Source organism: Enterococcus sp. 2G9_DIV0600 (assembly GCF_002140615.1).
Lineage (GTDB): Bacteria > Bacillota > Bacilli > Lactobacillales > Enterococcaceae > Enterococcus_D > Enterococcus_D innesii.
This window is the reverse complement of sequence record NZ_NGLL01000001.1, coordinates 1623406-1681076: the sequence shown is the minus strand read 5'-3', so window position 1 is coordinate 1681076 and position 57671 is coordinate 1623406. Positions and strand designations below refer to the sequence as shown.

Here is a 57671-nt window from a genome sequence, read left to right as displayed (position 1 = left end):
TCCGACCCAGTTGCCGATTGGAACAACGGAATCTTTGGTGTCCAATACAATCACGGAGAGATCGTAGTTTCAAGAGAAGCTATCGGAAAAGCGGTCCAGCTGGATATTCAGACATTGTCGTGTCTGTTGATGAATTACCGCCGTCCGGCTTACTTAGAGCGTGTGGAACGGCTAAATACCGATTCAGAAACACTGGCATTACTGGAATCGATCATCCCTGATATGGAAGCCTATTTCAGCGATTATTTCTAAACAACAATTCAACAAAACGTACAACTATGAATGATTAAGGAGTGTTTTTGAATGAAACTATATTTTGCTGCTCCCCTGTTTGCTGCTAGTGACCTGCGCTACAACGCCGAACTTGTTGCGTCGATTCGCCAGCAGTATCCGCAGCTGGAGATTTATTTACCTCAAGAAAATGCCGCGATCAATGATAAATCCGCCTATGCGGATAGCAAAATGATCGCTTTGGCAGATACCGAAAAAGTACTGGAAAGTGATTTGATGATCGCATTACTGGATGGTTTGACCATCGATGCTGGGGTTGCCTCTGAGATCGGTGTCGCCTATGCAAAAGGCATTCCTGTTTTAGGGCTTTATACAGATAGTCGCCAACAAGGAGCCGACAATCAGCAAAAGCTGGCAGCATTACAAACCGTTGCGGAAAACCAATTCCACTATGTCAATCTTTATACGGTGGGTTTGATCAAACTAAATGGTGAGATTTATTCCTCTGAAGCAGCCCTTTTAGCTGGCTTAGCCGACTATCTTTCGGAGGACAACTAAATGGGACAAACTTATCAGCGACTGCAAAAGGTATTCACTATTTTTGGTATTCTCGTGTTTTGTTTTTCTTTGTGGGAATTTTTCCGTGGGGTCTATCCGCAAACACAAGGATTGATTTTCTTAGTTCAGGCATTGCTTGGGATTTTATTGATTTTCGTCCCAGAAATGAGTAAAAAGTTCTTAAAAATCCAGCTACCAAATGCCACCGTCTACTTTTATTGGTTTTTCTTGCTGATCTCTGTATTTATGGGGACAATTCTGCATTTGATTGAAACCATTGCTTTCTGGGATAAAATTCTCCATGCGGTGAGTCCTATGGTCTTGACGGCTGTTGGCTATGGATTGATCTGTCTCTTACTAAAAGAAGTCCCCGTTTCAAAAGTTTCTCCATGGTTATTTTTATTAATGGGCTTTGCTTTTGCTGGCTTATGTGGTGTTTTCTGGGAGTTTTGGGAATTCATCTGCGATTCCGTTGGTGGAATGAATCTCCAACGTTATGCAACTTTAGATGGCACACCGTTTATCGGCCGTGAAGCATTGATGGATACGATGGGCGATTTACTGACCAACACGATTGGTGCTGCTCTAATGGGCGTGTTCGCTTACGTACAAGGACGAGGCAAACCTGATTACTTTGAAAGTTATCGGATTCGGAAATTATCATAGTCTACCTTTAAAAGCCGGTTGAAAAGCATCGTTTTTCAACCAGCTTTTTTCTGTTGTTCTTTTATTGATAAAGAAAAATTTATAAAAATACTTAAATGGTAGCTCTTGTTTTTGCTGATTCACTGTATACCAAGGGTTCCTATCGTGTGTAGAAACTAATAAAACGTTTACAATCTAAAAAAATTCCCTCGTTTAATCATTTTTATTTCCCCAAAAAACCTTGGTCTGTTATAATTACATTATTCATTTGACATTGCGTCAGTAAAGGAGAGGCTTATGGTCCTAACAGTGTTTTTCATTTTATGCTGCTTGATTTTTTCATCGATCACCTATGCGTTCTCTAAAGATGCCCGGAAGTTTGTCCAACCTTTATCAATCAAAATTATTTTTATTGCATCAGCTATTATTGCGGTTTGGACAATGTTCTTCTCAATGGTTGCCTTTGTCGCTTGGGTGATCTAAAAAACATTCTTACCAGTTGCGGCGTTTTCGCTGCATTGGTAAGAATGTTTTTTTGGTTAGAAAAGTTTGATTTGATTCAATGGCCAAAAGCGCAGCAGCACTTTCCCTTCCATTTGATCTTCTGTTACAACCCCGAAACTGCGACTGTCCCGAGAGATCAAACGATTGTCTCCCATCACAAAATAGCTGCCTTCAGGAACCGTTACCGTGAAATCATCGGTAAAGTGTTCGGCACCAGCGGCGATTTGCTGAAACATTTCGCGATAAGAATATTCATCTTGTAATTGATCGTCCGCAAATTTTTCTTTAAAATCATCTAAATAGGGTTCTTCGTATACTTCTCCATTGATTGTTAAGACATCATCTTTCATTTCAATGGTATCACCGGGTAAACCAATCAGCCGCTTGACAGCGATTTTGCTTGGATCATCTGGTTCAACGCAGATCACGATGTCTTGCCGGTCATATGAAGAAATTTTTGATGCAATCAGCCGCTGTTTATCGGCCAAAGTCGGGTCCATAGAATGGCCACTGACTTGAACAGGCGTCAGGACAAACAGACGGATGAGAACCACGGCGACGATAAAGAAAAGCAGTAACCAATTTTCTTTTAGGATTTTTACCATAGCTGCTCTTTCGCTCCTTTACTGCATCTTTTGTCATTATCAAAGCTCGTTTCTGGCATTCTGACAAAAGATATCTTCCTCAATCTTACGTGGAATTTTTACATTGAGCAAGAGGAATCATCGATTTTAAAAAAATTATGATATTTTTAGTGGCTATAAAGAACCTTTTACGTTCGATCACGACTCAAGAAAGCAAACACATCTTTTCGACTTAGACTTCCTACCAGTTTCTGCTCTTCTTCAATCACTACCGTGTCATGAGTTGCAAATAAGGTATACAACTCATTTAAAGTAGTAGATGCAGCGATTTGAGGAGCCCCAGGGTTGACTTCATCGCTGAAAAAGTTCATCCGCATCAAATCCCCTGCTGTGACCAGTTTTGCTTCGTCTTCACCGGTCTCTTCAAAAAAGCTTTTCACAAAAGCAGTTTTTGGTTGCGAGACAATCACTTCCGGTGTATCACATTGGACGATCTTCCCTTGATTCATGACAGCAATTCGCGTACCTAGTTTTACCGCTTCTTTCATGTTATGCGTGACAAAAATAATCGTCGTCCCAAGCTCTTGGTGCAAATCGAGGACTAGCTCCTGTAAGGAATTACGAGAAATTGGATCAAGGGCACTAAAGGGTTCGTCCATCAGAATAATTTCTGGGTTAGCAGCTAACGCTCTTAAAATCCCGATCCGTTGCTGTTCTCCTCCTGACAACTCTTTAGGCATTCGATGGCGGTATTGCTCTGGGTCAAGTTTGACCTGTGTCAGCAAACGATCCACGGCTTCTGAGCGATCTTTTTTTGACCACCCTAACATCTCTGGGATCACTTCGATATTTTGTTTGACATCCATCGTCGGAAACAGGGCGATTTGCTGGAGAACATACCCCATTTGCCAACGCATTTTTTGGATATTGTATTCTTTGATCCGTTTTTCTTTGAAGTAGATATCGCCATCCGTTGGTTCTGACAACGCGTTGATCATCTTCAACGTCGTCGTTTTCCCACTCCCAGAAGGACCGACCAAAACAAAGATTTCCCCTTTATTGATGCTCAGATCTAATTGATCGATCACTAGTTTTTGATCAAACTTTTTACTGACGTTTTTAAATTCAATAATTGGTGTCATTCTTGTCCCTCCTTAATTAATCCTTCATCTATCAGGAAGGTACGCGCGACTTCTGCTGGATTTTTTCCTTCGACATTGACCTGATAATTCATTTCACTCATTTGTTCTTCGGTGATTTTCCCTGCCAACTTTTCCAATGCACGGACGACTTCTGGATGTTCCTTAGCAAAGGCTTCTTTCATCAAAGGCGCTCCTTGATAAGGTGGAAATAGTTCCTGATCGTCTTCTAGAATAACTAAGCCATATTGACGCAATTCACTGTCCGTGGAATAGGCATCCAGTAGATTGATATCGCCATTATTGATGGCTTGGTAACGCAATGCTGGTTCCATACTTTGGACACTTGGAAAATCTAGCCCATAGCGTTCTTGGATCCCCGCATACCCGTCTGTCCGATCAATGAATTCGAGGGTGAAGCCAGCTTTAATTTGATTTTCGATTTTCTTCAAATCAGAGATCGTGGTTAGTCCATTTTCCTCAGCAAATTCTTTTTTCACAGCCAACGCATAGGTATTTTGATACGCCATCGGCTGAAGCAAGGTCATCTCAAACTGATCCTTCAATAGATTGACTGCTTCGGTATAGGTTTCGTCGGAGTCAATTTTTTGACTCGCAAGCTCTTCTGGTACCTCAACTAAGCTCTCCAACACGGTACCGGTAAACTCCGGATAAATATCAACTTGGCCATTGTCTAATGCACTGAATAAGAATGAGGTCTTTCCGAAATTTGGCTCTAGTTCAACTTGGGCATCAGGGTCTTCTTGTTCAATCAATTCTTTGTACATGTTGATCAAGATATCAGGTTCGGACCCTAGTTTCCCTGCGATGGTGATGGTTTTCGGCGCGAAAAATCCGCTCTGTGAAAAAGAAACGCCGCCAATCAGCAAGATGATGGCTGCCAGCGTAATCAAGGTATAGCGCGGTTTCAGGTGTTGTAGATATCGGATCAACGTACTGAAAATAATAGCCAGTAATGCAGACCCGATCGCACCGATCAGCGTTAATTCAGGGGCATTCCGATCGATCCCCAACAAAATAAAGGAACCTAGCCCACCAGCGCCAATCAGAGCGGCTAAGGTCGCTGTTCCGATGATCAAGACCAGCGCCGTGCGAATCCCCGAAATTATGACAGGCAAGGCAATCGGCAACTCGACTTTGATCAATCGGCGCATCCGAGACATACCAAATGCCGCCGCAGCTTCTTCGATTGATGGATCGATCTCCGAAAGGCCAATATAGGTATTTTGAAAGATCGGCAATAACGCATAAATAACAAGTGCGATCAACGCAGGCGGTGTTCCGATCCCCACGAATGGAATCAATAAACCTAACAGTGCCAGTGATGGAATCGTTTGTAACACACTCGTTATTTGTAGGCCGACTTCCGCTGCCCGTTTATGATTAACCAGCCAAATGGCTAACGGGACAGCAATAACGATCGCTACCAGCAGCGCAATGATCGACAATGACAAATGCTCAAAGACAGCTGTCAGCAATTCCCCTTTTCGCTCATTCAACGTTTCAAAAAAAGTATTCATCTTTTCATTCCTCTCCTACTCCATAAGAACAGTATAATCGAAGTGCGAATTTCCTCCAAACAACAAGCAAGGGGAACTTTTTTGTCTTATGTTGAGCGACAGAAAAACGATGGCTGCCACTTAAACGGCAACCATCGTTTTGCATTTATCCATTTTTTATCTTTTTATTCTTCGGTAATTGGCGTATTTTCAAAAACCAGTTGATCGTTCAATAATTCAATCGTGACTTGGGTCTTTGGTAAGACTCTGCCAGCAACGATTTCTTTTGCCAATGGGGTTTCGACTTCTCTCGTGATAAACCGACGGAGAGGACGCGCACCATACGCTGGCTCATAAGCATTTTCAGCGATCCAGCGTTTGGCTTCTTCAGTGATCGTCAACAGTATATCTTGGACTTCCAGTCGTTGTGAAAGCTGTGCGATGATCTTGTCGACGATGCCTGTCACATCGTTTAGACTAAGCGGTGTGAATAAAATCGTATCGTCGATCCGATTTAAGAATTCTGGTTTGAAATGCCCTCTCAAGAGATTACGGACATTTTCAGCAACGTTTTCTGGGATCGTCCCTTCTGCGGTCACGCCATCTAGCAAGACTTGAGAGCCGATATTGCTAGTCATGATCAAGACTGTATTTTTGAAATCAACGACCCGACCTTTTGAATCTGTCAAGCGGCCATCATCAAGCACTTGTAACAAGATATTAAAGACATCAGGATGGGCTTTTTCGATTTCATCTAACAAAACGATCGTGTAAGGATTGCGGCGAACAGCTTCAGTCAATTGCCCACCTTCTTCAAACCCTACATAGCCTGGAGGGGCACCGACTAAACGAGACACTGAATGTTTCTCCATGTATTCGCTCATATCGATCCGAACCATATGCTCTTCTGAATCAAAGAGGTTGACCGCCAACGCTTTCGCTAATTCGGTCTTACCGACGCCGGTCGGACCTAAGAACAAGAAGGAACCTAATGGTCGATTTGGATCTTGCAGGCCAGCTCGTGAACGAATAACTGCATCACTGACAGCATCGACTGCTTCGTCTTGTCCGATGACCCTTTGATGCAAGGTCTCATTTAATTTCAACAGTTTTTCTCGTTCGCCTTCCACTAATTTAGCGACTGGAATCCCTGTCAAACGTCCCACGACTAAGGCGATCTCATTTTCGGTCACTGACTCTTGGACCATCCGAATGCCTTCGACTTGGTTTTTTTCTTCTAGTTCAGCTAGTTCTTTTTCCAATTGGGGAATCGTCCCATGGCGAAGAACAGCGGCCCGTTCCAAATCATAGTTATTTTCAGCATCTTCCAACTCATGCTTGGCTTTATCGATCTCTGCCCGTTTGTTGGAAACTGCATTGACTTCTTCTTTTTCCGTTTCCCACTGCATTTTCATGGTATTGACTTCTTCACGCAATTCCGCCAATTCTTCTTGTAAAATGCCTAAGCGTTTTTTCGATGCATCATCGGATTCCTTTTTCAATGCGGCTTCTTCGATCTCCAGTTGCATCAAACGACGGGTAACTTGGTCGAGCTCAGTAGGCATCGAATTCATTTCCACCCGAATTGTGGCACTCGCCTCATCGATTAAGTCAATGGCTTTATCTGGTAAAAAGCGGTCCGTGATATACCGATCAGATAAGGTCGCCGCAGCAACAAGCGCGTTGTCATGGATGTTGACACCATGATGGATCTCGAACCGTTCTTTCAAGCCACGTAAAATCGAAATCGTATCTTGAACGGTTGGTTCCTGTACCAGCACTTTTTGGAAACGACGTTCCAAGGCTTTGTCCTTTTCCATGTATTGACGGTATTCATCAAGAGTGGTTGCGCCAATCGTATGCAATTCTCCCCGTGCCAGCATTGGTTTCAGTAAGTTTCCAGCATCCATGCTGCCTTCCGTCTTACCAGCACCTACAATATTGTGGATCTCATCAATAAAGAGAATGATCCGACCATCGGCTTTTTTCACTTCTTGTAAGACGGCTTTCAAACGCTCTTCAAATTCACCTCGGAATTTAGCACCTGCGATCAAGGCACCCATATCCAGAGAAAAGATCGTTTTGTCTTTTAGGTTTTCTGGGACGTCTTTTCGCACGATCCGTTGAGCCAATCCTTCAACGATGGCTGTTTTACCAACCCCCGGTTCACCAATCAAAACGGGATTGTTTTTTGTTTTCCGAGAAAGGATGCGAATCACATCGCGAATTTCTTCGTCTCGTCCAATAATGGGGTCCATTTTTCCGCTGCGGACTTGTTGCACCAGGTCAACGCCGTATTTTTCTAATGCTTTGTATTGTTCTTCTTGATTTTGTGAGGTCACACGATCCCCTCCTCTTAATGTTTCGATCGTTTGCTTGATTTCTTTCGCGGTGATTCCTTGTTTCTTTAAATACACCGTCAAGGGATGATTTTTCAATTTCATCAACGCATAGAGGACGATTTCTGTGGAAAGATACTCGTCTTGAAATTCATTTTTTAATTGATCTGCCTCAGACAAAAGATGAAACAGATTTTGACTCATGGATTGACCATAACGAACATTTCCTCCTTCAACGGAAGGCAGTTCATCTAATAATCGGTCGACTTCTTTTTCAAAAGCATCGACATCGAGCCCTGTGTCCGTATAAAAATTGCGGCCGAATTGATTGGCTTGCAATAAAATCTTCCATAAATGCGGAATATCAATTTCTTGATGGTGACGGGTCATGGCAATCTGCTGGGCTTCAGCGATAGCACTTTGTAATGTAGTCGTCATTTTTTCTGGGTTCATACTTTTCCCTCCCAAAATGGTAGTCAGAAAAAAAGTACACTGCAAGCAGTATCCTTTTTTCTACTCTTCTATTATACAATATTGGTCAGTAATGGTCAAAAGATTTCCCTCGAACATCAAAATTTTTTCAGTATTATTTCATGAAAATTGACAGATGGGAAGTAGCAATGGTATGCTAGGTCGTGATTGGTCAGGAACAACCGATTTTCCTGATCGTTTTAAGCGCTTTTTGGCGTATTTTATTCAGTAAGATTATCTACTTAGCTGTAACGTCTACTGTTTACAGCTTTTTTATATGGAGGAAACGATGTTAACATTAACGAATATTAGCCAACAATTTGGCGACAAATTGCTTTACGAAGATGTTTCCGTTCAAATCAACCGTGGGGAAAAAGTCGGTTTGATTGGACGGAACGGCGCTGGCAAAAGTACTTTAATCAAAATCATTACAGGAGAAATTCTCCCTGACGATGGCTTTGTTCAATTTCCGAAAAATTTGAAAATGGGCTATTTGGATCAATACGTCAATGTTGATGAAACGCAATCGATCCGTGATTTTTTGCGCTCTGCCTTTGTAGAAGACTTCGAAAAAGAACAACAGATCGCCGATCTTTATACTGCTTATGGCGAAAGTCTCGACGATAAGCTTTTAGAAAAAGCGGGCGAATTGCAAAATCAACTGGATCAAGGAAATTTCTACCAAATGGATACATTGATCGATGATTTAGCAGAAGGGTTAGGTATTTCGGTTCTCGGCATGGATACGCCCCTTGCTTCCTTAAGTGGTGGTCAACGCTCGAAACTGATTTTAGCGAAAATGCTCTTAGAAAAACCCGACATGCTGATTTTGGATGAACCAACCAACCACCTAGATGATGAACATATCAAATGGTTAGTTGAATTTTTACAAAACTTTACTGGTACCTACTTAGTCGTTTCTCATGATCGTCAATTCTTGAATGAAATCACGACCCATATCATTGATATCGAATTTGGTAAGCTTTCTAAGTATACTGGGAATTTAGACAAAGCATTAAAACTAAAAACGTTGCAAAACGAAAGCTACATGAAGCAATACGAAGCACAGCAAGAGCATATCAAGAAAACTGAAAGCTATATTCGTAAATACAAAGCTGGTTCTCGTTCAACAATGGCAAAGAGTCGTGAAAAACAATTGGCAAAAATCGAACGCTTGACTCCACCCCAAGATGTCCCTAAACCGCATCTAGGATTTGATTTGGCACCGATCGTTACGACCTTGGCATTAGAGACGACCAATCTAGTGATTGGGTACGACCAAAAGCCCTTACTCTCCCCAATCAACCTAACGATCCGCTATGGCGAAAAAATTGCGATTCGGGGATTTAATGGGATCGGTAAATCGACCTTGATCAAAACGATACTTGGTGTGATCCCTGCAATTGAAGGAACCGTTTCTTACCCGCAGCATACAAAATTCAATTACTTTTCTCAAGACCTGGACTGGGAATATCCCTTGCAGACCCCTCTTCAATACCTTGAGGATCTTTTCCCAAAGGCCACCAACAAAGAATTGCGGCGGCAACTTTCTCGGGCGGGATTACCTAGCCAATTAGCCCAAGAAGAATTGAAATTATTAAGTGGTGGCGAACAGACAAAAGTGAAGTTAGCTGAAATGATGTTGATCAAAAGCAACTTTTTGATTCTTGATGAGCCGACCAACCATATCGATCAAGACACGAAAAACAATTTGGAAGAAACCCTGGCAGCCTTTCCTGGAACCGTTCTGATCGTTTCCCATGAAGCTGAATTTTATGAATCCTTTGTTGATCGGATCATTGATTTGAAAGACTAAAAAACACGCTTATCCTCTACTCGAAGATAAGCGTGTTTTTAACTTTCCACTTTTTCTTTTCTTAATTCAGTCAACTCTTGGCTGATATCTTTGCGCTTTTCTTTCATTACATATGCAAAGCCAATAATGAAGGGCCAAATGAATGTCGCTAAGCGATACAGCAGCATGGAAGACGCAGCATCGACCGTGCCAACTAATGGACCAAAAAGCAGCATATAAATAAATTCAAATGATCCGATCCCTGCCGGTGTTGGAATCACCCCGGACAAGACGACGGCAAAGCTGATGAAGGATAACGTCAACAAGAAATCGATCTCTGGGTGCTGCACGACAAGAATCACATAAGGGATCACGTACCAAGGCAGCATCTTCAAAAGATTCCAAAGATAGATGCGTAAGAAAGCGGTCCGGTCGGTAATGATTGCATTGACCGTTTCTCGCAAAGAATAGATCTGGGTGTTACATTTGTCAACGATCCCTCTTAACGCTGCACTTTTGAATAGCTTATTGCTGACGATCACAAAAAAGACTTGAATGTTGATACTGACAGAAAGTGCCAATAAAGCGGCAATGATCAAAAAGACGAGTACGATCCCCGCCAATATCACCCAAATCATATTCGGCGCATTGTCATAGAATAACGAGAATTGAATGATCAACCCAGCGATCGCATAAGTCAATATGGCAAACTTATACATCACCATGTGTAAGGTGGTGACCCCAACCCCTTGTGACAAATGCAAACCATTTTTACGATAAAAATTCACCTCTGAGATCAAGGTGCCCGCGCCAAACGTCACGATCCGATAAAACCCACTGTAACAGACGGTTAGAAACCCCGCCTTGGTGGTGAATTCCGGTTGAAAAGTCACTGCGATCTCTTTAACTGTTCGTCCTTCAATCACTAGGTACAATGTGCCAAGCCCCATAACCAGTAAGACGACGAGAAAGCTGGTCTCTCTTAGCCCCGCTAAAATTTCCATCATCGAGTTACGGACAAAAAAATACATCACACCCAGAATGCCTACTAGTAAAAGTAAATTAAGGGCGAACTTCACTTTAGTTTTCATATTAACTCCTTGCTTGTTAAACCGAATTTATGCAAAAAAGACCATCAGCAGGATAGTAAAAACGGTGCCGAAAGCAAAAAAGAAATAAAACTTCTTCTTTCTTGTTTTATGGCGAAACACGCGTTGCGCGATCAAACCGCCTAATCCGCCGCCAATCGCCCCCATAAAAAGGAGATTTGCTTCGGGAACCCGCCAACCTTGTTTTACTGCCTGATATTTATCATAACCCATCAGACAGAAAAGATAAAGATTGACTGCAATTAAATAAAACCACAATGGATTGTAAATCAGTGCATCCATCCATTTCCTCCATATGATTGATCGTAGGGACCATTATTTTGATTCTTGTGCTTCCTCAGGTACCAACATCGTCAACCCGTGCTTGATGACTTTCATCTCGATTGGCAGATCATCCGTTGGATCGCCTTCGGTCCGAGTATGAACCGTTTTTTCTTTCGCTTTGATCGAGACCTTTGCGGCAGTGAAGTATTCAACACTTGGTACTTTGGCAATTCTACCACGAATAATTCTTGGCAAATACAAAATAAACCGTAAAATGTTCAATTTTGGCAAAAGAATAACATGGAACAAGCCATCGTCAGGTTTTGCTTCTTCATCAAAGTTCTTAAACCCACCTGCTGAATTCGACATGACGATCGTCAGTAATTGACTTTTCCCCTGCCATTTCCGTTCGTCAGCGATGACTTCCAATTTGTATTGCTTCTTTTTGATCAACAGATGAATGAACCGTTTCATAAACGCCAACGGACCGTACTGTTGTTTTTCTTCTTGGGAAGTTGCTGCTGCAGTATCTGCTAAAAGACCAATGGTCATCGTCGAGATCATTACTTGATCATTGACCATCCCATAATCGATCGGACGTTCAACCCCTATTAAAATATTCTCAAACGCTTCTTCTGGCTTGACTGGAATACCTAACATTCGAGCGAAGTTATTTACCGTTCCTCCAGGAATGATCCCGATCTTCAGCTCATCCAGCTTTTCTTTGAAGGTTTGCAGCCCATGATGGATCGTTCCATCTCCGCCGATGATCACAATCGTATCGACTGCGTGTTTTTTGGCAGCCTCTCGAACGTCTTTTGGATCCACGTCTGGATTTGAGGCCTGCAAGAACGCTTGATGCTCTTCGCCTTGTTCTTTCACATAGGCTTGGAATTTTTCTGCTGTTTCTTTTGCTTCACTTTTCCCCGCTGTATCATTGTATAAAACGAGAATTTTCATCCTATTCACATCCTAAAAAGGCCGGGTCTTACGCAAGACCTGCGTGAAGAGTTCCCAGCCCAAGAGTTTTTCATTTATTCCATCAAATCAAAAGCAACGTTTATGCTTGAGCATTCAGTTCGACGATTTTCACGATCACATCGGTCGCCTTCATCATTGATTGTAGCGAGACGAACTCATAACGACCGTGCATATTTTCTCCACCAGCAAAGATATTCGGTGTTGGAATCCCTAGATAGGAGATTTTCGACCCATCGGTCCCACCACGAACAGGTTCTGTTACTGGAGTGATTCCCACTGCTTCCATCGCATCTTTTGCTAATTCAATGATACTCATATCTTTTTCGATGATTTCTTTCATGTTGTAGTATTGATCATATAGATGAACGTGCACTCGCGGTTCATCAAAGCGGGTATTCAAGCTTTCTTGAACCGCTAATAATTGTTCTTTTCTTTCTTCAAAACGGGTCCGGTCATGATCTCGAATAATGTATGCCATTTTCGCTTCTTCTACTGAGCCACTGAGGCTCATCAAATGGAAGAACCCTTCTGTTCCTTCGGTTTTCTCAGGGACTTCATCAGCAGGTAAGGCATTTTGAAAATCGACTGCTAGTTGCAAAGCGTTGATCATGGTGTCCTTCGCAGTTCCTGGGTGGACATTTTTTCCTTGGATCGTGATTTCAGCTTGCGCCGCATTAAAGGTTTCATATTGCAATTCTCCTACTGGACCGCCATCCATTGTATAGGCAAAATCAACATTGAAATCTTCAACATCGAACTTATCTGCACCAACACCAATTTCTTCATCAGGGCCAAAAGCGACTTTGATTTCCCCATGTTTGATCGTTGGGTTTTTAAGTAAGATTTCCATAGCTGTCATGATTTCTGCAATACCAGATTTATCGTCAGAACCTAATAAAGTGGTACCATCAGTAGTGATCAAGGTTTCGCCAGCATAATTTTTTAAATTCGGAAAATCTTTTGTGTTTAATGTGTATTTTCCTTCTTTATCTAATTTAATGGTCGATTCGCCATCGTAATTTTCGATGATCTGCGGATCAACATTTTCTGCATTAAAATCGGCCGTATCCATATGGGCGATAAATCCAATGGAGCGTACGTCATGATCCACGTTACTTGGCAATGTCCCAATCACGAAACCATTGGATTCGTTGTAGTGAACATCGCTTAATCCTAATTCTTCTAGTTCTTTTTGCAGTTCTTTGGCAAAAGCGACCTGTGTTTCGGTGGAAGGGGTTGTCGTGCTTGTCGCATCCGAACGGGTTTCTGTTTTTACATAGTTCAAAAAGCGAGGCAATAAATTTTCGTACATAAATAATTCTCCTATCTATAGTCAAATGGATTTGTTGAAGTGGTGGAAGGAACAAAGGTCACAGCCCAGTTCTCTTCTGCTTTCCACTGGTTGAATTTCTCAATAAACCGAGGAATACATTCCTTTTCGATGTTATGCCCTGGATCGATCCCAATCAACCCATTGGCTTGCATGTCATGGGCGAAATGGTAACTGATATCGCCAGTGATGTACACATCCGCTTGATGGCGTAAGGCATCCGAATAAAAGGATTGGCCACTGCCGCCGCAAATGGCGATTCGCTGAATTTTTTCAGGTGCATCAGGAAAGCTGACGAGGCGTAAAGCAGACAAACCAAAGCGTTCTTTGACACGTGCAACAAACTGATCAAGGGAAAGAGGTTCAGCAAGGTTACCAACCCGCCCGATCCCATAGGTTTTTGGCAAATTGTCTAAGGCATACAGATCATAAGCCGGCTCTTCATATGGATGCGCGGCGATCATTGCCGAAAGCACCTTTTTCTCGATCGTTTCTGGAAAAATGACTTCGATTTTCGCTTCTTGCACCTGTTCTTCTTTTCCAATCTCACCAATCGCTGGATGAGCAGCTTGTTGCGGCGTAAAGCGACCGGTGCCAATCAAGGAATAGCTGGTATTTTGGTAATTGCCTTGCTGACCGGCGCCAGCTTTACCTAATGCCTTTCGTAACGCTGGTGCCGATTCAACAGGGGTAAAAACAGCTAGTTTCTTCATTTTTACTTGATGGGTTTGCTTCAAATACGTGTCGGGTTCAACTTCTAATAGTTCACAAAACCAATCGTTCAAACCATCTTCAATAATATCCATATTGGTGTGGGCAGCGTAAACGGCGATATCATGCTTGACGAGATCCATCAACATCTTTTGTTGCGGATCATCTGTCAGCAAGCGGTTCAAAGGCCGAAAGATCGGTGGGTGTTTGGCAATGATCAAGTCGATCTTTTTCTCGATGGCTTCTGCCACCACTTCTGGATGTACATCAAGAGTCATCATGACTCGCTCGAGCGGTTTGTTTAATGTGCCAACATGTAGACCAACAGGATCGCCTTCTTCTGCCAACCATAACGGGCAGTATGCTTCAAAGCGTTTGATAAATTCTTGACCAGAAATCATGCCAACACCTCCTTGATCCATTCGATTTGTTCCTTCAATTCATTCATTTTCTCAGCAGGTGGTTCTTTGGCTTTCTCTAACTCTTTGACCACTCGTTGACGCTGCTTCAATTCATGCTGCCATTTTTTTAGGAAAACTGGATTTTTTTCTTTTAATAAAAAAGGACCAAAAAATAATTGCTGGGTCGTGTACGTCGCTTTTCCAGTTTCCGCAACGATGATTTCATAATTTTTATCATTTTCTTCTAACAGCACTTCATGAATGATCGTAAAATTGTGATCAACAAGCCATTCTCGCAAGGTCCTTTCGCCAACATTCGGTTGTAAGACCAAACGTTTGACCCCCGCTAAGCGATTTTTCCGGCTTCCTTCTTCTAAAATCGAACGTATCAGTGTGCCGCCCATTCCAGCAACAACAACCGTGTCGATCTCATCTGCTGGCTGAACAGCGTCCAATCCGTCTGCTAAGCGCACCACGATCTTCTCTGTGAGCCCGTTTTTACGTACTTGTTTACTGGCAGAATCATAAGGTCCTTGAACGACTTCTCCAGCTACAGCATAAGTGATTTTGTTCTGCAGCATTAATGCCACAGGTAAATAAGCATGGTCGGAGCCGATGTCGGCGATACGTGCTTGGTCAGGAATTTGTTCGCCCACGCAAGCCAAACGATCCGATAATGCATGTTCGTTCATATTGTCACTCCTTCTTTCGTAGTATAACACGCTTTCCAAAAATAGAAAAAAATGTGCGTCTTGACTGTGGTGCCATTGCCAAGGCGCACATTGCATTAATCCTTCACTAATTCAACCTTTTGAATCGAGTTGCCGGGAATTTGCGGTGGGATCGACATCGTCATGATCGGGACGCCTTGCAGCGACACTTGGACCTTGTCTCCTTCAACTAACTCCTCGATCTCTCCTGAATAGGCCTCGACTGGGACATGGAGAATGACCCCATCATTTTGAAAACTTTGGACGACTTGATCCTCATCTTCAACAGCCGCTACGTCTTTCAAAAATAATTGAAAGGTATCATCCGAACCTGCTTGGGCATCTTCTTGGATAATACCAGTAAAAACCGTCGCTGTTTCGCTCTCTGAAGAACTATTGGCAACGGAACTAGCATTCTCACTTGATTCAGAAGGCGTGTTATCGCCACTTGATGCATTGTTGTTTTCGGGACTGCCACAAGCCGTTAACAGCAGCACTGTTGCTAAGGACAAGCCTAGAATCAGTTGTTTTTTCATCATCTTCTTCCTCCAGTAATGGTCATTTTTTAGGCATCATTTCGTCGATTTTTGCCCGTCATTTGGATCTCTTGTGTCAAGTAACGAATACGCTCCATAATACGTTTGGCTTTCAATGGTTCGGATTCGCCGCGTTGCGTTACCGAAAGATGCTGTTCCAACTCATGCATGGTAAAATTCGAGGTGAAGAACGTCGGGAGTTGCTCTTGCATTCGGTATTGTAGAATCACACCGAAGACTTCGTCACGAATCCAACTACTCATCGCATCCGCACCGATATCGTCCATCATTAAGATTGGGGCTTTTTTTACTGCATTCAGCTTATCCCCCACCTGATCTTTGCCGATTGCTTGTTTCATCTCTACTGCAAATGTCGGGAAGTGAACCAATGTCGTCGTATAGCCTGCCTCCGCTAAATCTCTGGCGATCGCGCCAAGCAGATAGGTTTTTCCGATCCCAAAACTCCCCACAAAGTACAGTCCTTTATGAAACTCCTGTGGATTGGCTGTCAACTCACTAATAAAATCAACGGCAGCTGCGATGGCCTCCATTCGGCCAGGCGTTTGCTGATAATCTGCAAAACTTGCTTCTTGTATATCTTTAGGCATATCCATCGCTTTGATGCGACTGCGGATCTCTTCTTGCTTCTGATATGCCAGTAGTTCTTTCGTTGGTACATAGGTGACGTCAATAAAATGAAAATTTAACGCTAAGCGCGGCTCATAGCCCGGTGCGATCATGGATGGATCATTGATGCGGAATTTCCGCTTTTCTTGGACGAACTCATACAGTTTCGCATAGCTTTTTTTAATATCTGCTTCGGTCAATACCTCTTCATTTTCGGCAATAAACGCTTTAACATCAGGATCTTGTAAAACCTCTGCCATCATTGCTGAAAACTGATCACGGTAATTGCGTTTATCCAATAGTTTTCCTAAGTTTTTCCCTACATCTTCCATTACTTGTCACCAGCTTTCTTATGCAAGTAGTTTTGCAGTTTTTTATCTAATTCTGCTTGTCGCTCTGGTGTTAATGCTGTCTCTTCCACTGGTTTTTCAGCCCAAGAAGGCAGCTTTTCTTCGCGAATGATTTTTTTTCCGTTGGTTTGTGGTCGGCTGCGCTTTTCCTTGGCACTTCGAACAAGACTCCGGACATGTTTGATCGCATCTTCTGCCGTACCGATTTTTAATTCTGACCACTGAGCGGCAATATTATTTACATAATTTCCTGACAAAGCGGCGTTGTTTTGGACTACCAAAACGTAATGAACCAAAACATTGATCACACTATTCGGTAATGGTGATCGTTCGACAAGGCTTTTGATCAACCATTGTTCTGAATCTGTCATAAAACTGTTTTTCTCCGCTTTGATCGCTTTTAAAAAGGCGATTGGCGCATTGTTTTCACTTTCTTGAATCAATAATACATCATTTTCTGAAAAACCATTCTGCTTTAGTGTATTGAAGCGGCGTAATTGGCTTTCTGCTTGAGGATCTTCCCTTTTTGTTGTTTTCGTGAAGGTCTGCCGCGATTTTTTCATGATCGCTTGCTCCAGCTTCTTCTGATCGATCTCGCCTGTTGTCAAAGAAACATTGTCCGCCATCAAATCCAACAATTCCAACACATCATAGCCGTATAAAGAATGGTATAGAACTAACTTTTGTCGAAAACTTGGCGTGAAATTAGCGGCACGGATATACCGGCGCTGCGCTTCATATAAAAGAAAGTCCCAATCCAATTGCTTTTCGTCAAGCACCAAGTTCGCATTGGTTTCCTGAAAAGAATCACTGACTGCCTGTAGCGTTTCTTCCTGGGAAGCAAAACGAGCGGTATTTAACCCATAAGCGGCTGAGAAGGATTGAGTCACTTCCTGATAATCGGTTAAAGAACATTGTTTTGGTTGATACAGCTTGACCAGTTGATTAAATTTACGCTCCCCGACTCTTTCCAACAAAAGATAAGCATACAATTCATCTTGAAAAAACGCTGCTGGATGAACCGGTTCTTGCAACCAATACAGATACGAGCTTCCGTTTTGAGCATCTGCTTTCTCATACGACTTTAGCAAGCCAATGCCCTCTAAGTTTTGCTTGGCTTTTATGAAGCGAGGCATTCCGGCATTCATGGCATTCAAGATATCTAAATGCACCGTCGTTATCGCCTCCTCACCATAAAAGGTTTGGGCTTGGACATCACTTGCGAGTGTCAAATACAATGCTAAAGCATCACTTTCAATAATTGGTTGATACAAATAAATGAGGGCGTCTTTTCCTTCCGTTGTAAGTGGACGGCTTTTAAACACTTTGTACGTTTGATTCGGTAAACTATTGCCCACTTGCTGTCCCCCTCTATTCTTGTGGTTCTTTCGCTTTCTCGACAATGTCTTGCAGTTCTTTTAAGAAAACTGACATGTCTTTAAATTGCCGATACACACTGGCGAAACGAATATACGCGATCTCATCTAAATCAACTAAATCTTCCATCACATATTCACCAATTTGCGTAGTTGAAATTTCGTTTTCTCCAAGAGCACGAACACGGCTTTCCACATGATCGACGATCGTTTCCATCTGATCCATTGTCACTGGTCGTTTTTCAGCAGAACGAATCAAGCCCCGTAAAATTTTTTCTCGGTTAAATTCTTCACGGGCACCATTTTTCTTGATTACAAGAAGCGGTGCCTCTTCAATACGTTCAAATGTTGTAAAGCGATAGCCGCAATTTTCGCATTCACGACGACGGCGAATCACACGTCCATCATCGGCTTGTCGACTATCAACTACCCTCGAATTGTTATGATGACATTTTGGACATTGCATAGTTCCACCTCATTTTCTCTCTTATGCGCTTACGTTTTCACGTAAAGTCATCGATTTCTATGATTAATTATAACATGAAATCCATTGGTACAATAGCCAAAGTGGTTTATTCTGTTCATTTAATACAAAATTTAAATAATGTTATAACTGTTGTTTTTTTCAATGTAAAAAACGACAGAAATCTTTCTGCCGTTTCATTTCGTTATTTATCTTTCATTTGCAGCAAAGAAACAAACTCATGCAAATTCTCCGGCTGCTCCAACTGCTGATTACACTGTTGACTATCACGGCAAATATAATTTCCGCGTTTCGTATACGTCCCATCGCCGTTGCTCTTGGTCAAAGAAAGAAACATTGACACATTTCCTTCCTGCTGGCACAAGGGACAAATTCCTTTTTTGACCTCGGTTGACACATGACCGTGAAGCCCTGTAAACCCTTGTTCAGTGGCTATGATCATAAACTTACTTTGACTACCGATATCATCCCAAGCAAGATAAGTGGTCTCTTTTAAATCAACGGAAGCAAAATCAGGTACTTTCAGTTTTTTTACTTTCCGAAACATTTTTTCAATTTGCTTCGTTGTCGGCACCTGAAAGGGGCGAACGTATTCTTTAAGTTCAGCTAACAGCTCGTTACTCCGGCTGATCGTCATTCCTGGTTGGAAGAAAGCAGTTAAAATGGCTCGGGGTGCGGTTTCTTCTTCAGGAAAAAATTGTTCAATTGCATCTTTGGTCATCGATTCGACCGTTTTGATCGTTCGAGGGTCATTGACCGATTGATAGGTTCGGACTAATTGGTACACTTGGTGTTTAATCGCGTGAAATTGGTAAGGTTCAATCATTGAAAAGCCTTCTTTCTATTTTCTCATTTATTCTCGCGGCTGTTCTACTTTCTTGACAGTCGTACACAATGCATAAATAAGCATTTGATGACCACCTCCAAATTTCTTTGCTTCTCGCTATGCGATCTTAATGGATTATAATGAGATGTTGAGCAATTGTCAACTGAGCAGTAGTCTCTTGACTCTTCATCCACTCTGGTTAACAAAAAAATGCCTCGTCTAGAAGACGAAGGCATCCGTGTTCAGTTATAATTTATCTTCAATTCCAGTATAATGTTTCAGCTGGTCTGCATCTCGACGATCGGCAGAAGAAATTTTATTGGCATCAGGATTTTCAGCTCGCAACAATTCTTCACTGCTGACATTTTCTGGGGTAGTTCGATCATTGCGGGCATTGCGCTCGTCATTTTGATCTTCTAATTCGTTGACTCTTTTTTGATCGTGCTCTTTCTTGATCTGTCCTTCGTGTGCTTGTTCTTTCCCAGAATGGGCAAGTTCTTCATTATTGGTCCATTCACCGATTTTTTCTTTAGCCTTGCCAACGATCACATCTTTTTCGTCTTTAAAAGTACCCATAGTTTTCATCCCTCCTGTATAGTTTCATCATAACAAGCATTCTGAATTCTGACAAAAGATATGAATGCGATACCAACCGACCAGCGAAATTTGGAAGGATGTGTTATAATAGCAGGTATTATTTTCTGAATATTCTTATAAATGGAGGTGAAGAACCTAATTAGGTTCAATTATCGATGACAGTCCTTGATTTTCAACAGGTTTCATTCATTCGCAACCAGCAATTTTTATTAGAAACTATCAATTGGCAAGTGAAAAAAAATGAACATTGGGCGATTTTAGGCCTGAATGGCGCAGGCAAAAGCTTACTATTGCAACTGATAACAGGAACCTTATGGCCTTCTTCTGGTCAACGAACAGTCCTAGGTGAACGATATGGCAAAACATCTGTCCCGGATCTTCAACGGCGCATCGGTTGGGTTAGTTCCGCTTTACAAAATAAATTTTATGGACGAGATCTTACTGAAGAGATCGTTCTATCTGGGCTTTATTCCAGTATTGGTCTTTATGAAACTTATGATGAAAACCAATTAGACCAAGCAAAAGCGCTTTTGGCTGACTTGGGTCTGACTCATCTGATCCATCGTTCCTATCACGTCCTTTCTCAAGGAGAAAAACAATTTGTCATGATTGCACGTGCCATGATGGCACAACCAGAGATCCTGATTTTGGACGAACCTTGTACGGGTCTTGATTTATTTGCGCGAGAAGAACTGTTAGCACGATTGGAGGCTTTTTCAAAGCTGACAAATACACCCACCATTCTTTACGTTACCCATCATACAGAAGAGTTGCTACCGATTTTCACTCATTTGCTGATGCTAAAAAACGGCAAGGTCCATGCTGCAGGTAAACGAGAGGCCATTTTTACTGAGGAGATTCTCACTACTTTTTATGATCAGCCGATCCTTCTTCACCCCTTCACAGGTGACCGAATCATTGTGACACCCAAGTAAGAGGTACGCATCAATGCATGGTAAACATTAGACACACAATGATGTTTGCCACAAGTCAACTTTTTTCAGAAACGATAGTTCTTTGTAGGATTACGAAGATTTGCTGTTGTACAAAAAAAGACAGCAGGTTTCCTTTGGTGAAAGGGAACCTGCTGCTTTACCTATTTGTTTATAGATGCAAACCAATCATCGATCTGCTGATTGAGTTGGGCGATCGTTCCTTGATTGTCAAAGACAATATCGGCCCGTTGTTTCTTTTTCTCAATTGACAGCTGACTGTCGATTCGTTGTTGCGCTTCTTGCTCAGTCAACTGATTGCGTGCCATCAACCGCTCTTTTTGAATGGCTTCTGGCACATAAATGACTGCGGTTTGATCCATGTATTGGTCATAGTCGGCTTCATAAAGCAAAGGAATGTCAACGATCAACAATGGCACTTCCTGCTTTTTTTCTTCGATCTGAGACAAAATCTCTTGTCGAATAAAAGGAGATAACGTCTGATTCAGTATCCGGCGTTTCTCTGGATCGTTAAAAATCAAAGCACCAAGGGTTTGCCGATCTAGGTGTCCATCATCGGTCAAAATCTGCGGACCAAAGGCTTGCGTCACCGCCTGCAAGCCCTCCGTATTCGGTTCAACGACTTCTCTTGCGATGATATCGGCATCAATAATCGGTAAACCCAGTGATCGAAAATGCGCGACTGCGGTACTTTTTCCGGTGGCAATCCCCCCCGTGACTCCTAAGACAAAACTCATTTGCTGGACCTCACATGCAATTTTTGGCACTGAGGACAAAAATGTGTCCCCCGTTGGGCAACTTTGATCTTGACGATTGGTGTACCGCATCTGCCACAAGGATTGCCCGTCTGGCCATAGACATTTAATGACATTTGGAATTTCCCGGCTTCTCCTAGTGCATTGAGATAGGTACGAATGGTGGTTCCGCCTGCTTCAACAGCTCGTTCTAAGACATCGATAATTGCTTCATGCAGCACATCTACTTCAGTTGGCATTAATGAATCCGCTGGTTGCTCTGGATGGATTTTCGCTTGCCACAGCGCCTCATCTACATAAATATTGCCCAAACCAGTAACGAGCTTTTGGTCAAGCAATAACGGTTTGATGGCTTTTTTAGACCGCTTCAATCCTTGTTCAAATGCTTCTAATAAAAACAACTCAGGCTTAGGCTCAGGACCTAATTGCATGATCCCTTTATAGGCTGCGCTTTGGTCTTTATCCACTAAGGTCATACGACCAAATTTTCTTACATCATGATAATTTAACTGACTGCCATCTGTAAAATGGAAAATGACATGTGTATGTTTATCAACAATTGGTTCTGACTCAAAATATTCATACTTGCCTTCCATTCGCAAATGTGAGATCAAATCATAATCTGTCAATTTAAAAATCAGAAACTTTCCGCGTCGTTCGAATTTTTCAAAGCGTTGCCCTTTCAAAAGCGCCGAAAAGATCGGCACTTCAGGACTTTCGATGATTCGCGGCCACAGGATCTCGACCGATTCGATCCTTTTATTCAAAACAAGTTTTTCAAGTCCTTTACGGACCGTTTCAACTTCTGGTAATTCCGGCACCTCTGTTCACCTCATTTATTTAGCATCGTACCATGTTTTGCCCCAATTGCTGTCTGTCAGTAAAGGTACATGCAATGCAACGGCTTGCTCCATCACTTCTTTCACTAAAGCGTCAAGACGAGGCAATTCAGATTCAGGTACTTCAAAGACTAATTCATCGTGTACTTGCAGCAGCATCGTTGCTGCTAATTTTTCTTCTTTCAAACGTTTCGCCAGATCGATCATGGCAATTTTTAAGATATCCGCCGCACTGCCTTGAATCGGTGTATTGATGGCAGTTCTTTCGGCAAAAGTTCGAATATTGAAATTGCGCGAATTGATATCAGGTAGGTAACGACGGCGATGATACAAGGTTTCAACGTACCCTTTGTCCTTCGCCTCACGAACGACATCCTCCATATACGTTTTCACCCCAGGATACTTTTCAAAATACGTATCGATGTATTGTTGGGCGGCTTTTCTGGTGATTCCTAGATTCTGGGATAAGCCATAATCAGAAATACCATAAACGATACCGAAGTTGACTGCTTTGGCTTGACGACGCATATTTGGTGTCACATCTTCTGCTTTTTCGATACCAAAGACTCGCATCGCTGTGCTTGAGTGGATATCTTGACCTTCGATAAAGGCTTCTTTCAAATGGGTATCATCTGAAATATGTGCCAACACCCGTAATTCGATTTGAGAGTAGTCAGAAGAATAGATCACCCAATCAGCTTCGCGTGGCACAAATGCTTCGCGGATCTTTCGACCTTCTTCTAAACGAATCGGAATGTTTTGTAAGTTTGGATCGACAGAACTTAAACGACCAGTTTGGGTCAAGGTTTGCACATATCGCGTATGGACTTTGCCATCTCCTTGGATCACTTTTAATAAGCCTTCTACATAGGTTGATTGGATCTTAGCGATTTGACGATAAGTCAAAATGTCTTCAACGATTGGTGCTTGCTCTTTTAGTTGTTCTAACACATCGACTGCGGTCGAATAGCCAGTTTTGGTTTTTTTGATAACTGGTAAGCCCATTTTTTCAAATAAAATCACACCCAATTGTTTCGGTGAGTTTAAGTTGAAGGTTTCACCAGCTTCGGCATAGATTTTTTCTTCAATTTCATGCAACCGTTGCGCAAATTCGCCCTTCATCTGATGCAAGCGAGACGCATCAACTTTGATTCCAGTGATCTCCATCTCAGCTAAAATCATTGATAAAGGCAATTCCATTTCTTCAAATAGCGCTGTTTGATTCTTCGCTGCCAATTCTTCTGTAAGTTTTGGGGTTAAGTTTGTAATCGCCGCTACTTTACGGGCTAAATGAGCAAAGAAGTCTTCCTCATCCGCCGGCAGCCCTTTTTTCGCGCCTTTTCCATAAATCGCTTCATCCGATTGGATCGCATCATAGCCATAGTGAGCGGCAACACCTGCGATGTCATTATTCGTATCATTCGTGTCTAAAAGATAAGCTGCCAATAAAACATCAAAAGCGATTCCTTTTGGTGCTGTCGTGTACCGGTTTAACGCCACGTACGTGCGTTTGGCATCATAGACGAATTTTTTACGTTTCTCGTCTTTTAACCAATCGGTAAAGACTGGACTTTCAAACAATTCTTCACGATTGCTGACATAAATTTTTTCTTGATTGCCCCAAGCAACACCGACGATGTCTTCCAAATGATAGTTATCCCCCATCATCTCGACATACAATGCTGTGTCTCCCTGGAACATATCCTCCGTTACTTCTTCAACGACCGAAAACAAAATGTCTTCCATCTCAACTGGTTCAGCTGTAATCTGCAGCTTATCTAAGAAGCTATTAAAGTTCATTTCTTGGTAGAATGGCACCAATTTCTCTAAATCTTTGCCTTCATATTTGAGTTTGTCGACATCGACCTCAATGGGCGCATCCACATCGATGGTTGCTAATTGTTTTGAAAGAAAGGCGATCTCACGATCATTGATCAAGTTTTCTTTCATCTTGCTTTTTTTCATTTCATCGATGTGTTCATAGATCCCCTCAACAGAGCCATATTCTTTCAATAGCTTGATGGCTGTCTTCTCACCAATTTTGGTGACGCCGGGAATATTATCGGAAGCATCGCCAGCTAGTCCTTTCATGTCGATGATTTGTAAGGGCGTTAGGCCGTCATATTTTTCAGCCACATGAGCGGGCGTATAACTTTCAATTTCGCTAACTCCTTTGACCGTAATGTCAACTTTCACGTGCTCCGTTGCCAGCTGAGTCAAATCGCGATCGCCAGATAAAACGACGACATCAAATAGCTCTTTATCGACTTTATTTGCCAATGTGCCAATGATATCATCGGCTTCATAGTTATCTAATTCGTAGTATTGAACACCTAACGCGTTGATCAATTCGCGAATGTAAGGCATTTGTTCTTTAAATTCCCCAGGGGTTTTTGAACGTCCACCTTTATAATCTTCATACATCGCTGTCCTGAAGGTGGTTTTTCCAGCATCAAAAGCCACTAAAACATGTGTTGGCTGTTCTTTTGCCATCACATTTTCAAACATAGTATGAAACGCATAGATGGCATTTGTGTGCAGCCCATTGGCATTTTTAAACCGTTCTAATGAATTATGCAACGCAAAAAACGCACGGAAAGCCACACTATTTCCATCAACGAGTAGTAATTTATTTTTTGGCATTTGATTACTCCTTTTCTCAAAAAGTTCCTCTTTATTCTATCAAAGAACGGGCACAAAAGCGATGAATTGCTTTGTTTTCTCTCTCATTTTATACAAAAAAAAAGGCGAGTTTCCTCGCACTTTTTTTTAGTTGTTTTTTCCAAATATTCGCAATAACGCAAGGAATAAGTTGATAAAATCTAAATACAGTTGTAGTGCCATGAAAACGGCCACTCCAGTATTTGCGCCACCATTCGTTGCGAAGTATACATTGCGGATTTGTTGATTGTCATAAGCGGTGATTCCCATAAAGACAAAGACGGTCACGATCGATAAAAAGAAATCAACCGGTTGACTGCGTAAAATAAATACATTCAAGAGCGTCGAGATGATGATCCCCATCAACAGACCATAGCCGATACGTCCAACCACACTTAGATCACGTTTGGTCATGATCCCAAATGCTGACATGACACCAAAAGTGACAGCTGCGGAAACAAATGCCCCCACGATCGATCCAAAGTCATAGATCATCAGTGTCACAGACAAGGTCAATCCATTCAAGAGCGAATAGACTAAAAAGCCAGCAACGGTCAAGGACGGATTTTTCTGCGCCTTCACACCTAATACAATAACTAGAATGATCTGTAAGATCCAAAGACCGGTAAATCCTAGCGGAAAATTGTCGATAAATTGCAGGGTTTGCGCTTTGAAGACTTCCCCAAAAATATAGGCCGAGATCGCACTGATCGCAAGCCCAACGCCGAAGAATAAATACACTTTTGAATAAAAGCGATTTAAGCCTTGGGCTTGGACAGTTTCATTGTTTAAATTATTCATCTTGTTCTTCCTCCTCATTTTCTGCTACTGTTTTTGGCGGCTGGACCATGACCACAGCATCTAAAATACGATGATCTTCTGTGTTGATCGCTTCAACCGAAATAGTTACCACGTCTTTCATTTTATCCACTTTGATCACTTCGAATTCAAAGGTCAACGTTTCATAATGATATACAGGTTCAATAAAGTTTACCGAAAAATTGACTACATGAGAGCCAGGACCAGGCAAATGTTTCGATACGGCACTAGTGATGATCCCCATCAACATGATGGATGGCACGATGGGACGCTGATACTCAGTTTTTTGCGTGTAGTCATGTTGTATATACAAAGGATTTGCATCATTAGTAAGCCCTAAATATAACAACAGTTGATTGTCTTCGATCGATTCTGTTAAGGATAACGAATCGCCTTCCTCGATATCTTCAATACTTTTTCCTATTTTTCGCGGTTTCCCTATATTCAAAATTTAATTCCTCCAAAAAGAATAGTTTCATCTGAGTATATTCTATCAGATGCCGACAAAAGTGCAAGTTCGCGGTGCTGCTTTTGCAAAAACTTCAAAGGTAAAAAAACTGGCTCTATAATTTATGGGACTGATGAATCAGAATTGATTCTTCAGCCCCATTTTCATTTTAGGTATTAAAAAACATATCGTTCTCTAGTATGATTAAATCACCACAAAATAAACAACTGAGAGGACGATATGCTATATGAATGATTCTATCAAAAAAATGCTGAGAATAACAGAGAAAGATTTGATGATTACAGAGGTCTCTTACGAGACCCTTCAGAAGAAAAAGACATTGGTCGTCGATGCTGTTCTCTCGCCTAATCCTCGTGCTTGTAGAAGTTGTGGTTCTACTGTGGTAGATGGAAACGGGAAATCAATTATAGTGAAAAATGGGAAGAAGGAAACGATTGTCCGTTTTGAGCAATACAATCATATGCCTTTGGTTATGCGCCTAAAAAAGCAGCGCTATACCTGTAAAAACTGTCGCACCCATTGGACTGCTCAAAGTTATTTTGTCCAACCCAGACATTCAATCGCAAATCATGTGAGATATAAAATTGCTTCTTTACTGACTGAAAAAGTATCTTTATCTTTTATTGCGAAAAGCTGTCAGGTATCTTTGACCACCGTTATTCGTACATTAAAAGAGTTTAAAAGCTATTTACCAAAACAATCTAAGAAGATTCTCCCAAGAGTATTGATGGTTGATGAATTTCGTTCGCATGCTTCCATAGAAGATAAAATGAGCTTTATTTGCGCAGATGGTGAAACAGGAAAATTAATCGATGTTTTGCCTACGCGTAAATTACCTCGATTAACAAGCTATTTCTTAGGGTGTACCAATCCAGAAGAAGTAGAATTTTTGGTGACAGACATGAACGCCGCCTACTTCCAGCTCACCAAACGTGTTCTGCCAAAAGCGAAAATAGTGATTGATCGGTTTCATATTGTCAAACACATGAATCAAGCGTTCAATGAGTTGCGTATCCGTGAAATGAATGAACTTCGTAAAGCAGGACAGAAAAGCCAGGCAGAAAAACTGAAAAAGAATTGGCGCTTTTTGCTAAAAAATCGTGCAAACATCAACCATTATGAATACAAAACATGGAAAAGTTTCCGAGCACCAAAATACCCATTTCTTACTGAAGCAATGATGATTGATCGATTGCTTGAGTTTTCTACGCCCCTGAAGGAGGCGTATCCCTTTTTTCATGAATTAGTTGAAGCCTTTCGAGACAAAGACCCTGACTTATTTTTCTCCTTATTGACAGAACTTCCTGAAACGTTAGATGACAGCTTTCGGGAAAAGCTTCAAAACCTTCTTACCCATGAAGAAGGCATCACCAACGCAATGATCTATCCTTATTCCAATGGAAAAATAGAAGCGAAGAATACCCACATAAAGACAATGAAACGAGTATCCTACGGATTTAAATCATTCGAGAACATGAGAATTAGAATCTTTTTGATCAATCAATTAATCAAAGTGAGATAACAAAAAATCTGAGCCAGAATGTGGTTCATTCTGACCCAGATTTGATTTTGCACAACTCATCAGTCCTTATTGACAAAGAGCCAAAAAACTCTTGCAGCAAACACGCCACAAGAGTCTTTGATTACAATACGTTACGAGTTGTATTGCTTAATAGTTTTTCATAGGCTGTTTCAAATTTTTGCACATCGCCTGCTCCCATGAAAATCACGACAGCATTTTGATGATCCAATAGCGGAGATACGTTCTCTTCTTTGATCACAGTTCCGCCTTTTTGAATTTTATTGCCTAGATCTTCAATTTTAACATCTCCTCGTGATTCGCGAGCAGATCCAAAAATGTCACATAGATAGACATGGTCTGCAAGATCCAAGGCTTCCGCAAATTCATCCATTAAAGCGATCGTACGAGTAAAGGTATGCGGTTGGAAGACAGCAATTATTTCTTTCTCTGGATATTTTTGGCGAGCGCCATCGATCGTTGCTTTGATTTCTGCAGGATGATGGGCGTAATCGTCTACGATCGTCATATCCGCTACAATTTTTTCACTGAAGCGACGTTTCACTCCAGGAAATGAAATCATCTCAGCAGCAACTTCTTTCATGTCCAATCCTTCTTTGTAAGCAACAGCGATCACACTGAGTGCGTTGTTGATGTTATGTTGACCAAAAGCTGGCAAGACAAAATGGCCAATATTTTCACCATGGATAAAGACGTCGAACTCTGAACCTTGGGTGGTGCGTTCAATGTTTTTAGCTTGCACATCGTCGTTATCGTTGACGCCGTAATAGTAGATTGGGACATCTGCTTCAAGTTTACGCAAGTATTCATCATCCCCAAAAGCAAAAATGCCTTTTTTCACTTGATTTGCCATCGATTGAAAGGCTGAGAAGACATCTTCAATCGAGTGGAAGTAGTCTGGATGATCAAAATCGATGTTGGTCATAATTGCATAATCCGGTGAATAGGCTAAGAAATGACGACGGTATTCACAGGCTTCAAACGAGAAGAATTCCGCATCGGGTTCCCCATGACCGGTACCATCGCCAATCAAGAAACTTGTGGGACGGATGCCGCTTAAGACATGAGAAAGCAAGCCTGTCGTACTGGTTTTCCCGTGAGAGCCCGTCACAGCAATACTCGTATAGGGCTGAATGAATTGGCCGATAAAGTCATGATAACGAGTAACTTCTAAGCCAAGTTCTTTGGCTCGTACGATTTCTTCGTGGGTATCAGGGAAAGCATTTCCTTGGATAATGACCATTTCTGGTTGAATGTTTGCTTTATCGAAAGGCAACAATTTGATCGCTGCTTTTTCTAGATCACGTTGAGTGAAGAAATATTCTTCCACATCAGAGCCTTGTACTTGGTAGCCTTTTTCGTGCAGAATCAAAGCCAATGAACTCATACCGGAACCTTTGATTCCAACAAAATGATGTATTTTGTTTTGATTTTCCATTATTATAATCCTCTTTTCTCAAATCCGCGTCGTAAAAAAACGCGTGTATTGACAAATATCAGGTTGTCACACGACCTACATTATCATACAAAATGAAAAAAATAGCAACGAGTTTTATTTTTCGACTTGACTTTTCTCATCATTTCCTATTTCTAGCAAACGTCCGCGACATTTTCCACAAACATATTTTTTGATATCCACACGTCGCTGCCGCCGAATCACACAGCCGCAATTTTGGCATTGATAGCGATGTTTCGCTGTCCTTTTGGCAGGAGGTGCATATCGCAAGCCTCCCGTTCTTGCCAGCAATGCCTGGAAGGCAGGGTCTTGGTGACGGTGACCAAGACCTGCTAAATGCAAATGATAGTGACACAATTCATGCTTGATAATGCCGATAAAAACCTCCATCCCGTGTTCTGTGAGCATGGCTGGATTGAAATCCAAGTGATGATCACTTAGATGGTAACGGCCACCGGTTGTTTTTAAGCGAGAATTAAACACCGCTCGATGCGTGAATGGTTTATTGAAAACAGACAGCGAGAGCTCTTCCACCAAACGCTGCAATTCTTGTTGGGTCATTTAGCATTTCCTGGATCGACCATTGTTAAACTGATACGGCCTTTTTTGACATCTACTTGCTCGATCCAAACGGTTACGACATCACCGACGGAAACAACATCTTTCGGATGTTTTACAAACGAACGGCTTAGCTTCGACAAATGGACCAGTCCGTCTTGTTTGACACCGATATCGACGAAGGCACCAAAGTCGATCACATTTCGAACCGTTCCTTTCAGTTCCATTCCCGGTTTTAGATCTTCCATACTCAACACATCTTTACGCAATAATGGAGCTGGCATTTCATCTCGCATATCGCGTCCAGGCTGCATTAATGCCTTTAAGATATCCGTGATGGTTTCTTTCCCGACTGACAATTTTGCAGAAAGCTCTGCTGGGCGCAGTTGGGCAAGCTTCGCTTTATTTTCTTCCATTTGTTCTTTCCCTAGTTCCGCTAAAGAAATGCCGGCGATCGCCAAAATTTCTTTAGCAGTGTCATAACTTTCTGGATGGATCCCGGTATTATCCAAAATGACTTTTCCACCAGGAATCCGCATAAAACCGATCGCCTGTTCATAGGCCTTTGGCCCTAAGCGAGGGACTTTTTTCAGTTGATTGCGCTGCGTAAATACCCCGTTTTCTTCTCGATAAGTCACAATATTTTGAGCGGTCGTTTTATTTAGACCAGCCACGTGCTGTAAGAGTGCCGCACTTGCGGTATTGACATCAACGCCTACCTGGTTGACGACTGTTTCAACGACAAAATCCAATTGTTCGGCTAAGCGTTTTTGTGAGACGTCATGCTGATATTGCCCGACGCCCACCGATTGTGGATCAATTTTGACTAATTCTGCCAGCGGATCTTGTAGACGGCGACCAATACTGATGGCGCTGCGTTCTTCCACTTGCAGATCAGGGAATTCTTGCCGGGCGATCGGACTGGCCGAATAAACAGAAGCCCCTGCCTCATTCACGATCACATAATATACTTCTTGATCGATCAATTTTAATTGTTCAGCGACGAATTGCTCTGATTCCCGACTCGCCGTCCCATTACCGATTGCGACCATCTCGACTTTATAGGTTTGCAATAAGCGACGAAACGCTGGTCCAGCCGCTTCTCGCTTATTCATAGGCGCTGGTTTATGAGGATAGATCACTTCGATCGCTAGTACTTTTCCTGTCTCATCAATGACTGCTAGTTTACAGCCTGTACGATACGCTGGATCAAAACCTAAAACGACTTTGCCCTTTAGTGGCGGCTGCAGCAACAGATTGCGAAGATTTTCGCCAAAAATCGCAATGGCTTGTTCGTCGGCTTTTTCTGTTAATTCATTGCGGATCTCTCGTTCGATGGCTGGTGAAATAAAACGTTTCAGCGCATCAGCAGCTGCAGCTTCAACAAAACTGGCTGCGGGTGAATCACTATTTGTAATCAGTTTACGCCGTAGGTAATCCATGATTTTTTCTTCATCTGCCACAAGCGCGACCTTCAAGATGTCTTCTTGTTCCCCACGATTGGTGGCTAAAATTCGGTGGGATACCATCTTATTGATAGGATGCTGGAAATCGTAATACATTTCGTAAACGCCTTTTTCATCTTTTTCAGCATTTTTGACCGTGCTTTGATACAGCCCCTTGTTTGTGTAATAGCTGCGGATCCAACTACGAAACTCTGCAGTATCACCAACGCCTTCTGCAATGATCTCGTGCGCGCCTGCTAAGGCATCTTCTACAGTAGGAACAGCATCACTCATAAATTCGGCCGCTTTTTCTTGTACGTCACCTGTTTTTGGAAAGCTTAACAGCCACTGAGCAAATGGTTCCAAGCCGTTTTCTTTAGCGATCGTCGCTTTAGTGCGTCGTTTTTGTTTATAAGGACGATACAGGTCCTCGACGGCCTGCATTTTTGTCGCAGCTAAAATAGCCTGAGATAGTTCAGGCGTTAGCTTTTCTTGTTCTTCTATCAAACGCAAAACCTCTTGCTTGCGCTTCTCTAAATTTTCTAAGTACTGGTATCGCTCTTCGATTTCTCGAATCTGAACTTCGTCAAGTCCATTCGTCATTTCTTTACGGTAGCGGGCAATAAAGGGGACGGTATTTCCTTCTTGCAATAACTGCAACACCGTACTGATTTGTTTTTGGGTAAAAGCGGTTAATTCTTGTTTCACTAAATCAAGTACCTCTTGATTCATTTCTGCCATTTGTTCTCACCTTTCCTTTGTTGCTTTTGCTATTTTAACATAAAAAAGACAGCCATTGAGCGAACAAGATTGCACGAAAACAACGTTACTTTCACGACTCTTGTTATGGCTGCTTTTGACTTTTCAAAAAAGACTTTTAAAAGTCTGGTTGCCAAGGGCCTGCTAAATTTTGGTATTCGATGTCCTGAACGATCCCTTTCTCATCAAAAATCACGCCATGCACCGATCCACCAAATACTGCCCCGCCATCGATGCCGATTTTGTCATCTTGTTGCCAAAGATCCGTCGTCTGCATATCTCCATGCAGCATTGGCGTGATGGTATGACCAAAAACGATCGTTTTTCCTGTACGGTTTTTTCCTTTATGAAATGGCTCGCGAATCCAGATAAAATCGTGGTCGGCGGTCTTCCGCCAATCTTTTTTACTTAAATCCACGCCCGCATGGACAAAAAGATACTTCCCCCATTCGTAATAAAGCGGCCGCTCCATCAAAAACTCTATTAAGTCTCCATATCTACTTCGGATCATCAAGGCAATTTCCGTTGGAGAATACTCTTCAGTAGCTCCTGAATGCAAAAGACTTTCAATCGTTTCTTTGCCGCCATTGCGTACGTAGGCGGCGAACCAATCCTCTGGGGCATTTAGAAATTGCAGAAAATACTCTTCATGATTGCCACGTAAATAAATCGCTTGATGTTCTTCAACTAATTTCTTTCCGAACATTAAACACTCTTTGGACTTTGGTCCTCGGTCATTTAGATCACCAATCAAAAGCAACTGATGGATTTTAGGATCATATTCCGCAAGAAGACTTTTAAAAAGATCGGCCATTCCATGAATATCACTGATTGCATATAGATAGTTTTGCATAGTCATTCCCTCCTTAAAGGCAATTGAGTCTCTTATTATCAATTTTAGCCCTTTGGCTGCAAAATGTCTTGCATTAAAATCAAAAAACAATCATTCGTCTTGAACGGTTCGACAGCATAGAGTCGGGTTCATAAAGACGAATGATTGATTACGATCGGTAAAACCTATTTTCCTGAAACAGCAAAATAATTGCCATCCGGATCGGCAAAATTGAAAACCAGCTGTTCTTCCATCTGAATCAATTCACCGACTTCTGCTTCCATCTCTAGAAGCTTCTTATAAAGTGTCGTAATATCTTCTGCAAAAAACATGATCGATGGGGAATTTAATGCGACTTCAGGTGAGTGCGTTTCGATGAACTCACGGTCATATAAGACAAAATGAGCCTCTGCCTCTTTTGATGGCGCGATTTCGACGACGGATGTTCCATCAACGGTTTGTTGTTCAATGATCGCAAACCCTAGTTCTTGCCAAAACTCAACTGCTTTCGTCACATCATCGACGTATAGCATCACTTGCATTTGATTGGAAAACAATGGGCATCCCTCCTATTTCTCGTTATTTGTCTTCTTCCTTCGCTTCTTGCGCAGCATTCGAATTGGTATTAAAGTTCAATTGTAAACCTGGTTTGTCGGTTACGATCTCTGTCACTTCATAAGTCAAGCGTTTGACGATATCAAACAATGGCTCCACCAAGCGGTCAGTTTCGGCTTTTGTTAGATCTTCTCCGGAATTGACTTTACGATTCAAAATATGATTGACCTGTCCGACACGTCCTGACAAAACATAATCAGGGAACACCAATTGGAATTCTAGCCGAGCGCCAATAATACTGTTTTTTTCCATATATTCTTCATCTTTGACTTTTAACGGCGCAAAGCCGACATTCAATTTGGTTTCCATTTCTTTGTCTTTCGGTTTCATATCGAAATGATATGCTTCAACGATCGGTTGTTGTCTTTTTAATTCCACTAGATTCACACTCCTTATCTAAAAGTATAGCATAACCTTTTCTTTGAGCCTACTGTATTCTTTAGACAATAAAAAAAACGGCGAGTGCCGTTTTAATTTGCTTCTTTTAGTGTTGCTAGATAATCCAAGGCATCTTGGACATTGGCGATCGGAACGATTTTCATATCCGTGTCTAACTTTTTCGCTGCTGCCACTGCCTCTTCATAATTTGTTTTGATGGAAGGATCTATTTCACGCTCTTCGTCAGTAATCTCATCATCTGGGGCAAAGAAGATTTCTGCACCACTTTCACTGGCACTCGCTACTTTTTTATCGATCCCACCGATTCGACCAACGGTTCCGTCAGCTGAGATCGTTCCTGTCCCAGCTATGTTGTGGCCTTTACGTAGGTTATCTCCGGTCAACTGTTCATAAATTTCAAGGGTGAACATCAAACCAGCGGAAGGTCCTCCGATATTGCCAGAATCGATCACGATCTCTTCATCAGAAGTGATCTCTGTATGATCGACGAGGGAGATGCCGATACCGGCTTTTTGATTGCTCTCCAGTTCAATTAGTTTGCCCGTTGCTTCTTTTTCTTCGCCATCTTGCAAGTAAGTCACGGTGATTTCATCACCAATGGTTTGACTTTGGACGTAGTCGATAAAATCTTGACTGCTTTTAAATTCTTTACCGTTGACTGCGGTGACGGTATCTCCAACGGATATTTTCCCAGCAAAGCTGGAATTTGGATCGATCCCCATGACATAGACCCCTTTATAGGTCATTTCATAAGGTAAGTCTGCCAGCTTTAATGCTTGCTCAATCGCACTATTTTGCGAGGATTCCATATAGTAACGTTGAATGCGATTGTACTCCTCATCTGTCGCACCGCCTAAAAGTTCTTCCTCACTGATCAAGTCTTGGAATTCATTGAATTTCGTTCCAATCGCTGTGAACACGGTAGCTTGTCGAATCCCAACACTGGTCAAAGAAAAGGAGCCGGCTGAGGTGTCTTCTTTTTGATTGACGGTAATCAGCTCTTTTAAATCGATCGTTGCTCCTGGTTGCTCGATATAATAGGGAATCGGCAAAAAAGCACAAGCTGCGATGATCAGTGCTAAAACAAACAGAAGAAGATATTTGATCGTTGATTTAAGATTCATTGGTATCACGCTTCTTTACTATAGCATCGTAGATATTTTGAGGTAAATATTCGGCAACATCGCCGTTAAAGGTCAAGATTTCTTTCAACAAACTGGAACTGATGAAACTGTGTTTTGCGTCTGCTAAAAGAAAAACGGTCTCTAATGAGGGTTCTAGGTGATGGTTCATCTCCATGATGTCCCGCTCATATTCATAGTCTTTCACACTGCGAATGCCTCTTAGCAGAAACTGAGCACCTAGTTTTTTTGCGATCGTAACCGTCAGCTCCGTTTCTTGTGCCAGAATCTTGACGTTAGGAATATGGGCGAGGGCTTCTTCGATCAAATGAACTTTTTCTTCACTCGTAAAAAAACTTTTTTTATTGGTATTTGTAAAAACACCCACGATCAGTTCATCAAAAAGCGTGGCTCCTCGCTCGATCAGGTCAACATGACCGGACGTCAATGGGTCAAAACTCCCTGGAAATAAAGCAATCTTTTTCACGTTATCCCTCATTTCTATAGATCGTCACTGCCGATATGCCATAGGTTTGGGCACGGACCAAATGCAACGAGCCGATTTGTTCTGGTAAGTCGATGGACTTGTCTGTTTCGCAAACTACGTATGCAGACGGACGAATCAATTCATCCTTCAGCATAGCTTCTAACTGTTGCAGAATCTCTTGCTTTGCGTATGGCGGGTCTAAAAACAAATAGTCAAAACTTTGTCCCTCAGCTGCAAACTGCCGTAAAGCTTGATTCGCATCCATTTTTAACACCGTGAACTTTTCGGGTTCTTTGGTTATAGCAATATTTTCGCGGATCACTTTGGTTGCTGGAAAACTACGGTCGACACAAACCGCATGATCAGCTCCCCGAGAGATCGCTTCGATAGCTAAGCCCCCGCTTCCGCTGAATAAATCCAGTACAACACCTCCATCTAAATATTGCCCTAACATGTTAAAAATCGCCCCTTTTACTTTGTCTGTCGTGGGGCGAGTGTTGTCTCCAGCGAGACTTTTTAATCTGCGGCCACCATATTCTCCGGCTACTACACGCATGCTTTTTTCCCTCCAAGATCTTCGTAAATACAAATATAGCACTGTTTCTATAAATAGCAATAAAAAAATGGCGGTGACTCAAGGCACCCCCACTTTTTTATTACACGTTTTCTGCCAATCGAATCATCGTATTTTTTTCTTCGATATCAAACCCTTCATCTTTCACTGGATAGGCTGCTGAAGTACCAATTTTTTCAGCAAAATCCATTTCGACATCTGGTCGATAGGAAGCTTCAACTTGTCGAACAAAGTGAAACTGCTCGATTTTTGCTTTTTTGCTTTCGTATTCTTCTTCGTTCAAATACATGACCACGTATTTCATCTTACGTGATACATAATGAACAAAACCAAAACGACGCAAATTTTTTAGTTGGCGTAGGCTGTAAACCCATACGATCAATCCTCGACGCTTTTGCATCGTAAAAGGCTCTTTATCCTCGTGCATGACAATTTCCTCCACAACTTGATTTTGATTGAAAAAAGGGACTCCCAGCGTCCACTTTGACAGAGGGAGAAAAACAAGTAGAGATCGCCACAGTCAGTTCATCCAGCAAACGCTGTAGTTGTGTTTCACTCCAGCGAAACTCACTTACTTGTTCATTAAGATCCAACTGCCGCTTGGCTGTGCGCAACGCCCGTTTTTTTTCTTTGAAATCAGGCGCATACTCACCGTAAGCTTCAATTCTTTCAAAATCCAGCTTCTTTTCTAAAAACGATCGCATCAATTCCTGAACAACAGGATCTTGATGCATAATTGTTTTCGCTTTTTGATAGGTTCTACACGTTTCACTTGCTTTGATCGCCATCACAAGTGAATCGATTTGATCTTCAATCTCGAAAAAGGCTTCATCGTAAATCATCTGACGTACTATCCTCGGTCCCTTCCACATCTTCTTGCACTAAGACTACCATATTTGCTTCAGAAAAAGCAATTCCTATCTTTTCTGATTGTTCATAGGTCAGACGTTCAGCAAATCTTGGGTTACTGAACCAAGACAAAATCGTAAAAGTCGGATCGTAAACAGGCGCTTCGAAGATCGAAGCAGATGCTTCCAATTCCTTATCCGCCAACAACTCTCGCCACTCGTCGTTCGTTAAAACAAAATTACTCGTTTTTTCTGAAGAAAGAGCGCGTTGATAAGAATGGATTCGTTGAGAAGTCAAATAGTCTGATAGATTATTCGTCAAATCAAATAAAAGTCCAGCTGCTTCTTGATGTGTTTGGGTATCCTGTGAGAAGCTTTCTAAGCCGATTTGCTGGCGAATTTTATCGATGATAACAAACGCCAAGGTCTCTTTTTCAAGGTTGGCTTGGGCTTGGTCAATTGTTTGCGAAACTTGAAACAGCGGTCGCTGTCCTTCCGTCAAGGGATAAGGTGCCAGTTTAAGTAGCGTGGTCTGATCCAAGTAAGTGACGGCTTGCAGTTGGGCAGTCTCCTGATCGAAGAACAAAACAGCAAAAGTCCCGTTGTCAAAAGCCACTAATGGACGATAGTTCATATCTTCTTCCATCAATTCGAAACTGATCGCACGATCATTTTGTGTCAAGGTAAAGTTAGGATAAATCATGGTCAACTCCGTCAAGTCAGTCAAGGTCATGCCCATCGTAAAAGGTGCCAGGGAAGAGCCCCCGGCGCCGATTACTTTGATTGCTTGCACACTTTCACCATCGGTATTGATCTCAACATACTGTTGATCATCTAATTGATTGTAGACCCGAATTTCAAACTCGTAGCCCGAGCGATAGGTTTGAATGGGAAGACCGTAGACTTCTTCAAAATCCGAAACAGGCTCCCCAATCATTTCAGCTAATCCTTGGGCTGCGATCGGTTCGTAATTCATGGTTGTTGGCGCTTTGATTGGGTTTTCGATCGTCATTCTTGAATCTGAAGCGTTTTGCATGAATACTGGCTGCAAATACACGATTATTAGGGCCAGGACAAATAAGCCGCAAAACAATAATCCTCTCCGCTTCATCTGTGGATCGACTCCTTACTTCTCTTTGACTTCAATCAAAAGGTCTCCTGACTGAATTGGTTCACCATTGGTTACATACACATGTTCAACCACACCTGAGAAGCGAGCTTCGACAGAAGTTTCCATCTTCATTGCTTCCGTGACCATCAAGGTCTGTCCACGTGCCACTCGGTCGCCTTTTTTGACTAATACTTCTAAGACTGAGCCACTCATGGAAGCACCGATCTGTTCTTTATTTGTTGGCTCCGCTTTACGTTTTGTTTGAACAGAGCTGATGATAGAGTTGTCCTTAACGACGATTTCTCGACGTTGCCCGTTCAAGTTAAAGAAGAGGGTCCGGTTGCCTTCAATATCTGCCTCACCGATCTCGTCGAGACGAATGATCAAGATTTTGCCTTTTTCTAATTCAACATTGATCGTTTCACCTAAGCGCATGCCGTTAAAGAAAGTTGGCGTATCAAGAACTTTCACATCGGCAAACTGTTCATAAGCTTTCCGATAGTCAAGGAAGACTTGCGGATACATCAAGTAGCTCAAGACTTCTTCATGTTTTGGTTCATAGCCGATTTTCTCCGCTAGTTCTTGCTTCACTTCAGCAAAATCAACTGGCTTCGCAAATGTTCCGGGACGTTCTGTAAAGGCTGGGCGTCCTTTTAAGATAATGCGTTGCAATTCTTTCGGGAAACCACCAACTGGCTGACCTAACTCGCCTTGGAAGAAGGTGATTACTGATTCTGGGAAGCTCAATGTATCGCCTTTTTCAAAAATATCTTTTTCTGACAAGCCATTTTGTACCATAAAGAGTGCCATGTCACCAACGACTTTCGAAGAAGGTGTCACTTTTACGATGTCTCCAAACATCATATTGACTTCATGATACATTTCTTTGATTTCATCCCATTTTTCGCCTAAACCAACGGCTTTGGCTTGCTGCTGGAGGTTGGTATATTGTCCCCCCGGCATTTCATGCTTGTACACTTCTGTTTGAGGTGCGTTCAAGCCATTTTCAAAGGAATGATAGTACATGCGGACATCTTCCCAGTAGTGGTTCAACTGTTGGATGTTGTCTACATTGATTTCTGGGCAGCGTCCGCCGTTCAATAGTGCATAATACAAACTACTCATACTTGGTTGACTCGTTGCGCCACTGACCGCTGACATAGCGACATCCACGATGTCAACACCGGCTTTAGTAGCTGCTGAGTAAGTAATGATCCCATTTCCACTGGTATCATGGGTATGCAGATGAATCGGCACATCGATCGTATCCTTTAGCTCACTGATCAAACGATAAGCTGCTTGCGGTTTTAATAATCCAGCCATATCCTTGATAGCAATGATATGGGCACCAAGGTTTTGCAATTCTTTCGCCATATCTTTGTAGTATTGTACTGAATATTTTTGACGGGTCGGATCATTGATATCCCCGGTATAACAAATCGTTGCTTCTGCAATTTTTCCTGTATCGCGAACGGCTTGAATACTTTTCTCCATTTGTGGAACCCAGTTCAAACTATCAAAGATTCGGAACACATCAATTCCTTGCGCTGCAGATTCTTTGATGAATTCTTCCAATACATTGTCTGGATAATTGGAATATCCCACAGCATTGGAGCCTCTGAACAACATTTGCAACAAGGTATTCGGCATTTTTTTCCGGAACATCCGCAATCTTTCCCATGGATCTTCTGTTAAGAAACGGTAGGCAACGTCAAAGGTTGCCCCACCCCACATTTCACTTGAGAACAATTGTGGTAGGCCAGCTTCCGTCATCGCGGCAATTTTCTTAAAGTCATGGGTTCTTACACGAGTTGCTAACAAGCTTTGATGGGCATCTCGGAAGGTTGTATCCGTCAGCAAGACATTCTTTTGTTGACCGATCCATTCAACGACTCCCTCGGCACCTTTCGTATCTAAAATATTTTTGGCGCTGACGAAATCAGGCGTTGCTTGGATGTGTTGTGGCATCCGTGGTTCATTGTAGAAAGGTTTCTTTTGTTTTTCGATTCCCGGGAATCCATTGATCGTGATTTCACCGATATACTTCATGGTTTTGTTTCCACGGTCACGAATCCGAGGGAAATTGAATAGTTCTGGCGTATTGTCGATAAAGGTGGTTTTGGCTTCACCTGAACGAAAGGCTGGATGAGAAACAACATTACGCATAAAGAGGATGTTTGTTTTTACACCACGTACTCGGAATTCTTTCAGACAGCGCATCATCTTTTGAATCGCTTGATCAAAGGTTGCCGCATGTGTACAGACTTTTACAAGCAGCGAGTCGAAATAAGGGGTTACCACCGCACCGGCATAAGCATTTCCAACATCCAAACGAACCCCAAATCCACCTGGAGAACGGTAAGTATCGATCTTACCAGTATCTGGCATAAAATTATTGGCTGGATCTTCCGTTGTCACCCGACATTGAATCGCAACACCCTCAAAGCGAATGTCTTTTTGTTCAGGAATCCCGATTTCTTTATGCAAGTCTTTGCCTTGTGCAATCAAAATTTGTGTCGTCACGATATCTAAATTGGTGATCATTTCAGTGATCGTATGTTCCACTTGAACCCGAGGATTTACTTCAATAAAGTAAAATTTATCGCCTTCAACTAAAAATTCCACTGTTCCGGCATTAATATAGCCAACATGCTTCATCAGTTGAACGGCAGCTTGACAAATTTTTTCCCGCTGTTCAGCCGTCATTGACACACATGGTGCCACTTCGACTACCTTTTGGTGACGGCGCTGAACGGAGCAGTCACGTTCAAATAGATGGACGACATTTCCGTGCTTGTCCCCTAGAATTTGGACTTCAATATGTTTTGGATTACTAATATATTTTTCAACATAAACTTCATCACTACCAAAAGCCGCTTTCGCTTCACTTTTGGCGCGTTCGTAGCCATCACGTGCTTCTTTTTCATCATGAGCGACACGCATACCTCGACCACCACCGCCAAGGGCTGCTTTGATCATGATCGGATAGTCATGTTCGTCGGCGAATGCTAAAACGTCGTCAATCGATGCTACTGGACCGTCAGATCCGGGAATCGATTGAATTCCCGCATCGATCGCCGCTGCTTTTGCTTTGATCTTGTCGCCAAAAATATCTAAGTGGTGAGTGGATGGTCCGATGAAAATCAAACCTTCTTCTTCACAGCGCTGCGCAAAGCTCAGGTTTTCTGATAAAAAGCCGTACCCTGGATGAATCCCTTCGGCCCCGGCTTTTTTCGCTGTGCGAATAATATCTTCAATGTCTAAATACGCATCGATCGGTCGTTTGCCTTTCCCTACTAAATACGCTTCATCTGCTTTAAAGCGATGGACGGAGTATTCATCCTCCGCAGCATAAATACCGACTGTTTTGATTCCTAACTCCGCACATGCGCGGAAGACACGAATCGCGATTTCTCCACGATTGGCAACAAGAATTTTCTTCATCTAATCCACTCCATTCAATTGATCAATAATTCAAATAATATTGTTTCCTCTTTTCTTCGGCACTGATATTTAATACAAAACCAATACAAATCGACAGCATCAGCAAACTTGACCCACCCTGACTTAGAAACGGAAATGTGATTCCCGTCAATGGGATCAAACCAGTGATCCCCCCTAAGTTGATAAAAATCTGGGACATAAATAGAGCCCCTATGCCGATACACATCATGGAATTAAAGGGATCTCTTGAACGAATACCGACAAGAAAGATCCGTCCCACCATATAGAACAAAACACCTAAAATGATGATCGATGGGATCAAGCCTAATTCTTCCATAACGATCGAAAATATATAATCGGTGTGCGCTTCGTTTAAGAAACCACGTTTTTGGATACTATTTCCAAGCCCGCGCCCGAACAGCCCACCGTTGAACATTGCGTAATACCCATTGACCATTTGATGACCAGTATCGTATTCATCAGCAAACGGGTTCAAAAAGGATGAAAAGCGACTGTAGACATACGCTGGCAAAAGCTTACCGCCGGTTAGATTCACAAATAGGACGATCAACATACTTCCAATTATACCTGCCAGCCCCAATATCAAGGTGTACAAGTAATTTAACCCACTAGCTAGCAAAACGACAAAAGCCAGTAGTACGATGATCACAGCATTCCCAAAGTCTGGGTAAAAGGCCATGATCCCGGTATATACGAAAACGATTCCGATTGGGCGCCAAACCGTTTTCCAAAACTCCTGTTGAATGCCTTTTTGCCGATAAGATAGCGTCACAGATAAGAACCAAATAACAATAAACTTCAAGTACTCAGCTGGTTGAATGGAAAAGCCAGCAATCGATAACCATCCTAGTGCCCCATTTCTTCTTGGAAAGAAGAAGGCAGCGATCAATAAAAACAAAATGACAATCATGGCGATCTGGACAAATTTTTTGTTTCGAAAAACATCCGTTTTCATTTTATACATGACAGTGATCGCTACTAGACTCAACAACCAAAAAATTGCTTGATTGATGACATAAGAAGCAGCTGTAGTTGGATTTGTAGCAGTCATCGCGACGTAGGACGTGGAGCTATAGACCATCATCAAACCCGTGACACACATAAAAATATACGGCAAGAGAATACTATAATCTAATAAATGTCTTTTCTTTACTTTTTCTGGCAAGTTTATGCCTCCTTGCCGATTTCAGGTGTCCGCTGGTCTTCATAGACCTCGCTGTACAATTGGTTCAAATCTTTTTCAAGATCCGCCATCAATTGTTGTCCTGTTTGATTATCGACGATCCCCAAGCGGATCGCAAATGCCACTTGCCGTGATAGACCATACATCTGAGTATCAACCACTTCTTCAAATGCTTTGCATTGTGCGATACATAAACTATTTTCTTGGTTTCGGATCAGCTTTTTGATTCGTTCTGCGTCATCTCTCAGCAGATCAAGCGCTTTTGTAGAATCGATTTGCTCCATTCCGGTCCCCCCATTTCTTCGTTTCACCATTATAGCATATTCTCCTCCGCTTTTGCATCCTTAGATTGCATAGAAATACGGAAATAACGAACTTTAATGAGCATATATTCTTAACGTTCGTTTTTTTAGCATAGAATGTCCTTTTTTCGTAATTTTTATTCGTTTTATCTTTGACTGCCTTCGACACTTTCGTGAAACAAACGCAATTCGTGAAACACCACTCGAAAAACGTCCTTTACAAAAATTTAAGAAAAGCTGTTCTATCAACTTTCCGTAAAAAATAATCCTATTACTTTTTCCACAATTCATTTTAAAAAAAGAACAGGTCCAAAAGTCCCTGTTCTTCCACTTTGCATGAAAAGAAAATCCTTTACTGTGTTTCGTCGCCGATTTTGCCATCGCCATTGATGTCCTCATCGGAAAGACGTTCGACTTCTTTAATAAATCCTTCGCTCATTTCTTGATAGTTCTGCTCACCTACGACCGCATCATCAGGGATTTGATCAACATTTGCAAAAAATTCGATATGATTGTGTAGATTTTCAAAGCGCATAGGAGCATCTCCGCCATATTCACCATCAAGGTTGATCATTAAACGATTAACCTGTTCTGGCGCGTCTACTTCAAGAAAAGATGTCTTCGTATAAATCAGACGACGATCGTTGATGTGCTTGCCACCATTCATCATCAAAGCGACTAAATGGACGATCTCAAAAATATTGGCTGTTTTGACAATAATCAGTGAAAACTTCCCATCGTCAAGCTTAGCGTCAGGGGCAATCTGTTCAAATCCCCCTACTGAATTCGTTAGTCCTAAAAAGAACATTGAGGCTCCGCCAATGTATTCTCCGTCTTCATACTTTAGATGCATTTTGATTGGTTTGACGCGGGGCAGTAATTCGGCTCCTTTTGCTAGATAAGCTAAGTAGCCAAAAACACTTTTCAACTCAGAAGGAACATCATAGGTCAGTTCTGTTAAGTGTCCACCAGCAGCAATGTTGATAAAATACGTATTGGGTGTTTTTCCGACATCCATCTTCACCGTCTGCTGTTTTAAAATCACTTCCGCAGCTGCTTTGATATCGGTCCGAGGAATCTTTAGTGCACGTGCGTAGTCATTGGTGGTTCCTCCAGGAATAATCGCCATCTTCGGGCGTTTTTCTAATGGAGCGATTCCGTTGACGACTTCATTGATCGTACCATCCCCACCGGCCGCTACCACCAAATCAAAACCAGCTTCACCGGCTCTTCTTGCTTCATCACGGGCGGAAAATGGTGCAGCGGTCGTGGCAAACGCACTCGCCTCATAACCGCCTCTTTCCAAAACATCTAAAATGTCTGCTAAATTTTTTCGAATCAATTCTTTCCCAGATGTCGGGTTATAGATTACTCTTGCTCTTTTCATCGCTTGCCTCTTATCGCTTTGCTAGTTCTTCTTGCAACAGCTTGTTCACAACGCCTGGATTCGCTTGTCCTTTGGTTGCTTTCATGATTTGACCAACTAAGAAACCAACTGCGCGGTCTTTTCCGTTTTTAAAGTCATCGACGGATTGTTGGTTGTTATCTAGTACTTCATTAATCATTGGTAGTAATTGCGCAGGATCTGATAATTGGATCAATCCTTTGGCTTTTACGACTTCTTCAGCGTCGCCGCCGTTTGTGATCAATTCTTTGAAGACTTTTTTCGCAATCTTCGAACTGATCGTGCCATCGGCGATCAAACGAATCATTCCCGCTAAATTATCTGGTGTCAATTTCGTTTCTGGCAGTTCCAATTTCTCACTGTTCAGATACGCTGAAACTTCACCCATCAACCAGTTAGAAGCTTGTTTGGGATCCGCACCGGCATCAATGGTTTTTTCAAAGAAATCGGACATTTCTTTTGATAAAGTCAAGACCATTGCATCGTATTCTGGTAAGCCCAATTCAGAGATGTAACGAGCCCGGCGTTTTTGCGGCATTTCTGGCAAGCTTTGACGTACACGTTCGATCCATTCATCATCGATCACAAACCGTGGGATATCTGGTTCTGGGAAGTAACGATAATCAGAAGAACCTTCTTTGACACGCATCAATAATGTTTTGCTGGTTGCTTCATCAAAACGACGAGTTTCTTGTTGGATCTCGCCTCCAGAAAGCAATACTTTGGCTTGGCGTTTTTCTTCAAATGCCAGACCTTTTTTCACGAAGGACATAGAGTTTAAGTTTTTCAGTTCTGTTTTTGTTCCGAATTGTTCTTGGCCGTAAGGTCGCAACGAAATATTCGCATCGCAACGCATAGAACCTTCTTCCATTTTCACATCGGATACTTCTGTAAACAAGATGATTGAACGCAATGCTTCTAGATACGCATATGCTTCTTCTGGTGAACGCATATCCGCTTCGGAAACGATCTCGATCAAAGGGGTTCCTTGACGATTTAGATCAACATAAGAATAACCGCCTTTGCCGTGCATGTTTTTCCCGGCATCTTCTTCCAAATGAACTCGCTCGATGCGGATTTTTTTCTTTTTACCTTCCACTTCGATCTCGATCCACCCATCATGACCGATCGGTTGATCGAATTGTGAAATTTGATAGGCTTTTGGATTATCAGGATAGAAATAGTTTTTGCGGTCGAAATGCGTTTCTTTTGAGATTTCACAATTCAACGCAAGCGCAGCTTTCATCCCAAATTCGATAGCCGCTTTGTTCATTACTGGTAAAACACCTGGATAGCCCCAGTCAATCACATTCGTGTTGCTATTTGGTTCAGCGCCAAAGTGAGCAGGTGCTGGAGAAAAAATCTTTGATTCTGTTTTTAATTCTACGTGGACTTCAAGCCCAATGACTGTTTCGAAGTTCATGCCTTATCCCCTCCTAAAATCACTGGTTTTTTCGTGTGGAAATCAGTTGCTTGTTCAAAGGCATAAGCCGCTTTATACATGGTTGCTTCATCAAAATGTTTCCCAATGATCTGCAAGCCGACAGGCAGTCCTTCAGAAAAACCTGCTGGAATCGACATCCCTGGCAGTCCTGCTAAATTCACAGGAATGGTTAAAATATCATTCAAGTACATAGTGATCGGATCATTGATATTTTCTCCAATACCAAATGCTACCGTTGGGGAAGCTGGGCCAATGATCAAGTCGTATTGGCTGAAGACCTTATCGAAATCTTGTTTGATCAACGTTCGTACTTGACCGGCTTTTTTGAAGTAGGCATCGTAGTAGCCAGCACTTAGTGAAAACGTACCTAACATGATCCGACGTTTTACTTCTTCCCCGAATCCTTCACTACGCGAATTGACATAGACATCTTCTAAATTGCGGACATTTTCTGAACGGAAACCGTAACGGATACCGTCAAAACGTTGCAAATTAGAACTTGCTTCTGAAGAAGCGATGATATAGTAAACAGCTACCCCATATTTTGAATGTGGCAAGCTGACTTCTTCCACGGTCGCTCCTAACGCACGGAAAGTGTCTGCAGCTTTTAAGATCGCTTCTCGGACGCCCGCTTGAATTCCTTCGCCTAAGTATTCTTTTGGCAAAGCGACTTTCATGCCTTTGATATCACCAGTCAAACCTGCTGTAAAATCAGGAACAGCTGCCCCGGCTGACGTACTATCTTTTGCATCAAACCCACTGATGGCATTTAATGCGATGGCATTGTCTTTCACACCACGGGTCATTGGACCAATTTGATCTAACGAAGATGCAAACGCGATCAAACCAAAACGAGAAACCCGTCCGTAGGTTGGCTTCAACCCGACGATTCCATTGAAAGCTGCTGGTTGGCGAATCGAACCACCCGTATCGCTACCTAATGATAAGGGGACTTGTCCCGCTGCAACGGCAGCCGCCGAGCCACCTGATGAACCACCAGGTACTTTTGTCTCGTCCCAAGCGTTTTTTGATTTCTTAAAGAACGACGTTTCCGTACTCGCCCCCATCGCAAATTCATCCATGTTTAACTTACCTACTGGAATCATGTCTGCTTGGTAAACTTTGTCCATGACGGTTGCATCGTAGATTGGGTCAAAGTTGCCTAAAATTTTAGAAGCAGCTGTTGTGCGTAGATCTTTGGTAACAATGTTATCTTTGATCCCAATGGGAATCCCTGCCAAGACATTACTTTCAGTGATACCTTTTTGATCGATAGCTTGCGCTAACGCATGGGCTTTTTCTTCGTTCAATGCAAGAAACGCATCGACTTTTGGCTCTGTTTCTTTAATGCGAGCAAAGGTTTCGCTCGTTAGATCTGTCGCAGTAATTTCCTTTGACACTAATAAGCTATGCAATTCTTCTAAGCTTTTATTATATAGTTCAGTCATTAGGCACCCGCCTCCCCATTGTCAATGATTGCAGGCACTTTAATAAAGCCTTCTTCGGATTCTGGAACATTTTTCATTAATTCATCACGGTCCCAGCCACCTGTCGTTACATCTTCACGCATCACATTGATCGTTTCTGCGACATTCGATGTAAAGGGTACTCCTGTAGTATCCACTTCTTCAAGTGTTTCTACCATATCAATAATTTTTCCTAGCTGAGAGGTAAACTCATGTAATTCATCATCTGAGAATGAAAGTTTTGCTAGTTTGGCAACGTGTTTGACTTGTTCTTCGCTGATCGCCATAAAATCCTCCTCTTTCTCGCATCCGTAATCTACGTTTACGTTTTTCCAATGTATTGTATCATTTTTTTAACAAATCATGAAATAGAATTTGAAAATTATCAAATATAATTGCAAATAAAAGCAGAAATCATTTCTTTCCTCGGATTGCAGGGAAGAAATGATTTCAATTAGACAAGAAGAAACAACTGCTTCTCATCTGTGACAATACTTAACAGTTATTGATCTGCCGAATGACTGCCTTCGATCGCAGCCACCATTTGAGCTTCATCCCAAACGGTAACGCCTAGGGACTGTGCTTTGGTCAGTTTGCTGCCTGCTTCTTCCCCGGCAACAACGATATCGGTCTTTTTCGACACACTTCCGGTGACTTTTCCACCAAGGTTTTCAATTCTTTCTTTGGCTTCTTCGCGGGTGAAATGACTCAATTTCCCTGTCAAAACGACTGTTTTCTCTTTAAATGGCGACTCCACTTCTTCCAATTGATCCGTTCTCAGCCCTAGATAAGCAAAGTTAACACCCGCTTTTTCAAGTTCATCTAAAAGGTCGTGAACTTCTTGATTGTCAAAATACGTAACGACACTTTCCGCAATTGTAGCACCAATGGTTTCCAACGAAATGATCTCTTCTTCTTTGGCTTTGCTAAGGGTTCGAAGGTCACCAAAATGTTCCGCTAAAATCCGAGCCGCTTTGGCACCAACATGACGAATGCCTAGCCCGAAAATCAAGCGCTCAACTGAATTTTCTTTGCTTTGATGGATGGCACGCAAAAGGTTATTAGCTGATTTCTCTTTGATTTTATCGAGGGTCAGCAATTGTTCTTCTGTTAAAAAGTACAAGTCGGCCACATCTTTGACTAAGGATTTATCGAACATTTGCTCTAAAACACGTGGCCCTAAACCATCAATATTCATAGCATTTCGGGAAACAAAGTGGCTTAACCCCTCTTTGATTTGCGCTGGACACTTCGGATTGATACAACGCAAGGCAACTTCTTCATCTAAATGGATCAGCTCACTCCCGCATTCGGGACAATGTGTAGGCGATTCAAAGGGTTGACTTGCTTCCGTGCGTTTTTCTTCCAAGACTTTCGCAACCTCTGGAATAATGTCCCCCGCCTTATAGATGATGACCGAATCGCCAATGCGAATGTCCTTCATTTTAATGAAATCTACATTATGCAAACTGGCGCGGCTGACCGTCGTTCCGGCAACCCGGACAGGGGTCATAACAGCGGTCGGTGTCACAACACCCGTTCGTCCCACGGTCCATTCGATCGTTTCGATCACTGTTTCCGCTTCTTCCGGTGGAAATTTATATGCCGCCGCCCATCGGGGTGCTTTTACGGTAAAGCCTAGCGCATCTTGATCTTTAAAATTATTGACTTTGATGACAACACCATCTATCTCGTAAGGAAGCTCACTGCGCTTGTCATGAAACTCTTCGATATATGCCCACACCTCATCGATGGTGTGGCACACTCTGCGTTCGTGATTTGTACGAAAGCCTAATTGATCTAATTCATTCAATGCCGAAAATTGATCATTGGCTTCAATTGGACCAAAATCAGCCAGTGTGTACAAGAAGGTGCTTAAGTTCCTTTGGGCTGCGATCCGTGTGTCTAATTGTCGCAAGCTTCCAGCAGCTGCGTTTCTCGGATTGGCGAAAACTTCCACCCCTTCTTCTTCTCGCTGTTGATTCAATTTCAAAAACGAAGCCTTTGGCATATAGCATTCACCACGAACTTCTAACGAGATTGGTTCTTTTAATTTTAGTGGGATCGATTTGACGGTCTTTAGGTTTTCTGTAATATTTTCACCTACCGTACCATCTCCTCGAGTTGCTCCCCGAACAAAGCGCCCTTCTTCATATTTTAATGAGATAGACAATCCATCGATTTTTAGCTCGCAGACATAATCTACCGCTTTCCCCAATACTTTTTGAACACGGGCATCAAAAGCCACGATTCCTTCTTTATCAAACACATCGTTCAAACTATAAAGTGGGATATCATGGGTGACTTTTTCAAAGCCAGGTAAAATGATGCCACCTACTCGTTGGGTAGGCGAGTCTTCGGTTACTAGCTGCGGGTAGTTGGTTTCAATTTCAACCAGTTCTGCATACAGCTGATCATAGAGATAATCTTCAACAGAAGGTTGATCTTTTACATAGTATTCGTAGGCGTACTGATTTAATTGCGTACGCAGCTCTTCTGCTCGTGATTGGATTTCTTTTGAAGGGACATCCATCCTAATATCCTCCTTATTTTTCAACTTTTTCAATCGGCGCAAAGGCCGCCAACAGTCGTTTGACGCCTTGTTGTGGGAATGCCACATCTAATTCGATGTCTTGCGCGCTGCCAGTCGTCCGAACGACCGTACCGATTCCCCATTTTTTATGTTGAACTTTCTCGCCAACTTGCCATGTATTCCCCGCTGCAGAGGTCTGTTGCTTAGAAGCGACGGTCGTTTGACGCGGCTGTGTATAGCTCGGTTTAAAGACTTTTGGTTGAAACGGTGCAGCAGCTTTAGGCTGTGAACGCTCGCCTAATGATTGCAGCAGATCTTGTTCGATTTCTTCGATAAACCGTGACGGACGATTGTATTGGGTACGGCCGTATAATGTTCTGGAAAAAGCGTTGGTCATAAAGAGCTCTTCCTCGGCACGAGTGATTCCCACATAAGCAAGGCGCCGTTCTTCTTCGAGTTCGCTTTCTTCCATTAAAGCTCGAGAAAGCGGGAAGATATTTTCTTCCAACCCAATTAAGAATACCACTGGAAACTCTAGTCCTTTTGCCGCATGCAAGGTCATCAAAGTCACTTGACTACTTTCTTCTTCATAACTATCGACGTCTGACAATAAAGCTAAGTCATTTAAGAAAACACTCAACTTCTCATCTGGTGCATCTGCATCGTCTTCGTTTTGCGCCTCAAACCGTTTGTCGAATTCTTGGGTAACCGATAAAAATTCTTCCAGGTTTTCAAGTCTAGCTTGTGCTTCTAAATTATTTTGGTTGACTAACTCTTGACGATAACCCGTTTTTTCTAATATTTCTTTCGTCAGTTCGGTTACTGAGAGGTAAGGAACCATTTGGGCGAAGTCATCCATCATCATCCCAAAGCTTCCTAATTCTTTGCCGGCCTTCCCCGAAATATTTGCTAACTCGACGTTCATGGCTGCTTCTAACAATGACCATTCATGAAGATTCGCAAACTCTCGTAGTTTCTCGACGGATGTCGCACCGATCCCACGTTTTGGTACATTGATGATTCGTTCCAAGCTGATGGAATCACGAGGATTGGCGATCGCCGATAAATAAGCCAAAATATCACGGATTTCTTTGCGGTCATAGAACTTTCTGCCGCCGACCATCGTATAAGGAACGTTGGCTTTTAAAAGCATTTCTTCAATGATCCGTGACTGGGCGTTGGTCCGATACAAAATCGCAAAATCACCGAATTTACGGTTTTTTTCTGCAATTTGTTTCTGCATTTCACTGACGATAAATCGCGCTTCATCTCGTTCACTATCCCCGCGATAATAAGTGATCTTTTCCCCATCACGATTTTCTGTCCACAGATTTTTATCTGGACGGTTGCGGTTATTTTTGATTACTTGGTTTGCCGCATTTAAAATCGTTTGCGTTGAACGATAGTTTTGCTCTAACAAAATCGTCGCGGCATCCGGATAGTCTTTTTCAAAGTCTAAAATATTTTGCATGTTGGCACCACGCCAACCGTAAATACTTTGGTCCGCATCCCCAACAACACAAAGATTTCGAAAACGAGCGGCCAATAAATTGACCAGCGTGTATTGGGCGTGGTTGGTATCTTGGTATTCATCGACATGGATATAGTGGAATTTCCGTTGGTAAAATTGCAGCGCATCTTCATTGTCTTGGAAGAGGCGGATCGTATTCATGATTAAATCATCGAAGTCCATGCATTGATTATTGCGCAGCTCTTTTTGATATTTTTCATAACAACGACCCACGATTTGCTCAAATAGACTACCTTCCATGGCTTGGTAAGCTTCAGGTGTCAATAGCTCGTTCTTTGCATGAGAGATCGTTCCCAAAATGGAACGAGGATCATATTTTTTGGGATCGATATTCAATTCTTTTAATACCCGTTTCATCAGGGTATTTTGCTCAGAAGAGTCAATGATGGTAAAATTCTTCGAATAACCGATTCGATCAACATCTCTGCGCAAGATTCTGACACACATCGAGTGGAAGGTCGAGACCCAAACGTCTTCTCCACCGGAACCTAATAATTGGCTGACCCGTTCCTTCATTTCCCGCGCCGCTTTATTGGTAAAAGTGATGGCTAAAATGTTCCATGGATTTACATTTTTTTCTTCTATTAAATAGGCGATTCGGTGGGTTAGGACACGGGTCTTCCCGCTTCCTGCCCCTGCCATCAGCAGCAACGGTCCTTCCGTATGCATAACGGCTTCTTTTTGCCGTGGATTCATGCGTTCAAGTAATTCACTTTTGGATGACATGATTTTAAACATCCTTTCTTTCTCAATCTTCTCAATTATAGCATTATCCGGGAAAGGGGAAAACCGAACGCTTTGAAAACTTTTAATTAAAAGCGCTTTGATTTTTTTCTTTACGATGCCTTCCGTTTTGAAAGAAAAAAGTCAGTCCATATTTGTTTACATAATAAAGAGGCTGTAAACTTACCAGCCTCTTTATTAGTTTTATTAATGAAAATCAGCTAAAATATTTCTCCACTAGCTTTTCATTCACATAGATCGATACTTGTCCATCATTGACCGGGAAAAGTCCTTTTCCGGTGTCATCTAAAACCACTTTCGCTTCATTATTCTTTAATATATCCACGAAGGTCTCTCCACCATGGATCGCGCTGATGGTCATTTCTTTTTCCGCTCCTTGGGCATTGGTCATCACGACCGCTAATCCAGAAAGCTCATGTTCATAATCGCCAGTTAATACCCAGCCGATACAGTTAGGATCATCAAAATAGTCCACTTGATTCCCAAATGCAAGCTTCTCTCGAAGTTTCAGCATATGGACCAAAGCATCACCAACAGGGGCGATTTCTTGCGCGGGAATCCCAAATAAATCCCCCCAGAAAACTACGGGTACGCCATCTTTACGTAAAAGGATCAATGAATAGGCATGGACTTTAAACCATCCGTCTATCCAAGATTGTAAACTTTGTCCGACTTGCGTATCATGATTGTCTACAAAAGTCACCGCATAATCTTCGCGCGCGGCAGTCAGTGTACCGGCAAAAATTTGACTCATATCATATTCGCCATTCGAGTGAGATGCTTCATATAAATTATAGTGCAAAGGCACATCGAATAAATAAATCAGATTTCCTGAAGAATCTAAATACTCTTCTAATTTTGGCAGATCCCCTGACCAATATTCTCCGACAACAAATAGTGGTTTGCCTTTTTCTTCCCGACGATTCAAGATCCAATCTGCGTAATAGTTGAACTCAATGTGTTTCACCGCATCTAGTCGATACCCATCAACGCCGGTCAGTTCTTGGTACCATTGGCCCCATTTATTGAGTTGTTCCACTGTTTCGGGATTTTCCATGTCCAAGTCACAACCCATTAAATAGTCGTAATTGCCCATCTCATCATCCACTTGGTTTTCCCAGCCCTTATCAGCGAAGTTAAAAATCCCGTGGTCTTTGTTGCGGTCATCATAATCGACACCAGAAAAATTATGCCACGTCCAAACGTAATCATTGTACGTCCCCTGACGTCCTGGGAAGGTGAACTTGGTCCAGGCTTCGATTTCTTCCTCATCACTGATCGGTTCATTCCGGTTTTCGGTATTGTATTTGACCGCCGGAACGACTTCTTTTTCATCGGCACCAATCAAGTGATTGAAGACGATGTCGGCATAAACCTCTACTCCTTGTTCTTGCAGTGCTTTGATAGCTTCTAGATATTCATCCTTTGTCCCATATTTTGTTGGCACCGACCCCTTTTGATCGAACTCGCCTAGATCATAATAATCATAGACACCATACCCAACGTCTTTGGACCCAGCTGTCCCTTTATAGGCAGGTGGCAGCCAAATTGCGGTAAATCCATACTCTTTGATTTCTTTACTCATTTCTTTCAATTTGTTCCAATGCTGGCTATCTGCCGGCAGGTCCCATTCGAACCCTTGTAAAATGACTTTGTTATTCATTTATTTATCCCCCCTTACTTCAATTAAGCCAAATAATAGTAAAAGTTGTCAAATATAAGGATAGCGATCAAATCAAAATGACGGTTATCATGACCGTTTATGACCGATTATAATTATTCACGCTTACATTATGAATGTTTTTTACTGTTTGTGATTGATTTTGAATGAATCATATGGTATTATGGCAAGTGAAGAGGTGATGAAAATGCTTACAGAGGAGCGTCATCAAGCAATTTTGGCACGATTGGAACAAGAAGAGATCGTCAAGGTCAGTGAACTGATTCAACTGTTGGATGCTTCAGAATCAACGATCCGCAGAGACCTGCAAGAATTGGAAGACAAAGGATTTTTAGTCAGAATTCACGGTGGAGCCAAGAAAAGCCAGCAATTAGGCTTCGAACCAAACATGTCAGAAAAAACGGCGAAGTTTCAAACGGAAAAGCAAAAAATTGCAAAAGCAGCTGCCCAGACGATCAAAAATGGTGAAGTCATTTACTTAGATGCTGGAACAACGACCCTCGAAATGATTCCTTTCCTATCGGCTATCACAAGCCTTAAGGTGGTCACAAACTCCGTCAAGCACGCTTCCCTACTGATTGATCACGGGATCGACACCATGATTTTAGGGGGAACCATTAAGATAGCTACGAACGCTGTGTTAGGGATCAATGCTGGAGAACAACTGCGAAAACTACGCTTTAATCGTTGTTTTATGGGAATGAACGGGGCTCACTCTGAGGCTGGGTTCACCACACCCGATCCTGAAGAAGCCCTGATCAAGCAGATTGCATTAGAGCACAGTCAACAAGCCTATGTCTTGCTAGACCATTCCAAATTTCAGCAAACAACTTTTGCTCAAGTTGCCTTTATCGAAGGGGCTACGATCATCACCGATTATTGCCCAAAAAACTATCTAACGAAATTCAGAGCAAAAACAACCATTATGGAGGTAATACAATGATTTACACAGTAACACTCAATCCATCAATCGATTTTATCGTCCACGTCGATCATTTGGAGATCGGCGCCCTTAATCGAATGAAACAGGACTTTAAACTACCTGGTGGCAAAGGAATCAATGTCTCACGGATTTTGAAGCGAATTGGCATCTCCTCGACTGCCCTTGGTTTTGTTGGCGGATTTACTGGTCGCTTTATTGAAGAGTGGCTGACTAAAGAGGAAATCAACAGCAACTTTACACAAGTCGCTGCCGATACCCGAATCAATATCAAATTAAAATCTGGCGAAGAAACTGAGATCAACGGGCTTGGTCCAGTGATCAGTGACAAGGAAATCGGAGAACTAAAACAACAACTAGCCGCTCTTTCTGCCGAAGACATCGTCATCCTATCAGGAAGTAAACCAGCTGGTCTTCCAGCCGACTTTTATAAAGAATTGATCAAAATCGTTAAAGAAGCCGGTGCGGAATTTGTCATAGATACGACCGGTGCGGAACTTTTTGATGCTTTAACGGATCAACCTTTGTTGATCAAACCAAATAATCATGAATTAGCCGAACTATATGAAACTTCTTTTTCAACAATCGAAGATATTTTGCCTTATGGTCAAAAAATGTTAAAGGATGGTGCTAAAAATGTCATCGTCTCTCTAGGTGGTGATGGTGCCCTGCTCTTTACTGGCAATGAGATCTATCGCTCCAACGTGTTGAAACGACCTTTGAAAAATTCAGTTGGTGCTGGAGATTCCATGATTGCTGGATTCATTGGACGTTACGCGAAGACCAAAGATGTGGTTGACGCATTCAAATGGGGTGTCGCTTGTGGCAGTGCTACTGCTTTTTCTGATGATTTAGCTGAGGCGTCATTTATCGAAGAACTACTACCGGAAGTCATTATTGAACAAGTAAATTTATAGGAGGATGGAAAAAATGAAAATCAACGAGTTGATGCTGAAAGATGCCATGATCATGGACTTGCAAGCAACAGACAAAAAAGGTGCCATTGATGAAATGGTCGCAAAATTATATGCTGTCGGACGAATTTCAGATATCGAAGTCTACAAAGAAGGAATTCTTGCCCGAGAAGCCCAAACGTCAACAGGGCTAGGTGACGGTATCGCAATGCCCCATGCCAAAAATAGTGCGGTCAAAGAAGCGACGGTCTTATTCGCAAAAAGCAATGCGGGTGTCGACTATGAGGCGTTAGATGGACAACCAACATACCTCTTCTTTATGATTGCAGCACCAGAAGGAGCAAATGATACTCATTTACAAGCATTAGCAGCTCTCTCTCGCTTATTGATCGATCCAGATTTCGTTGCTAAATTAAAAACAGCGACAACTGCTGATCAAGTACAGCAACTTTTCTCAGAAGCTGAGGCACAGCAAGAAGCCGATGCTTTAGCAGAAGAAGCGGCAAACCAAGAAGCAGCACCTACTAGCGAACGTCCCTATATCGTCGCAGTTACAGCTTGCCCAACAGGGATCGCCCATACCTACATGGCAGAAGATGCTTTGAAAAAGAAAGCCAAAGAACTTGGCGTTGACATCAAAGTTGAAACAAATGGTTCAGAAGGAATCAAAAATCGTCTAACAGAAGCTGATATCGCCCGAGCTACTGGTGTGATCGTAGCTGCCGATAAAAAAGTTGAAATGGATCGCTTTGACGGCAAACATTTAGTAAACCGTCCAGTCAGCGATGGTATCCGTAAAACCGAGCAATTAATCAATGAAGCAATGAGCGGAACTGCTCCTGTTTTTCATGGTAGCGGCCAAGCTTCTGATAAAGAGGACGCTTCTGCTGATGGTTCAGTCGGTCAACGAATCTATAAAGATTTGATGAATGGTGTTTCTCACATGCTACCATTTGTTATTGCCGGTGGAATCATGATCGCTATTTCCTTCATGGTTGACCAGTTCATGGGTGTCCCTCAAGATGCCTTGAGTCAATTAGGAAACTACAACCAAGCAGCTTCTTGGTTCAATCAAATCGGTAGCGCGGCATTTGGTTTTATGCTACCTGTCTTAGCTGGATTTATCGCTTCAAGTATCAGTGACCGACCTGGATTGATCGTCGGTTTCGCAGCAGGTGCTTTAGCAAATACAGGTGGTGCTGGTTTCTTAGGTGCCTTGATCGGCGGTTTCCTAGCTGGTTACGTCATCAAATTCTTACGTTCATTATTCAAAGGCTTACCAAAATCATTAGAAGGAATCAAAACGATCCTCTTCTACCCTGTTTTCGGTCTTTTGATCACTGGTTTCTTGATGTTATTGATCAACGTGCCAATGAAAGCCATCAACGATGGTTTAAACAGCTTCCTGACCGGCTTAAGTGGCACAAATGCTGCTTTGCTTGGTGCGTTGCTAGCAGCGATGATGGCAGCCGATCTAGGTGGCCCAATCAATAAAGCCGCTTATGTTTTCGGTACTGCAACATTGGCAACCACCGTTGCTGAAGGTGGTAGCGTCGTGATGGCATCAGTAATGGCCGGCGGAATGGTTCCTCCATTGGCAATTTTTGTCGCAACACTATTGTTCAAAAACAAATTCACGAAAGACCAAAAAGAAGCAGGTTTGACAAATATCGTCATGGGGCTATCCTTCGTCACTGAAGGTGCGATCCCATTTGCAGCAGCAGATCCACTACG

The 57671-nt window shown here is 42.3% G+C and carries 53 protein-coding genes (2 of these 53 only partly in view); 10 read left to right on the top strand and 43 right to left on the bottom strand.

Translation table 11 applies throughout. From position 1 onward, the window contains the following. The 4 genes from A5870_RS07955 to A5870_RS07940 all read left to right on the top strand — a co-directional run. Window positions 1-252: the 3' end of a GNAT family N-acetyltransferase gene (locus A5870_RS07955; protein WP_008380051.1), read on the top strand. It extends 963 nt beyond the left edge of the window; the window shows 252 of its 1215 coding nt (coding positions 964-1215); the start codon falls outside the window, past its left edge; it ends in the stop codon at window positions 250-252. A 51-nt stretch (window positions 253-303) separates the two neighbouring features. After that, window positions 304-789 (top strand): nucleoside 2-deoxyribosyltransferase, encoded by a 486-nt coding sequence (locus tag A5870_RS07950; RefSeq protein WP_010748216.1) that lies wholly within the window; start codon window positions 304-306, stop codon window positions 787-789. After that, the gene (locus tag A5870_RS07945; RefSeq protein ID WP_086292337.1) at window positions 790-1455 is read left to right on the top strand and encodes a hypothetical protein; all 666 of its coding nucleotides are present in this window, start codon (window positions 790-792) and stop codon (window positions 1453-1455) included. A 276-nt stretch (window positions 1456-1731) separates the two neighbouring features. Continuing rightward, complete coding sequence (locus A5870_RS07940) at window positions 1732-1917, top strand: hypothetical protein (protein ID WP_005226019.1); 186 nt, start codon at window positions 1732-1734, stop codon at window positions 1915-1917. A gap of 56 nt (window positions 1918-1973) precedes the next feature. Here A5870_RS07940 and lepB read toward each other — a convergent pair whose 3' ends face one another. From lepB to clpB, 4 genes are all read right to left on the bottom strand, one after another. Then, window positions 1974-2543 (bottom strand): signal peptidase I, encoded by a 570-nt coding sequence (lepB, locus tag A5870_RS07935; protein WP_008380056.1) that lies wholly within the window; start codon window positions 2541-2543, stop codon window positions 1974-1976. 167 nt (window positions 2544-2710) lie between these two features. Beyond that, window positions 2711-3664 (bottom strand): ABC transporter ATP-binding protein, encoded by a 954-nt coding sequence (locus tag A5870_RS07930; protein ID WP_081118564.1) that lies wholly within the window; start codon window positions 3662-3664, stop codon window positions 2711-2713. Then, window positions 3661-5202 (bottom strand): ABC transporter permease/substrate-binding protein, encoded by a 1542-nt coding sequence (locus tag A5870_RS07925; RefSeq protein ID WP_086292336.1) that lies wholly within the window; start codon window positions 5200-5202, stop codon window positions 3661-3663. The genes A5870_RS07930 and A5870_RS07925 overlap by 4 nt, the downstream gene beginning before the upstream one ends. 164 nt (window positions 5203-5366) lie before the next feature. Continuing rightward, on the bottom strand, window positions 5367-7973 hold the full coding sequence (gene clpB / locus A5870_RS07920) for an ATP-dependent chaperone ClpB (RefSeq protein ID WP_081118566.1): 2607 nt from the start codon (window positions 7971-7973) through the stop codon (window positions 5367-5369). Window positions 7974-8280: 307 nt separating this feature from the next. Between clpB and A5870_RS07915 the strand changes: the two genes are divergently transcribed. After that, on the top strand, window positions 8281-9807 hold the full coding sequence (locus A5870_RS07915) for an ABC-F family ATP-binding cassette domain-containing protein (RefSeq protein ID WP_086292335.1): 1527 nt from the start codon (window positions 8281-8283) through the stop codon (window positions 9805-9807). 38 nt (window positions 9808-9845) lie between these two features. On the opposite strand, the gene A5870_RS07910 is transcribed toward A5870_RS07915, so the two are convergent. The 12 genes from A5870_RS07910 to A5870_RS07855 form a co-directional block, all read right to left on the bottom strand. Then, entirely contained in the window at window positions 9846-10877 is a 1032-nt protein-coding gene (locus A5870_RS07910; protein ID WP_086292334.1) for a lysylphosphatidylglycerol synthase transmembrane domain-containing protein, read from the bottom strand. 27 nt (window positions 10878-10904) lie between these two features. Continuing rightward, entirely contained in the window at window positions 10905-11177 is a 273-nt protein-coding gene (locus tag A5870_RS07905; RefSeq protein ID WP_086292333.1) for a DUF1294 domain-containing protein, read from the bottom strand. Between the two features lie 33 nt (window positions 11178-11210). Then, a complete protein-coding gene (locus A5870_RS07900) occupies window positions 11211-12119 on the bottom strand; it encodes a diacylglycerol/lipid kinase family protein (RefSeq protein ID WP_086292332.1) in 909 nt (302 codons plus the stop codon). A 100-nt stretch (window positions 12120-12219) separates the two neighbouring features. Further along, the gene (gene pepT, locus A5870_RS07895; protein WP_086292331.1) at window positions 12220-13452 is read right to left on the bottom strand and encodes a peptidase T; all 1233 of its coding nucleotides are present in this window, start codon (window positions 13450-13452) and stop codon (window positions 12220-12222) included. Window positions 13453-13463: 11 nt separating this feature from the next. After that, window positions 13464-14582 carry a Nif3-like dinuclear metal center hexameric protein gene (locus A5870_RS07890; protein WP_286088809.1) on the bottom strand — a complete coding sequence of 373 codons (1119 nt, stop codon included), beginning with the start codon at window positions 14580-14582 and terminating at the stop codon, window positions 13464-13466. Further along, entirely contained in the window at window positions 14579-15274 is a 696-nt protein-coding gene (locus tag A5870_RS07885; protein WP_086292329.1) for a tRNA (adenine(22)-N(1))-methyltransferase, read from the bottom strand. Before A5870_RS07885 ends, A5870_RS07890 begins: the two co-directional genes overlap by 4 nt. A 95-nt stretch (window positions 15275-15369) precedes the next feature. After that, entirely contained in the window at window positions 15370-15831 is a 462-nt protein-coding gene (locus A5870_RS07880; RefSeq protein WP_086292328.1) for a hypothetical protein, read from the bottom strand. A gap of 26 nt (window positions 15832-15857) precedes the next feature. Beyond that, the gene (gene dnaI / locus A5870_RS07875; RefSeq protein WP_086292327.1) at window positions 15858-16787 is read right to left on the bottom strand and encodes a primosomal protein DnaI; all 930 of its coding nucleotides are present in this window, start codon (window positions 16785-16787) and stop codon (window positions 15858-15860) included. Beyond that, on the bottom strand, window positions 16787-18163 hold the full coding sequence (locus tag A5870_RS07870) for a replication initiation and membrane attachment family protein (RefSeq protein ID WP_086292326.1): 1377 nt from the start codon (window positions 18161-18163) through the stop codon (window positions 16787-16789). The genes dnaI and A5870_RS07870 overlap by 1 nt, the downstream gene beginning before the upstream one ends. A 13-nt stretch (window positions 18164-18176) precedes the next feature. Beyond that, the gene (gene nrdR / locus A5870_RS07865; protein ID WP_005226004.1) at window positions 18177-18647 is read right to left on the bottom strand and encodes a transcriptional regulator NrdR; all 471 of its coding nucleotides are present in this window, start codon (window positions 18645-18647) and stop codon (window positions 18177-18179) included. A 202-nt stretch (window positions 18648-18849) separates the two neighbouring features. Further along, complete coding sequence (locus A5870_RS07860; RefSeq protein WP_086292325.1) at window positions 18850-19491, bottom strand: FusB/FusC family EF-G-binding protein; 642 nt, start codon at window positions 19489-19491, stop codon at window positions 18850-18852. 246 nt (window positions 19492-19737) lie between these two features. Further along, entirely contained in the window at window positions 19738-20076 is a 339-nt protein-coding gene (locus A5870_RS07855; RefSeq protein ID WP_170924098.1) for a CsbD family protein, read from the bottom strand. A gap of 167 nt (window positions 20077-20243) precedes the next feature. Here A5870_RS07855 and A5870_RS07850 point away from each other — a divergent pair, with 167 nt between their 5' ends. Continuing rightward, window positions 20244-21023, top strand: a complete 780-nt coding sequence (locus A5870_RS07850) for an ABC transporter ATP-binding protein (RefSeq protein WP_086292323.1) — start codon at window positions 20244-20246, stop codon at window positions 21021-21023. Window positions 21024-21184: 161 nt separating this feature from the next. Here A5870_RS07850 and coaE read toward each other — a convergent pair whose 3' ends face one another. The 5 genes from coaE to A5870_RS07825 form a co-directional block, all read right to left on the bottom strand. Next, window positions 21185-21778: a dephospho-CoA kinase gene (gene coaE, locus A5870_RS07845; RefSeq protein ID WP_086292322.1), complete on the bottom strand. Its 594-nt coding sequence runs from the start codon at window positions 21776-21778 to the stop codon at window positions 21185-21187. After that, entirely contained in the window at window positions 21775-22617 is an 843-nt protein-coding gene (gene mutM, locus A5870_RS07840) for a DNA-formamidopyrimidine glycosylase (RefSeq protein ID WP_081118578.1), read from the bottom strand. Before mutM ends, coaE begins: the two co-directional genes overlap by 4 nt. A 15-nt stretch (window positions 22618-22632) precedes the next feature. Beyond that, a complete protein-coding gene (gene polA, locus A5870_RS07835; RefSeq protein WP_086292321.1) occupies window positions 22633-25278 on the bottom strand; it encodes a DNA polymerase I in 2646 nt (881 codons plus the stop codon). 126 nt (window positions 25279-25404) lie between these two features. Next, the gene (locus A5870_RS07830; RefSeq protein WP_086292320.1) at window positions 25405-26097 is read right to left on the bottom strand and encodes a Bax inhibitor-1/YccA family protein; all 693 of its coding nucleotides are present in this window, start codon (window positions 26095-26097) and stop codon (window positions 25405-25407) included. Continuing rightward, window positions 26090-26563 (bottom strand): MaoC family dehydratase, encoded by a 474-nt coding sequence (locus tag A5870_RS07825; RefSeq protein ID WP_086292319.1) that lies wholly within the window; start codon window positions 26561-26563, stop codon window positions 26090-26092. The genes A5870_RS07830 and A5870_RS07825 overlap by 8 nt, the downstream gene beginning before the upstream one ends. Window positions 26564-26810: 247 nt before the next feature. On the opposite strand from A5870_RS07825, the gene A5870_RS07820 reads away from it, so the two are divergent. After that, window positions 26811-28106 (top strand): ISL3 family transposase, encoded by a 1296-nt coding sequence (locus A5870_RS07820; protein ID WP_086292156.1) that lies wholly within the window; start codon window positions 26811-26813, stop codon window positions 28104-28106. A 121-nt stretch (window positions 28107-28227) separates the two neighbouring features. On the opposite strand, the gene murC is transcribed toward A5870_RS07820, so the two are convergent. The 22 genes from murC to A5870_RS07710 form a co-directional block, all read right to left on the bottom strand. After that, entirely contained in the window at window positions 28228-29562 is a 1335-nt protein-coding gene (gene murC / locus A5870_RS07815; protein WP_077454527.1) for a UDP-N-acetylmuramate--L-alanine ligase, read from the bottom strand. A gap of 114 nt (window positions 29563-29676) precedes the next feature. After that, window positions 29677-30141, bottom strand: coding sequence for a SprT family protein (locus A5870_RS07810; protein WP_086292318.1), 465 nt, complete (start codon window positions 30139-30141; stop codon window positions 29677-29679). Then, window positions 30138-32324, bottom strand: a complete 2187-nt coding sequence (locus A5870_RS07805; protein WP_086292317.1) for a Tex family protein — start codon at window positions 32322-32324, stop codon at window positions 30138-30140. The genes A5870_RS07810 and A5870_RS07805 overlap by 4 nt, the downstream gene beginning before the upstream one ends. A 136-nt stretch (window positions 32325-32460) precedes the next feature. Next, a complete protein-coding gene (locus tag A5870_RS07800) occupies window positions 32461-33195 on the bottom strand; it encodes a metallophosphoesterase family protein (protein ID WP_086292316.1) in 735 nt (244 codons plus the stop codon). Between the two features lie 164 nt (window positions 33196-33359). After that, a complete protein-coding gene (locus A5870_RS07795) occupies window positions 33360-33731 on the bottom strand; it encodes a VOC family protein (RefSeq protein ID WP_081118582.1) in 372 nt (123 codons plus the stop codon). Window positions 33732-33753: 22 nt separating this feature from the next. Further along, a complete protein-coding gene (locus A5870_RS07790) occupies window positions 33754-34167 on the bottom strand; it encodes a DUF1149 family protein (RefSeq protein WP_042890719.1) in 414 nt (137 codons plus the stop codon). A gap of 92 nt (window positions 34168-34259) precedes the next feature. Then, complete coding sequence (locus tag A5870_RS07785; protein WP_077454533.1) at window positions 34260-35312, bottom strand: SepM family pheromone-processing serine protease; 1053 nt, start codon at window positions 35310-35312, stop codon at window positions 34260-34262. Continuing rightward, the gene (gene coaD / locus A5870_RS07780) at window positions 35302-35796 is read right to left on the bottom strand and encodes a pantetheine-phosphate adenylyltransferase (protein ID WP_005231326.1); all 495 of its coding nucleotides are present in this window, start codon (window positions 35794-35796) and stop codon (window positions 35302-35304) included. Before coaD ends, A5870_RS07785 begins: the two co-directional genes overlap by 11 nt. A gap of 1 nt (window position 35797) precedes the next feature. Further along, the gene (gene rsmD / locus A5870_RS07775) at window positions 35798-36352 is read right to left on the bottom strand and encodes a 16S rRNA (guanine(966)-N(2))-methyltransferase RsmD (RefSeq protein WP_086292315.1); all 555 of its coding nucleotides are present in this window, start codon (window positions 36350-36352) and stop codon (window positions 35798-35800) included. 100 nt (window positions 36353-36452) lie between these two features. Next, window positions 36453-36797 (bottom strand): YlbG family protein, encoded by a 345-nt coding sequence (locus tag A5870_RS07770; RefSeq protein ID WP_077454534.1) that lies wholly within the window; start codon window positions 36795-36797, stop codon window positions 36453-36455. Next, window positions 36784-37212, bottom strand: a complete 429-nt coding sequence (locus A5870_RS07765) for a YlbF family regulator (protein ID WP_086292314.1) — start codon at window positions 37210-37212, stop codon at window positions 36784-36786. The genes A5870_RS07770 and A5870_RS07765 overlap by 14 nt, the downstream gene beginning before the upstream one ends. Further along, on the bottom strand, window positions 37199-38329 hold the full coding sequence (locus A5870_RS07760; protein WP_077454536.1) for a CAP-associated domain-containing protein: 1131 nt from the start codon (window positions 38327-38329) through the stop codon (window positions 37199-37201). The genes A5870_RS07765 and A5870_RS07760 overlap by 14 nt, the downstream gene beginning before the upstream one ends. Window positions 38330-38344: 15 nt before the next feature. Then, the gene (locus A5870_RS07755) at window positions 38345-41773 is read right to left on the bottom strand and encodes a pyruvate carboxylase (RefSeq protein WP_086292313.1); all 3429 of its coding nucleotides are present in this window, start codon (window positions 41771-41773) and stop codon (window positions 38345-38347) included. A gap of 22 nt (window positions 41774-41795) precedes the next feature. Beyond that, window positions 41796-42959, bottom strand: coding sequence for an FtsW/RodA/SpoVE family cell cycle protein (locus A5870_RS07750; RefSeq protein WP_086292312.1), 1164 nt, complete (start codon window positions 42957-42959; stop codon window positions 41796-41798). Between the two features lie 2 nt (window positions 42960-42961). Then, window positions 42962-43261 carry a YlaN family protein gene (locus A5870_RS07745; RefSeq protein ID WP_077454545.1) on the bottom strand — a complete coding sequence of 100 codons (300 nt, stop codon included), beginning with the start codon at window positions 43259-43261 and terminating at the stop codon, window positions 42962-42964. A 370-nt stretch (window positions 43262-43631) separates the two neighbouring features. Beyond that, on the bottom strand, window positions 43632-44666 hold the full coding sequence (locus A5870_RS07740) for a diacylglycerol kinase (protein ID WP_081118589.1): 1035 nt from the start codon (window positions 44664-44666) through the stop codon (window positions 43632-43634). 10 nt (window positions 44667-44676) lie between these two features. Continuing rightward, window positions 44677-46107, bottom strand: a complete 1431-nt coding sequence (gene gatB / locus A5870_RS07735; protein WP_005225979.1) for an Asp-tRNA(Asn)/Glu-tRNA(Gln) amidotransferase subunit GatB — start codon at window positions 46105-46107, stop codon at window positions 44677-44679. Further along, complete coding sequence (gene gatA / locus A5870_RS07730) at window positions 46104-47576, bottom strand: Asp-tRNA(Asn)/Glu-tRNA(Gln) amidotransferase subunit GatA (protein WP_086292311.1); 1473 nt, start codon at window positions 47574-47576, stop codon at window positions 46104-46106. The genes gatB and gatA overlap by 4 nt, the downstream gene beginning before the upstream one ends. Then, entirely contained in the window at window positions 47576-47881 is a 306-nt protein-coding gene (gene gatC / locus A5870_RS07725; protein WP_005225977.1) for an Asp-tRNA(Asn)/Glu-tRNA(Gln) amidotransferase subunit GatC, read from the bottom strand. The genes gatA and gatC overlap by 1 nt, the downstream gene beginning before the upstream one ends. 215 nt (window positions 47882-48096) lie before the next feature. Then, window positions 48097-50127 (bottom strand): NAD-dependent DNA ligase LigA, encoded by a 2031-nt coding sequence (gene ligA / locus A5870_RS07720; protein ID WP_086292310.1) that lies wholly within the window; start codon window positions 50125-50127, stop codon window positions 48097-48099. 13 nt (window positions 50128-50140) lie between these two features. Beyond that, window positions 50141-52384: a DNA helicase PcrA gene (pcrA, locus tag A5870_RS07715; protein WP_086292309.1), complete on the bottom strand. Its 2244-nt coding sequence runs from the start codon at window positions 52382-52384 to the stop codon at window positions 50141-50143. Window positions 52385-52598: 214 nt separating this feature from the next. Then, window positions 52599-54065 carry an alpha-amylase gene (locus tag A5870_RS07710; protein ID WP_086292308.1) on the bottom strand — a complete coding sequence of 489 codons (1467 nt, stop codon included), beginning with the start codon at window positions 54063-54065 and terminating at the stop codon, window positions 52599-52601. 205 nt (window positions 54066-54270) lie between these two features. On the opposite strand from A5870_RS07710, the gene A5870_RS07705 reads away from it, so the two are divergent. The 3 genes in view from A5870_RS07705 to A5870_RS07695 are tightly spaced (at most 13 nt apart) and all read left to right on the top strand, a layout consistent with a single transcriptional unit that may run on beyond the window. Beyond that, entirely contained in the window at window positions 54271-55026 is a 756-nt protein-coding gene (locus A5870_RS07705; protein WP_086292307.1) for a DeoR/GlpR family DNA-binding transcription regulator, read from the top strand. Then, window positions 55023-55940, top strand: coding sequence for a 1-phosphofructokinase (pfkB, locus tag A5870_RS07700; protein WP_086292306.1), 918 nt, complete (start codon window positions 55023-55025; stop codon window positions 55938-55940). Before A5870_RS07705 ends, pfkB begins: the two co-directional genes overlap by 4 nt. Window positions 55941-55953: 13 nt before the next feature. Further along, on the top strand, window positions 55954-57671 hold the 5' portion of the coding sequence (locus tag A5870_RS07695; RefSeq protein WP_086292305.1) for a PTS fructose transporter subunit IIABC. The gene runs 208 nt beyond the window's last position; the window shows 1718 of its 1926 coding nt (coding positions 1-1718); the start codon lies at window positions 55954-55956; its stop codon lies off the right edge, out of view.

Bases quoted from the DNA above. Each gene is read 5' to 3' on its own strand.
- A5870_RS07950 (WP_010748216.1), top strand. From the start codon at position 304: ATGAAACTATATTTTGCTGCTCCCCTGTTTGCTGCTAGTGACCTGCGC.
- A5870_RS07945 (WP_086292337.1), top strand. From the start codon at position 790: ATGGGACAAACTTATCAGCGACTGCAAAAGGTATTCACTATTTTTGGT.
- A5870_RS07940 (WP_005226019.1), top strand. From the start codon at position 1,732: ATGGTCCTAACAGTGTTTTTCATTTTATGCTGCTTGATTTTTTCATCG.
- lepB (WP_008380056.1), bottom strand. From the start codon at position 2,543: ATGGTAAAAATCCTAAAAGAAAATTGGTTACTGCTTTTCTTTATCGTC.
- A5870_RS07930 (WP_081118564.1), bottom strand. From the start codon at position 3,664: ATGACACCAATTATTGAATTTAAAAACGTCAGTAAAAAGTTTGATCAA.
- A5870_RS07925 (WP_086292336.1), bottom strand. From the start codon at position 5,202: ATGAATACTTTTTTTGAAACGTTGAATGAGCGAAAAGGGGAATTGCTG.
- clpB (WP_081118566.1), bottom strand. From the start codon at position 7,973: ATGAACCCAGAAAAAATGACGACTACATTACAAAGTGCTATCGCTGAA.
- A5870_RS07915 (WP_086292335.1), top strand. From the start codon at position 8,281: ATGTTAACATTAACGAATATTAGCCAACAATTTGGCGACAAATTGCTT.
- A5870_RS07910 (WP_086292334.1), bottom strand. From the start codon at position 10,877: ATGAAAACTAAAGTGAAGTTCGCCCTTAATTTACTTTTACTAGTAGGC.
- A5870_RS07905 (WP_086292333.1), bottom strand. From the start codon at position 11,177: ATGGATGCACTGATTTACAATCCATTGTGGTTTTATTTAATTGCAGTC.
- A5870_RS07900 (WP_086292332.1), bottom strand. From the start codon at position 12,119: ATGAAAATTCTCGTTTTATACAATGATACAGCGGGGAAAAGTGAAGCA.
- pepT (WP_086292331.1), bottom strand. From the start codon at position 13,452: ATGTACGAAAATTTATTGCCTCGCTTTTTGAACTATGTAAAAACAGAA.
- A5870_RS07890 (WP_286088809.1), bottom strand. From the start codon at position 14,582: ATGATTTCTGGTCAAGAATTTATCAAACGCTTTGAAGCATACTGCCCG.
- A5870_RS07885 (WP_086292329.1), bottom strand. From the start codon at position 15,274: ATGAACGAACATGCATTATCGGATCGTTTGGCTTGCGTGGGCGAACAA.
- A5870_RS07880 (WP_086292328.1), bottom strand. From the start codon at position 15,831: ATGATGAAAAAACAACTGATTCTAGGCTTGTCCTTAGCAACAGTGCTG.
- dnaI (WP_086292327.1), bottom strand. From the start codon at position 16,787: ATGGAAGATGTAGGGAAAAACTTAGGAAAACTATTGGATAAACGCAAT.
- nrdR (WP_005226004.1), bottom strand. From the start codon at position 18,647: ATGCAATGTCCAAAATGTCATCATAACAATTCGAGGGTAGTTGATAGT.
- A5870_RS07860 (WP_086292325.1), bottom strand. From the start codon at position 19,491: ATGATTGAACCTTACCAATTTCACGCGATTAAACACCAAGTGTACCAA.
- A5870_RS07855 (WP_170924098.1), bottom strand. From the start codon at position 20,076: ATGAAAACTATGGGTACTTTTAAAGACGAAAAAGATGTGATCGTTGGC.
- A5870_RS07850 (WP_086292323.1), top strand. From the start codon at position 20,244: ATGACAGTCCTTGATTTTCAACAGGTTTCATTCATTCGCAACCAGCAA.
- coaE (WP_086292322.1), bottom strand. From the start codon at position 21,778: ATGAGTTTTGTCTTAGGAGTCACGGGGGGGATTGCCACCGGAAAAAGT.
- polA (WP_086292321.1), bottom strand. From the start codon at position 25,278: ATGCCAAAAAATAAATTACTACTCGTTGATGGAAATAGTGTGGCTTTC.
- A5870_RS07830 (WP_086292320.1), bottom strand. From the start codon at position 26,097: ATGAATAATTTAAACAATGAAACTGTCCAAGCCCAAGGCTTAAATCGC.
- A5870_RS07820 (WP_086292156.1), top strand. From the start codon at position 26,811: ATGAATGATTCTATCAAAAAAATGCTGAGAATAACAGAGAAAGATTTG.
- murC (WP_077454527.1), bottom strand. From the start codon at position 29,562: ATGGAAAATCAAAACAAAATACATCATTTTGTTGGAATCAAAGGTTCC.
- A5870_RS07810 (WP_086292318.1), bottom strand. From the start codon at position 30,141: ATGACCCAACAAGAATTGCAGCGTTTGGTGGAAGAGCTCTCGCTGTCT.
- A5870_RS07805 (WP_086292317.1), bottom strand. From the start codon at position 32,324: ATGGCAGAAATGAATCAAGAGGTACTTGATTTAGTGAAACAAGAATTA.
- A5870_RS07800 (WP_086292316.1), bottom strand. From the start codon at position 33,195: ATGCAAAACTATCTATATGCAATCAGTGATATTCATGGAATGGCCGAT.
- A5870_RS07785 (WP_077454533.1), bottom strand. From the start codon at position 35,312: ATGAATCTTAAATCAACGATCAAATATCTTCTTCTGTTTGTTTTAGCA.
- rsmD (WP_086292315.1), bottom strand. From the start codon at position 36,352: ATGCGTGTAGTAGCCGGAGAATATGGTGGCCGCAGATTAAAAAGTCTC.
- A5870_RS07770 (WP_077454534.1), bottom strand. From the start codon at position 36,797: ATGCACGAGGATAAAGAGCCTTTTACGATGCAAAAGCGTCGAGGATTG.
- A5870_RS07765 (WP_086292314.1), bottom strand. From the start codon at position 37,212: ATGATTTACGATGAAGCCTTTTTCGAGATTGAAGATCAAATCGATTCA.
- A5870_RS07760 (WP_077454536.1), bottom strand. From the start codon at position 38,329: ATGAAGCGGAGAGGATTATTGTTTTGCGGCTTATTTGTCCTGGCCCTA.
- A5870_RS07755 (WP_086292313.1), bottom strand. From the start codon at position 41,773: ATGAAGAAAATTCTTGTTGCCAATCGTGGAGAAATCGCGATTCGTGTC.
- A5870_RS07745 (WP_077454545.1), bottom strand. From the start codon at position 43,261: ATGGAGCAAATCGATTCTACAAAAGCGCTTGATCTGCTGAGAGATGAC.
- A5870_RS07740 (WP_081118589.1), bottom strand. From the start codon at position 44,666: ATGAAAAGAGCAAGAGTAATCTATAACCCGACATCTGGGAAAGAATTG.
- gatB (WP_005225979.1), bottom strand. From the start codon at position 46,107: ATGAACTTCGAAACAGTCATTGGGCTTGAAGTCCACGTAGAATTAAAA.
- gatA (WP_086292311.1), bottom strand. From the start codon at position 47,576: ATGACTGAACTATATAATAAAAGCTTAGAAGAATTGCATAGCTTATTA.
- gatC (WP_005225977.1), bottom strand. From the start codon at position 47,881: ATGGCGATCAGCGAAGAACAAGTCAAACACGTTGCCAAACTAGCAAAA.
- ligA (WP_086292310.1), bottom strand. From the start codon at position 50,127: ATGGATGTCCCTTCAAAAGAAATCCAATCACGAGCAGAAGAGCTGCGT.
- pcrA (WP_086292309.1), bottom strand. From the start codon at position 52,384: ATGTCATCCAAAAGTGAATTACTTGAACGCATGAATCCACGGCAAAAA.
- A5870_RS07710 (WP_086292308.1), bottom strand. From the start codon at position 54,065: ATGAATAACAAAGTCATTTTACAAGGGTTCGAATGGGACCTGCCGGCA.
- A5870_RS07705 (WP_086292307.1), top strand. From the start codon at position 54,271: ATGCTTACAGAGGAGCGTCATCAAGCAATTTTGGCACGATTGGAACAA.
- pfkB (WP_086292306.1), top strand. From the start codon at position 55,023: ATGATTTACACAGTAACACTCAATCCATCAATCGATTTTATCGTCCAC.